The organism is Sodalis sp. RH22 (assembly GCF_047324165.1).
In the GTDB taxonomy this organism is placed as follows: Bacteria; Pseudomonadota; Gammaproteobacteria; order Enterobacterales; family Enterobacteriaceae; genus Acerihabitans.
The window spans coordinates 287691-345361 of record NZ_CP178731.1 but is presented as its reverse complement, the minus strand read 5'-3'; the positions used below and the strand labels follow the sequence as shown (position 1 = coordinate 345361).

At 52.7% G+C, this 57671-nt stretch carries 52 protein-coding genes and 2 pseudogenes; 20 read left to right on the top strand and 34 right to left on the bottom strand.

What is annotated here, in order from left to right:
- Positions 1 to 279 precede the first annotated feature (279 nt).
- The 3 genes from ACL2XN_RS01500 to ACL2XN_RS01490 are packed head-to-tail and all read left to right on the top strand — an operon-like array spanning position 280 to position 4141.
- Positions 280 to 768, top strand: coding sequence for a (2Fe-2S)-binding protein (locus ACL2XN_RS01500; protein ID WP_413728150.1), 489 nt, complete (start codon positions 280 to 282; stop codon positions 766 to 768).
- Positions 765 to 1757: an FAD binding domain-containing protein gene (locus ACL2XN_RS01495; protein ID WP_413723081.1), complete on the top strand. Its 993-nt coding sequence runs from the start codon at positions 765 to 767 to the stop codon at positions 1755 to 1757. Before ACL2XN_RS01500 ends, ACL2XN_RS01495 begins: the two co-directional genes overlap by 4 nt.
- Positions 1754 to 4141, top strand: a complete 2388-nt coding sequence (locus ACL2XN_RS01490) for a xanthine dehydrogenase family protein molybdopterin-binding subunit (protein ID WP_413729935.1) — start codon at positions 1754 to 1756, stop codon at positions 4139 to 4141. The genes ACL2XN_RS01495 and ACL2XN_RS01490 overlap by 4 nt, the downstream gene beginning before the upstream one ends.
- Positions 4142 to 4182: 41 nt before the next feature.
- Here the strand turns inward: ACL2XN_RS01490 and ACL2XN_RS01485 are convergent, their stop codons facing one another.
- On the bottom strand, positions 4183 to 5148 hold the full coding sequence (locus tag ACL2XN_RS01485) for an XdhC family protein (protein WP_413729933.1): 966 nt from the start codon (positions 5146 to 5148) through the stop codon (positions 4183 to 4185).
- A gap of 487 nt (positions 5149 to 5635) precedes the next feature.
- Positions 5636 to 6970 (bottom strand): NTP/NDP exchange transporter, encoded by a 1335-nt coding sequence (locus tag ACL2XN_RS01480; protein ID WP_413729932.1) that lies wholly within the window; start codon positions 6968 to 6970, stop codon positions 5636 to 5638.
- Between the two features lie 581 nt (positions 6971 to 7551).
- On the opposite strand from ACL2XN_RS01480, the gene ACL2XN_RS01475 reads away from it, so the two are divergent.
- Together ACL2XN_RS01475 and ACL2XN_RS01470 are read left to right on the top strand one after the other, a co-directional pair.
- Positions 7552 to 8382, top strand: coding sequence for an oxidoreductase (locus ACL2XN_RS01475; RefSeq protein WP_413729931.1), 831 nt, complete (start codon positions 7552 to 7554; stop codon positions 8380 to 8382).
- Between the two features lie 279 nt (positions 8383 to 8661).
- Positions 8662 to 9708 carry an NAD(P)-dependent alcohol dehydrogenase gene (locus tag ACL2XN_RS01470; protein ID WP_413729930.1) on the top strand — a complete coding sequence of 349 codons (1047 nt, stop codon included), beginning with the start codon at positions 8662 to 8664 and terminating at the stop codon, positions 9706 to 9708.
- Positions 9709 to 9891: 183 nt separating this feature from the next.
- On the opposite strand, the gene ACL2XN_RS01465 is transcribed toward ACL2XN_RS01470, so the two are convergent.
- The 8 genes from ACL2XN_RS01465 to ACL2XN_RS01430 all read right to left on the bottom strand — a co-directional run bounded on the left by ACL2XN_RS01465 (position 9892) and on the right by ACL2XN_RS01430 (position 18130).
- The gene (locus tag ACL2XN_RS01465) at positions 9892 to 10947 is read right to left on the bottom strand and encodes an NAD(P)-dependent alcohol dehydrogenase (protein ID WP_413729929.1); all 1056 of its coding nucleotides are present in this window, start codon (positions 10945 to 10947) and stop codon (positions 9892 to 9894) included.
- Positions 10948 to 11066: 119 nt separating this feature from the next.
- Positions 11067 to 11381, bottom strand: coding sequence for a hypothetical protein (locus ACL2XN_RS01460; RefSeq protein ID WP_413729928.1), 315 nt, complete (start codon positions 11379 to 11381; stop codon positions 11067 to 11069).
- Positions 11382 to 11449: 68 nt separating this feature from the next.
- Entirely contained in the window at positions 11450 to 12490 is a 1041-nt protein-coding gene (locus ACL2XN_RS01455) for an aliphatic amidase (RefSeq protein ID WP_413723089.1), read from the bottom strand.
- Between the two features lie 148 nt (positions 12491 to 12638).
- The gene (locus tag ACL2XN_RS01450) at positions 12639 to 13472 is read right to left on the bottom strand and encodes a hypothetical protein (RefSeq protein WP_413729927.1); all 834 of its coding nucleotides are present in this window, start codon (positions 13470 to 13472) and stop codon (positions 12639 to 12641) included.
- Positions 13469 to 14464: a CobW family GTP-binding protein gene (locus ACL2XN_RS01445; RefSeq protein ID WP_413729926.1), complete on the bottom strand. Its 996-nt coding sequence runs from the start codon at positions 14462 to 14464 to the stop codon at positions 13469 to 13471. The genes ACL2XN_RS01450 and ACL2XN_RS01445 overlap by 4 nt, the downstream gene beginning before the upstream one ends.
- Positions 14465 to 14539: 75 nt before the next feature.
- Complete coding sequence (locus ACL2XN_RS01440) at positions 14540 to 16195, bottom strand: tubulin-like doman-containing protein (RefSeq protein ID WP_413723092.1); 1656 nt, start codon at positions 16193 to 16195, stop codon at positions 14540 to 14542.
- 85 nt (positions 16196 to 16280) lie between these two features.
- On the bottom strand, positions 16281 to 16607 hold the full coding sequence (locus ACL2XN_RS01435; RefSeq protein ID WP_413723093.1) for a hypothetical protein: 327 nt from the start codon (positions 16605 to 16607) through the stop codon (positions 16281 to 16283).
- Between the two features lie 11 nt (positions 16608 to 16618).
- A complete protein-coding gene (locus tag ACL2XN_RS01430) occupies positions 16619 to 18130 on the bottom strand; it encodes a hypothetical protein (protein ID WP_413729925.1) in 1512 nt (503 codons plus the stop codon).
- A gap of 644 nt (positions 18131 to 18774) precedes the next feature.
- Here ACL2XN_RS01430 and ACL2XN_RS01425 point away from each other — a divergent pair.
- Both ACL2XN_RS01425 and ACL2XN_RS01420 read left to right on the top strand, forming a co-directional pair.
- Positions 18775 to 19926, top strand: a complete 1152-nt coding sequence (locus ACL2XN_RS01425; protein ID WP_413723095.1) for a transporter substrate-binding domain-containing protein — start codon at positions 18775 to 18777, stop codon at positions 19924 to 19926.
- The gene (locus ACL2XN_RS01420; protein WP_413723096.1) at positions 19913 to 20560 is read left to right on the top strand and encodes an ANTAR domain-containing response regulator; all 648 of its coding nucleotides are present in this window, start codon (positions 19913 to 19915) and stop codon (positions 20558 to 20560) included. Before ACL2XN_RS01425 ends, ACL2XN_RS01420 begins: the two co-directional genes overlap by 14 nt.
- Before the next feature lie 101 nt (positions 20561 to 20661).
- Here the strand turns inward: ACL2XN_RS01420 and ACL2XN_RS01415 are convergent, their stop codons facing one another.
- Together ACL2XN_RS01415 and ACL2XN_RS01410 are read right to left on the bottom strand one after the other, a co-directional pair.
- The gene (locus ACL2XN_RS01415; RefSeq protein ID WP_413723097.1) at positions 20662 to 21555 is read right to left on the bottom strand and encodes a LysR family transcriptional regulator; all 894 of its coding nucleotides are present in this window, start codon (positions 21553 to 21555) and stop codon (positions 20662 to 20664) included.
- 1 nt (position 21556) lies between these two features.
- Complete coding sequence (locus ACL2XN_RS01410; protein WP_413723098.1) at positions 21557 to 22471, bottom strand: LysR family transcriptional regulator; 915 nt, start codon at positions 22469 to 22471, stop codon at positions 21557 to 21559.
- A 339-nt stretch (positions 22472 to 22810) separates the two neighbouring features.
- Between ACL2XN_RS01410 and ACL2XN_RS01405 the strand changes: the two genes are divergently transcribed.
- Positions 22811 to 23305 carry a cupin domain-containing protein gene (locus ACL2XN_RS01405; protein WP_413729924.1) on the top strand — a complete coding sequence of 165 codons (495 nt, stop codon included), beginning with the start codon at positions 22811 to 22813 and terminating at the stop codon, positions 23303 to 23305.
- A 138-nt stretch (positions 23306 to 23443) separates the two neighbouring features.
- Positions 23444 to 24667 (top strand): aldo/keto reductase, encoded by a 1224-nt coding sequence (locus tag ACL2XN_RS01400; protein ID WP_413731037.1) that lies wholly within the window; start codon positions 23444 to 23446, stop codon positions 24665 to 24667.
- Positions 24668 to 24802: 135 nt separating this feature from the next.
- Here ACL2XN_RS01400 and ACL2XN_RS01395 read toward each other — a convergent pair whose 3' ends face one another.
- The 4 genes from ACL2XN_RS01395 to ACL2XN_RS01380 all read right to left on the bottom strand — a co-directional run bounded on the left by ACL2XN_RS01395 (position 24803) and on the right by ACL2XN_RS01380 (position 29054).
- Positions 24803 to 25813 carry a zinc-dependent alcohol dehydrogenase family protein gene (locus tag ACL2XN_RS01395; RefSeq protein WP_413729922.1) on the bottom strand — a complete coding sequence of 337 codons (1011 nt, stop codon included), beginning with the start codon at positions 25811 to 25813 and terminating at the stop codon, positions 24803 to 24805.
- A 180-nt stretch (positions 25814 to 25993) separates the two neighbouring features.
- Positions 25994 to 27049: an alpha/beta hydrolase gene (locus tag ACL2XN_RS01390; protein WP_413723101.1), complete on the bottom strand. Its 1056-nt coding sequence runs from the start codon at positions 27047 to 27049 to the stop codon at positions 25994 to 25996.
- 119 nt (positions 27050 to 27168) lie between these two features.
- Positions 27169 to 28206, bottom strand: coding sequence for an alpha/beta hydrolase (locus tag ACL2XN_RS01385; protein ID WP_413729921.1), 1038 nt, complete (start codon positions 28204 to 28206; stop codon positions 27169 to 27171).
- 74 nt (positions 28207 to 28280) lie between these two features.
- Entirely contained in the window at positions 28281 to 29054 is a 774-nt protein-coding gene (locus tag ACL2XN_RS01380; protein ID WP_413723102.1) for a carboxymuconolactone decarboxylase family protein, read from the bottom strand.
- 459 nt (positions 29055 to 29513) lie between these two features.
- On the opposite strand from ACL2XN_RS01380, the gene ACL2XN_RS01375 reads away from it, so the two are divergent.
- Positions 29514 to 30248 (top strand): SDR family oxidoreductase, encoded by a 735-nt coding sequence (locus ACL2XN_RS01375; RefSeq protein ID WP_413729920.1) that lies wholly within the window; start codon positions 29514 to 29516, stop codon positions 30246 to 30248.
- Positions 30249 to 30432: 184 nt separating this feature from the next.
- On the top strand, positions 30433 to 30879 hold the full coding sequence (locus ACL2XN_RS01370; protein ID WP_413723104.1) for a hypothetical protein: 447 nt from the start codon (positions 30433 to 30435) through the stop codon (positions 30877 to 30879).
- Between the two features lie 62 nt (positions 30880 to 30941).
- Here the strand turns inward: ACL2XN_RS01370 and ACL2XN_RS01365 are convergent.
- The 5 genes and pseudogenes from ACL2XN_RS01365 to ACL2XN_RS01345 form a co-directional block, all read right to left on the bottom strand.
- Positions 30942 to 31228, bottom strand: a pseudogene (locus ACL2XN_RS01365) (MFS transporter); the annotation flags it as partial.
- Positions 31229 to 31468: 240 nt separating this feature from the next.
- The gene (locus ACL2XN_RS01360) at positions 31469 to 31825 is read right to left on the bottom strand and encodes a DUF305 domain-containing protein (RefSeq protein WP_413723105.1); all 357 of its coding nucleotides are present in this window, start codon (positions 31823 to 31825) and stop codon (positions 31469 to 31471) included.
- Between the two features lie 108 nt (positions 31826 to 31933).
- Positions 31934 to 32359 carry a copper-binding protein gene (locus ACL2XN_RS01355; protein ID WP_413723106.1) on the bottom strand — a complete coding sequence of 142 codons (426 nt, stop codon included), beginning with the start codon at positions 32357 to 32359 and terminating at the stop codon, positions 31934 to 31936.
- A 607-nt stretch (positions 32360 to 32966) separates the two neighbouring features.
- Complete coding sequence (locus ACL2XN_RS01350) at positions 32967 to 34412, bottom strand: Cu(+)/Ag(+) sensor histidine kinase (RefSeq protein WP_413729919.1); 1446 nt, start codon at positions 34410 to 34412, stop codon at positions 32967 to 32969.
- A complete protein-coding gene (locus ACL2XN_RS01345; RefSeq protein ID WP_413723108.1) occupies positions 34402 to 35085 on the bottom strand; it encodes a copper/silver response regulator transcription factor in 684 nt (227 codons plus the stop codon). Before ACL2XN_RS01345 ends, ACL2XN_RS01350 begins: the two co-directional genes overlap by 11 nt.
- Before the next feature lie 510 nt (positions 35086 to 35595).
- On the opposite strand from ACL2XN_RS01345, the gene ACL2XN_RS01340 reads away from it, so the two are divergent.
- Positions 35596 to 36447, top strand: coding sequence for an aldo/keto reductase (locus tag ACL2XN_RS01340; protein ID WP_413723109.1), 852 nt, complete (start codon positions 35596 to 35598; stop codon positions 36445 to 36447).
- 399 nt (positions 36448 to 36846) lie between these two features.
- Here the strand turns inward: ACL2XN_RS01340 and ACL2XN_RS01335 are convergent, their stop codons facing one another.
- From ACL2XN_RS01335 to ACL2XN_RS01305, 7 genes are all read right to left on the bottom strand, one after another.
- Positions 36847 to 38082 carry an MFS transporter gene (locus ACL2XN_RS01335; protein ID WP_413729918.1) on the bottom strand — a complete coding sequence of 412 codons (1236 nt, stop codon included), beginning with the start codon at positions 38080 to 38082 and terminating at the stop codon, positions 36847 to 36849.
- 805 nt (positions 38083 to 38887) lie between these two features.
- Positions 38888 to 39322: a copper-binding protein gene (locus tag ACL2XN_RS01330; protein ID WP_413723111.1), complete on the bottom strand. Its 435-nt coding sequence runs from the start codon at positions 39320 to 39322 to the stop codon at positions 38888 to 38890.
- Between the two features lie 391 nt (positions 39323 to 39713).
- Positions 39714 to 40313 (bottom strand): NADPH-dependent F420 reductase, encoded by a 600-nt coding sequence (locus ACL2XN_RS01325; RefSeq protein ID WP_413728133.1) that lies wholly within the window; start codon positions 40311 to 40313, stop codon positions 39714 to 39716.
- Between the two features lie 71 nt (positions 40314 to 40384).
- Complete coding sequence (locus ACL2XN_RS01320) at positions 40385 to 40798, bottom strand: nuclear transport factor 2 family protein (protein WP_413728132.1); 414 nt, start codon at positions 40796 to 40798, stop codon at positions 40385 to 40387.
- Positions 40795 to 41436 carry an NADPH-dependent F420 reductase gene (locus ACL2XN_RS01315; protein WP_410014606.1) on the bottom strand — a complete coding sequence of 214 codons (642 nt, stop codon included), beginning with the start codon at positions 41434 to 41436 and terminating at the stop codon, positions 40795 to 40797. The genes ACL2XN_RS01320 and ACL2XN_RS01315 overlap by 4 nt, the downstream gene beginning before the upstream one ends.
- Before the next feature lie 72 nt (positions 41437 to 41508).
- Positions 41509 to 42447: an SDR family oxidoreductase gene (locus ACL2XN_RS01310; protein ID WP_413729917.1), complete on the bottom strand. Its 939-nt coding sequence runs from the start codon at positions 42445 to 42447 to the stop codon at positions 41509 to 41511.
- A gap of 48 nt (positions 42448 to 42495) precedes the next feature.
- Positions 42496 to 43131, bottom strand: a complete 636-nt coding sequence (locus ACL2XN_RS01305) for an NADPH-dependent F420 reductase (RefSeq protein WP_413729916.1) — start codon at positions 43129 to 43131, stop codon at positions 42496 to 42498.
- A gap of 182 nt (positions 43132 to 43313) precedes the next feature.
- Here ACL2XN_RS01305 and ACL2XN_RS01300 point away from each other — a divergent pair, with 182 nt between their 5' ends.
- Together ACL2XN_RS01300 and ACL2XN_RS01295 are read left to right on the top strand one after the other, a co-directional pair.
- On the top strand, positions 43314 to 43763 hold the full coding sequence (locus ACL2XN_RS01300) for a winged helix-turn-helix transcriptional regulator (protein WP_413729915.1): 450 nt from the start codon (positions 43314 to 43316) through the stop codon (positions 43761 to 43763).
- 162 nt (positions 43764 to 43925) lie between these two features.
- Complete coding sequence (locus ACL2XN_RS01295) at positions 43926 to 44285, top strand: hypothetical protein (protein ID WP_413729914.1); 360 nt, start codon at positions 43926 to 43928, stop codon at positions 44283 to 44285.
- Positions 44286 to 44288: 3 nt separating this feature from the next.
- Here the strand turns inward: ACL2XN_RS01295 and ACL2XN_RS01290 are convergent, their stop codons facing one another.
- Entirely contained in the window at positions 44289 to 45188 is a 900-nt protein-coding gene (locus ACL2XN_RS01290; protein WP_413723116.1) for a LysR family transcriptional regulator, read from the bottom strand.
- A gap of 137 nt (positions 45189 to 45325) precedes the next feature.
- Between ACL2XN_RS01290 and ACL2XN_RS01285 the strand changes: the two genes are divergently transcribed.
- From ACL2XN_RS01285 to ACL2XN_RS01275, 3 genes are all read left to right on the top strand, one after another.
- Positions 45326 to 45949: an NADPH-dependent F420 reductase gene (locus tag ACL2XN_RS01285; RefSeq protein ID WP_413729913.1), complete on the top strand. Its 624-nt coding sequence runs from the start codon at positions 45326 to 45328 to the stop codon at positions 45947 to 45949.
- A gap of 40 nt (positions 45950 to 45989) precedes the next feature.
- Complete coding sequence (locus ACL2XN_RS01280; RefSeq protein ID WP_410014599.1) at positions 45990 to 46568, top strand: ester cyclase; 579 nt, start codon at positions 45990 to 45992, stop codon at positions 46566 to 46568.
- Positions 46569 to 46807: 239 nt separating this feature from the next.
- Positions 46808 to 47524: a DUF554 domain-containing protein gene (locus ACL2XN_RS01275; protein WP_410014598.1), complete on the top strand. Its 717-nt coding sequence runs from the start codon at positions 46808 to 46810 to the stop codon at positions 47522 to 47524.
- Between the two features lie 90 nt (positions 47525 to 47614).
- Here the strand turns inward: ACL2XN_RS01275 and ACL2XN_RS01270 are convergent.
- The 3 genes and pseudogenes from ACL2XN_RS01270 to ACL2XN_RS01260 all read right to left on the bottom strand — a co-directional run.
- Positions 47615 to 47930 (bottom strand): annotated as a pseudogene (locus ACL2XN_RS01270) (IS66 family transposase); the annotation flags it as partial.
- A gap of 133 nt (positions 47931 to 48063) precedes the next feature.
- Entirely contained in the window at positions 48064 to 48927 is an 864-nt protein-coding gene (locus ACL2XN_RS01265; RefSeq protein WP_413729912.1) for a helix-turn-helix domain-containing protein, read from the bottom strand.
- A gap of 89 nt (positions 48928 to 49016) precedes the next feature.
- Positions 49017 to 50702 carry an NAD-dependent malic enzyme gene (locus tag ACL2XN_RS01260; RefSeq protein ID WP_413729911.1) on the bottom strand — a complete coding sequence of 562 codons (1686 nt, stop codon included), beginning with the start codon at positions 50700 to 50702 and terminating at the stop codon, positions 49017 to 49019.
- 382 nt (positions 50703 to 51084) lie between these two features.
- Here ACL2XN_RS01260 and ACL2XN_RS01255 point away from each other — a divergent pair, with 382 nt between their 5' ends.
- From ACL2XN_RS01255 to ACL2XN_RS01245, 3 genes are all read left to right on the top strand, one after another.
- Positions 51085 to 52428, top strand: a complete 1344-nt coding sequence (locus ACL2XN_RS01255; protein WP_410014595.1) for a 2-hydroxycarboxylate transporter family protein — start codon at positions 51085 to 51087, stop codon at positions 52426 to 52428.
- 205 nt (positions 52429 to 52633) lie between these two features.
- Positions 52634 to 53230, top strand: a complete 597-nt coding sequence (locus ACL2XN_RS01250; RefSeq protein ID WP_413729910.1) for a cytochrome b — start codon at positions 52634 to 52636, stop codon at positions 53228 to 53230.
- A complete protein-coding gene (locus tag ACL2XN_RS01245) occupies positions 53217 to 53789 on the top strand; it encodes a YceI family protein (protein ID WP_410016792.1) in 573 nt (190 codons plus the stop codon). The genes ACL2XN_RS01250 and ACL2XN_RS01245 overlap by 14 nt, the downstream gene beginning before the upstream one ends.
- A gap of 66 nt (positions 53790 to 53855) precedes the next feature.
- Here the strand turns inward: ACL2XN_RS01245 and ACL2XN_RS01240 are convergent, their stop codons facing one another.
- Together ACL2XN_RS01240 and ACL2XN_RS01235 are read right to left on the bottom strand one after the other, a co-directional pair.
- Positions 53856 to 56039 carry a TonB-dependent siderophore receptor gene (locus tag ACL2XN_RS01240; protein ID WP_410014593.1) on the bottom strand — a complete coding sequence of 728 codons (2184 nt, stop codon included), beginning with the start codon at positions 56037 to 56039 and terminating at the stop codon, positions 53856 to 53858.
- 347 nt (positions 56040 to 56386) lie between these two features.
- Positions 56387 to 57466: a YncE family protein gene (locus ACL2XN_RS01235; RefSeq protein ID WP_413728126.1), complete on the bottom strand. Its 1080-nt coding sequence runs from the start codon at positions 57464 to 57466 to the stop codon at positions 56387 to 56389.
- Positions 57467 to 57671 lie beyond the last annotated feature (205 nt).

The window sequence follows — 57671 nt, the reverse complement described above, 5'->3', positions numbered from 1 at the left end:
GATGCGCGATTAGAAATCTGCACCGGTGGCTGAGATATAGCAGTTAATCGTTATTATAATAAATACTGATTACGACTCTCTATTCAGATTGGTATTTTTAGACTCAAAATTGGGTTATGTCCATGCCAAGAGTAAACGATCCGATATTTATCATTTAATGCTTACATAGCTAAATCTTATAGTAACACCTTGTCAAAGGGATATTTGCATTCGCCATTATAACGAGAGCGCAACCTTGTTGCATTCAAGATGAATCCTACTTATTACTGGAATACAAATATGGCTGAAAACATACCGTTAAACATCATTGTCAATGGTGAGCCTCATGAGCTTTCTGTTGATCCCCGGGTTACCCTTCTGGACGTGCTGCGCGAGCACCTGGCGCTGACAGGCACTAAAAAAGGCTGTGACCAAGGCCAATGTGGTGCCTGTACCGTACATATTGATGGAAAACGCGTGCTGAGTTGCCTGACCCTGGCGGCGCAAGCAGACGAAAAACAGATAACAACCATCGAGGGATTGGTCAAACGCGATGGTACTTTACATCCTGTACAGGCGTGTTTTTTGCAACATGACGCTTTTCAGTGCGGTTATTGCACACCGGGACAAATTATGTCGGCGGTGGCGTGCATCAGGGAGGGACATGCCGGATCCGAACAAGAGATCCGCGAATACATGAGTGGCAATATCTGCCGCTGCGGCGCCTATCCGCATATCGTCGATGCCATCAAACAGGCGGCCCTTGCGCTGAATAAGGAGTCGGCATGAATGAATTCTCTTACCATCGGGCACAAACTTTAGATGATGCATTGTCGCAGGTCACCCCTGAAGGCGGGCGTATTCTGGCCGGCGGCACAACCCAACTGGATTTGATGAAGTGTAATGTTGAAAAACCGCAGCGGCTTATCGATATCACCCGCCTGCCCGGTTTGAGCGACATTTTTTTCTCGGCGCAGTCCATCCGGTTCGGGGCGCTGGTACGGATGAGTGAATTGGCAGCTCATCCGGATTGCCGCAATCTCGCTCCGGTTGTTTACGGCAGTCTTTGGCAGGCCGCCTCTCCCCAGATCAGAAATATGGCGACTATTGGCGGCAACCTGCGCCAGCGTACCCGCTGCGTTTATTTTCGCGATCCGGAAACATTTTCCGCGTGCAATAAGCGTCACCCCGGATCCGGGTGCGCCGCTCTTAAGGGCATTAACCGTAATCACGCGATACTTGGCGCAAGCGCCAGCTGTGTCGCGGTGTATCCGGGAGATTTGGCGGTCGCGCTCACGGCCTTCGACGCCAGAGTGATATTACGCAATACCGCCCAGCGTGAACGCAGTGTCCCTATTGGACAATTTTATCAATTACCTGGAACCACGCCTGACAAGGAACACGACATTGCGCCAGATGAGATCATTATCGCTGTCGAAATACCACGTGTTCCCGCGTTGGAACACTCCTATTATTTGAAAGTGCGCGATCGCGCGTCCTATGAGTTCGCCGCGGCCAGCGCGGCGGTGGGTATCGAACTGGATGGTCGAATGATCCGTGATGTGCATATTGCGCTCGGCGGCGTGGCCACCAAACCCTGGCGTGCAGTCCAGGTTGAAAACGCCTTGCGCGGCAAGACATTCAGTGAAGAAAACATCAGTGAAGCGGCACAGTTGGTCATCGCGGATGCCCGGCCATTGGAGCACAATCATTTTAAAATGGTGCTCGCGCCGAAGGTTATTACCCGCGCATTGCTCACCGCAGGAGGATTATCATGAAGCAAGAAACCGATAAGGTACGCCGCGGCTTGCTTAAAGCGACAGCCATTGCTTCCGTCGTCAATGGAAGCGGTATTGGTTTTGGTTCGGCGCAGGCGGCGCAACAAACCGGGACCGCCACGCCGCCCGAAACCGGGAAATATGAGGCCCTGGGGGCCGCCCGCCCGAGGGGCGACGGCGCGGTGAAAGTCAGTGGAGCAGCCACCTATGCTGTTGAACACCAGGTAGCCAATGTACTTTATGGCGTCGTCATTCAATCCACCATTTCCAGCGGCCGAATTATCGGTATGCAGACGGACGCCGCCCTGGGTGCGCAAGGGGTCGTCGCCGTTTACACCCATTTAAATACGTTGAAGATACACAGACCCACGCCGATATCCCAGGGGGGAGCGGCGCAATCAACCTATACTCCGCTTCAGGATGACCGGATTATCCACAACGGGCAAAATATCGGTATTGTGATTGCCGAGACTTTTGAGCAAGCCACCTATGCGGCCTCGCTGGTCAAAGTTGAGTATCAGGAGACGCAGGCCCTGATCGCGGCGACCGATCCCAACGCCAAGCCTAAAAACATGGATGCGCTTAGCATCAATATCGGCAATGCACAGCAGGCTATGGCCAGCGCCGACGTTAGAATAAGCGGCCATTACATCACGCCACGCGAATACAATATGCCGATGGAACCCCATGCCTGTATCGCCCAATGGCAAGATAACAAGCTGACGGTATGGGAGCCAAGCCAGTGGGTGGCGGGCGCCCAGGTGGAGATCGCCGAATGGATGGGCATCGACAGGAGCGATGTCCACATTATTTCTCCTTATGTCGGCGGGGGATTTGGCTCCAAACCGGTGCCCTACAGTCATGTTGCGCTGGCCTGTGCCGCGGCACGGGAGTTAAAACGTCCGGTGAAAGTGTCGTTAACCCGGCCGCAGACGTTCACCGGTTTTGGCGGACGAGCGGCGACCTCACAACATTTAGAGATGGGCGCGACGCGTGACGGCAAGATAACGGCCATTATTCACGACAGTTTTAGTGAAACATCCTTAGACGACGTTTACGCTGAGAACTGCAATCGTGTGACGGCGCGGCTGTATGGCATTCCCAATGTGCAGTCCCGCCATCGTGTCGTGCCTATCAATACCGTGACTCCGGGCTGGATGCGCGCGCCGGGAGAAAACCCCAGCGCCTTCGGTTTGGAAGTGGCGATGGATGAAATGGCTTATGCGCTTAATATCGATCCGCTTGAACTCAGGTTGCGTAATTGGGCTGATCATGACTATCAGCTCAACAAACCCTGGAGCCTGCGCCGGTTGCGCGAAGCTTACCTTGAAGGCGCGAAAGCCTTTGGCTGGGATAAGCGCAGCATGGCGCCGCGGTCAATGCGCGAAGGTCGTGAGCTCATCGGCTGGGGTATGGCCTCGGGAACCTATCCGGTAAACCTTCAGCCCGCTGAAGCAAAACTCATTTTGCAACCCGACGGCAAGTTTATTTTGCAGAGCGCCGGGGCGGATATAGGAACCGGGACCTATACCATACTGGCGCAAACGGCCGCGGAAGTACTGCAAATCCCCTCAGAAAAGATAACCGTGCAGCTTGGCGATACCTTTTTGCCCAGGGCTGGTGTTGCCGGTGGCTCCCAGCTCGCTGGCAATCTGGCGGCCGCAGTGAATAAAACCTCTTCTTTGATGAGGGAGCGTTTGTTGACCTTGGCTGTCGAGACGCCGGATTCGCCGCTGCATGGGGTTGACCGCGGGCGTTTAGTGCTGGCTAATGGCGAAATCCGTATGGCGCTGCGCCCCAGTAAGACCATCACCCTATCACGATTGCTTCAGGTGGCGAATATGGACCGTCTGGAGGTGACAGGCGGCACATTTTCGCAGGATGCATCGTCTGAGGAGCGGGATAAAATTGTGGGAGCACTGAATACCATGACCCGGCCGCAGGATGTTTCCGCCCACAGCTGGAGCGCTCAATTCGTCGAAGTCAGGGTTGATCAGGATTTTGGCACCGTACGCGTCAAACGCATGGTAGGCGCCTTTGATAGTGGCCGTATTTTTAATCCCACGCTCGCACGGAGCCAATGGATTGGCGGTATGATTATGGGGCTGGGCCAATCATTGCTCGAGGAAGGCATTATCGACCCTAATAACGGTCGGGTGATCAATAATAATTTGGCTGACTATCTGGTGCCGGTCAATGCCGACGTTCCTGAGATTGTCACCATTGATGTGGGCCAGCCTGACTACAAGGCGACAACCATGGGCGGTAAAGCCGTGGGAGAATTGGGTATTGTCGGGGTTGCCGCGGCGATAAGCAATGCGGTGTTTCACGCGACCGGCAAGCGTATCAGGGAACTGCCTATCACCATGGATAAATTGATTTAATAAGGAAGGGGCTTATCACCAATAAGCCCCTATAATCCTTGCTACGGGATATGATTTTTTTCTTTAACAATATGGCACATAACCGACAAGGCAATTTCCGCCGGGGTTTTACTGCCAATATTGATGCCGATAGGTGCATGCACCCGTTCCAGTTGCTGAGAGGTTAACCCCCCTATTTCAGCCAGCCGGCGTAACCGGGTATTGCTATTACGCTCCGACCCCATCACACCCAGATAAAACGCCGGGGTATTGACCGCTTCCATTAAGGTCAAATCATCAATACGCGGATCATGCGTCAATGCCACTATTGCAGTATTGGCATGGCAACCATTGAGCTCCAGGTACTTGGCGGGAAATACATTTTTCAGGATGGCCTGGCGGTGAATGCGATGTCTGAAGTTATCAAGGATATCGTCCCGAGTCTCACATATGATGGTTTCGAAACCCAGCCCAACGGCAAATTCCATGCAACAAATGGCCACTTCTGACAAGCCGGCGATGATGACGCGCGGCGCTGCCGCAATAGTCAGAACGATTTTTTCATCATGACGTTCTACCACCGTACTGCTACGCCATTCCGCTTTTTCAAGAGATTCGCAACTAAACGGCGGCGCAACGACTTTTCGCAAAGAAAATCGCCCGAGGAGCGCCTGGTGCAATTCCACAAGACGGTTTGTATAGTGCGATGCCACGGGTAAATACTCAATAAGAATATCAAGCACACCGCCGCAGGGCAATGTGCGATCAGGGGGCAACCCGCCCTCGCCATAACGGACAACCTGGCTTGCATGCCGGAACTCACCTTCCTGTATCCTGCGGATAAAATCTTCTTCGATACACCCTCCTGACAATGAACCGCAGAATTGACCTGCCATATTGATAGACATCATGGTGCCGGGTGGGCGGGGGGAAGAGCCAAACGTGTTCAATACGGTGCAAAGCCACACCGGTTGTGTTTTAATCCAATTAATTGCGTGTTCAATGACCATGATATCGAGATTTTGCATTCTTAGAGTCCCTGAAAATTTAGGTATTAAATTTTCGCGCAAGCTCAGTTAAAATATAGAAAAGCATGAACTTAGCTTCAACAAACGAAATATCAATTTGCCGTATCGCGAAACCCTTAAAGAATCCAAACACCCTATTCTTTTAGAAACATTGATTGCTAATAGAGTGACACCGCAGTAAATATAACTTTCTTTAATAAAATCAGCGAAGAACAAGAATACTTTAGTATAGCTAATAAAATAAAATTGACTATACCGATATATTGATAAGGCCTGTGAGTTTTTTTCATTAATTCAACTGGCTATTTTAGTAAAATTACATGAAATAAATATTCATCTATTATTTTTCATCGGCCATTCGGTATCTATTTCAGTGAGCATCTGAATGCCCTAGGGATATTATTGCGAATCAATCTGAAACAATTTAGCATATGACTTTTCCGCCAAATATCGGGCGATCACAGCCGTATGGCGCGAAAGCTTCATCTCAATCAGTCTCTCTGTTAACAGTTCTGGATAGCGTTAGCTGGCTGCGGGTCCCAAGCCAGACACTTAAGCCGAGCCAAAGCGCGGAAAGCGGCACGGCGACGATGGAAATACCCGTCATGCTCAACCCCAGCCCCACCAGTCCGGCATAGGTCCAGCCGGCGATCTGATCGCCGACGCGGTACACCACGGTATCGATGAAATTTTTTGCTTTATAGCGATCCTCGCGTGCCACCGAGGTGAACAGGACCTCGCGCGTGGGCCTTGCCAGGCTGAAATTCGTCACCCGGCGCATCACCTGTACCACGACGAATAAACCGATCGCCGGATAGGCGGCAATGCCGGCAAATCCCACCAGGCTAAACAGCGGCAGCGCGCACAGAGTAACCACCACACCCAGCCAGCCGATAAGACGTCCGGTCAGGAAAAGCTGTAAAACCAGGGTGATGGCATTCACCCAGAAATCTATACGGGCAAAAAATACCGTCCTGGCCGCGCTGTCCACAAAATTACCCTCGGCAATACTGGCCTGCTGAAAATACAAAAAGGTGGAGGTGACGCTATAAAACAACATGAAAAACGCAATGCCCAATAAATAGGGGGAGCGAAAGGTATGCGTCATGCCGGCGAACAGTCCCCCGCCCAGGGCCTTATTGGATTCGTCCCCCCGCAGAGGGCGTTGGAAGACATCGCTGACCCTGGACAGCCGGCGCGAAGCAAACACGGCCATCTCAAGCAGGATCATGGCAATGATAAGCAAACCGTTCTGCCCCACCATTTCAACAAAACCCGCCGTCAGGCTCGACCCCACCAAACCGCCGAGCGTCGCCCCGGCGGCCAGGAAACCAAACAGCCGCTTGCCTTGTTCACGGTCGAACACATCGACGATAAACGACCAGAATACCGACACCACAAACAGATTAAAGACGGAAACCCAAATAAAGAACGCCCTGCCGACCCACACCGATTGGCCGGGTGTGGCCACCGTCATCAGCAGCATGAAGATAAGCAGGTTGACGATAAAAAAACGATAGGTTACTGCAATAAAACGCTCGCGCGGCCATCGCCGCACCGCGGCGGCAAACAGGGGATTCACCGCCAGCATCGCCAGCAGCGTGCCGGTAAAAAGCCAGGGCAAATTGCGCACGCCGCCCGCCACGCCCAACTCATCCCGAATCGGCCGCAACACATAATAAGCCAGGAAAAGGGCAAACACATACAGCCAGGACCATGCCAGCGCCGGGATCTCTTCAGGTTGGATATTAACGATCCGTCGTAACGAACCGGTGAGTGTGGTGATAACTCTTTTTTTGCCATTGATCAATTTTGTGGGCATGGCATGACTATTCCGTCGTTTTCGGGTCTATTGAGCGTTAATGGGCCGTATCCAGAGTTTCCAGAACCAACGCAGCGATTATTCCAACATTAAACTTAACAGGCGCACACTGTATAAAACAGTCCGCAAATCCGCATAGACTTATGAAAATGGTGCATTAATGGTAATTTGCTCCTCCTCGGCGATGTCGCCTTTTCCACGCTATATCACCTATGACTGTTCCTAATGAATATGAAGGGATGGCCCTGGCTCTCGGAAAGTAAAGTAATCCCAGCACGAAGACTCATGAATATCACTCATAACGGCAAGTAAAACATAAGAGTAATTTTTCATCACTATTTCTTCTATAGTCCCTTATATAAGCAATTGATTATTCTTTTGCGGAAATGAATGGATTTTGATCAGGTTCGTGTGAGTAAAAATGACATTCCCCCTTTCAGTACTGATGAGGAATATTTATCAGCTATCACTCAAGAATCTGCTTATCGGATGCTTCATCATTGTTAAAAACTGTAGCTTATGCGAAAGAAAACGCTTTCTTCGTCCCAAACGATAACACATTTATCTGAGGTACTTTCTCTATGTCTACATGGTTAATTACCGGTTGTTCTACCGGACTTGGTCGCCATCTTGCGCAGGCGGTTCTGGCGCGCGGATGGAACGCGGTGGTTACCGCGCGGGATCCGGCAAAGGTTCAGGATATCGTAACATCCTATCCCGACACCGCGCTGGCCGTCGCGCTGGATGTGACCGACAATACTCTGATTGCCGAGGTGGTGCGCCAGGCTGAAGCTCGCTTCGGCGGGGTGGACGTGCTGGTGAACAACGCCGGCCACGGCTACCGCGCTGCGGTGGAGGAAGGCGACGAGGCAGATGTCGACGAACTGTTCGCCACCAATTTTTTTGGCCCAATAAAGATGATCAAGGCGATACTGCCCGGCATGCGGTCCCGGCGCAGCGGCGCCATCGTCAACGTTTCATCCATCGCCGGTCGCGGCGCCGAGCCAGGGTCCGGATATTACGCGGCGACCAAATTCGCACTAGAGGGTATGTCGGACGCGCTGCGAAAAGAGATCAGTCCGCTTGGTATCAAGGTGCTGGTGGTGGAACCCGGTGCGTTTCGTACCGATTTTGCCGGCCGTTCATTGCAGCAATCAAAGACTGTTATCGCTGATTACGCCAATACCGCCGGACTGCGCCGGAAAGAAAAGGATAATAGCCATGGTAAGCAGCCCGGCGATTGCGCGCGCGGTGCCCAGGTAATCATTAAAGCCGTCGAGGCGGCTGACGCGCCCTTCAGGCTGCTATTGGGCAGCGATGCCGTTAAGTATGTCCGCTCCCAATTGGAAACCCAGCTAACAGAAGTGAATGCCTGGGAAAAAATCAGTGTCACCACCGATTTCCCCAGTTGAGATCTCCGCCGCCGCGGCTTACTTATTTCCCCAGTCAGGGCGGCGATAATGGCATTGTTAATATTCTGGCAGTGGCTTGCGGGTATCAACCAAGAGGATAAGGCAAGAATCATCCATGAATACGCCTATTGTTTAGCCGCCAAAGTATTACTCTTTTTACAGCACAACGCGATATATTCACAATGCCGGATACGACTGCTTTAATAAATAGCAGACAATTCAGGACCTTCAAGAGTTCTGTTCCTGAATTATCATTATCCAGAACAAGGGAGTCAACAGATGAAAACCACCGGCTATGCCGCCTTCAGTACTACTACCCCATTGGCGCCGTTTGTATTCGAACGGCGCGCGCTGCGCCCTAACGATGTCGCCATGGAGATACTCTTTTGTGGAGTCTGCCATTCGGATCTCCATACGGCGCATAACGACTGGGGCTGGACAACCTACCCTATTGTCCCCGGTCATGAAATTGTCGGCCGCGTCACCGACGTCGGCCCCGACGTCACCCGCTATAAGGTGGGTGATGCGGTGGCCGTAGGCTGCATGGTGGACAGTTGTATGGAATGTGACCAGTGCCATAACGGAGAGGAGCAGCTGTGCCGGGAAGGCAATACCGGCACCTACTGTGGTCTGGACCGCATTACCCATGAACCGACACAAGGCGGTTACTCCAAGCATTTAGTGGTGCGCGAAGAGTTTGTGCTGCGCGTGCCGGACGGGCTGGATCTTTCACGGACCGCACCGCTACTGTGCGCCGGCATCACCACCTATTCACCGCTGCGCACCTGGAACGTCGGTCCGGGCAGCCGGGTCGGCGTGATTGGCCTTGGCGGGTTGGGCCATATGGCGGTCAAGCTGGCGGTTGGCCTGGGCGCGGACGTGACTGTCCTGAGCCGCACCGCCAACAAGGAAGCCGATGCCCTTGCCCTGGGCGCCGACTGCCTGCTGATTTCCACGGATGAGGAGGCCATGGCGAAAGCCGCCTCCGGGTTCGATTTGATTATCGACACCGTGCCGGTCAAGCACGATCTCAATCCTTATATGCCGCTGCTGGATATCGACGGCACATTAGTACTGGTGGGCCAGGTCGGTCCCCTTGCCGAACCGAGCACCGTGCCTCTGATCCTGGGCCGTCGCCGGATCGCCGGCTCGCCCATCGGGGGCATTCGAGAAACCCAGGAAATGCTCGACTTCTGCGCAAAGAAAAACATCCTGCCCGACTGCGAGATGATCCGTATGGATCAGATAAACGAGGCTTTTACGCGGATGGAACAGGCGGACGTACACTATCGTTTTGTGATAGACATGGCCTCTCTATCGGCTTGATACTGTATGGATATTAGTTAATTAGCTACTTTTATCATTACAATACAAGTTGAGTCATGGTGATTTTTTGTGCAAAACACGAGATAATTAGGAGTTAGAATTTTAGCAGTCGATAAATACTAATCATCAGTTGAAAAAATTATTTGAAAAAGGCGACGTACTGTCGCCTTTTCATCTTTTTAATCATGCAGTTAAAGAAGAAATATCTATAACAAAGCGATATTTCACATCACTTTTCAGCATGCGTTTCCAGGCATCATTGATATCCTGGATATTAATCATTTCAACATCAGCAGTGATGCCGTGCTCACCACAAAAATCCAGCATTTCCTGGGTTTCTGTAATGCCGCCAATCACCGAACCGGCGACTGATTTACGTCCCAGGACCAGCGGTGCGGAGTTCAGCACCGGGTCCAGTTCGCCCAAATAGCCCACCAGCACCAAAGTACCGTTAAGGGCGAGCGTCGTGACATAAGGCTTAAGGTCGTGAACATAAGGCACCGTATCGACGATAAGGTCAAATTCTCCTTTTACTGCCGCCATTTGGTCGTCATCGGTGGAGATCACTATGTGATCGGCACCAAGCCGGCGCGCATCCTGCTCTTTACCGGGAGAACGGCTAAAGAGTGTGACCTCGGCGCCTAACGCTTTGGCGAATTTCAGCCCCATATGGCCCAAGCCGCCAAGGCCGACCACCGCCACTTTGGTCCCTTTGCCTACTTTCCAGTGGCGCAATGGCGACCAGGTAGTGATACCGGCGCACAATAGCGGCGCCGCGCCCTTCAGATCCAGGCCATCCGGCACTTTGACCACGAACTTATCCGATACCACGATGGTTTCGGAGTAGCCGCCATAGGTCGGCATTTTATCGTGACGATCGATATCGTTGTAGGTCAGCGTATTGCCTTCTTCGCAATACTGCTCAAGCCCCTGCTTACAAGGATCGCAGTGCTGGCAGGAATCCACCATGCAACCGACGCCAACATGATCACCGGCTTTAAAACGCGTAACTTCCGCCCCCACCCGGGTGACGCGGCCAATGATTTCATGCCCGGGCACCATTGGGAAGGTCGCATTGCCCCAATCATTGTAAGCATTATGAATATCTGAATGGCACACGCCACTGTACAAAATTTCAATCACCACATCGTTAGCCCGGGGATCGCGGCGCACAAAATTGTGCGGCACCAAATCTTCTTTCACGGCCAGTGCGGCGTAACCACGTACATTCATCGTCATACTTTTCTCCGGAATCGCCTGTTTTGCGTTACGAATTATAGAGATTAGGCTCTAAAAGCGAATTAATGAGATATTAAATAATTAACCTTTATAAGGTTATCAAGGATTACAATTGACGATTAGAGGTGAATTTCAGATTGCACCAATGAATCGTATTCACCAATAACCCTGTACAGATGGCGCCACCACGCATTAACACCGCCTGAGGCGACAATAGGGTCCCTCAGTCCCGGACCCATCACCTTTTCGGGCGCATTCAACAACCGGGCGCGATGCCGTGATACAGGGCGGCCAAGCTTGTGCAGGAACACACCGTCCGGCCAACGCGACCGCTCTTCCAAAGCCTGGCGGGCGTCAGCGTATGATATCTGCGTATGAAAATTGCAGCTTGAAATAAGAATATTGCGGTGTAATAAAGTGAGATTAAAACGCATAAACAACCCGCTTAAGGTTCCTTAAGCGGGTTGCGGGTTGATCTTTAACGGGATAGAGCAATGGCGGCTCAGCTTTCGCTGCCGACGGCATCATGCGGCAAATCGCCATAAGGACATTGCGCCACGCCGATGGTGCCGCGGGTGATGCGCTCCACGTTTTCCTGCGCTTTTTTCGCATCCAGCACCCAGGTCCGGTAGAAATCAAACGGACATTCGGCAATGCCCTTTTCACCATCGCCCGAATGATAGACGCCGGTATAGCCTCGATGGAGCAATTTAAAAAGATGGTTCTGTGACTGATCGTATTTACGCGCATCGCGAATTTCAGGTATCGACAACTGGGCATACTGAATACCCATCTCCTCTTCCCCGCATTCACCCAGCGTATGGCCGTCAAACCCGATAATGGCGGAATGGCCGAAATAGGTATAAACGCCATCAAAGCCGGTGCAGTTCGCCACCGCGACATAGCAGTTATTGGCCCAGGCCATGGCTTTGGAAATAAGCACCTGCTGGTCTTTCGCCGGATACATATACCCCTGGCACCTGACAATCAACTCGGCGCCCTTCATGGCGCAATCGCGCCATATTTCCGGGTAATTACCATCATCACAGATGATAAGACTAATATTGATCCCTTTCGGTCCCGCGACCACATGAGTGGTATCGCCAGGATACCACCCCTCCACCGGGACCCACGGCAGGATTTTGCGATATTTTTGAATAATATCGCCTTGATTGTCAATCAGGATAAGGGTGTTATACGGGACTTTGGCCGGATGTTCCTCATGCCGTTCGCCGGTAATGGAAAACACGCCCCACACATTAGCTTCACGGCATGCAGCCGAAAAAACCGCCGTTTCATCACCAGGAATGGTCGACGCTGTGGTCATCATTTCGTCCGGATCGTACATAATGCCCATGGTGCTATACTCAGGGAAAATAATTAAGTCCATCCCCGGCAGGCCTGATTTAACACCTTTAACCACTTCCGCTATTTTTCGCGCATTCTCCATAACTTCCTGCCGGGTATGCAAACGCGGGATTTTATAGTTTACAACCGCGACCCCGACACTGGTCGGGCTACTGGAAATATCACCATGACGCATATTAACTCCTTACATGTTTTTAAGAAAAAGGGTATCGGCACATCATTGCGATGTGAAATTTAACAATTACAAGAATAACCCCAGGCCTGCTTTATAAGGGTGCGTGACGCATAACACACTTATCGCCATTTACTCCACTGGCAATAATCTAGGCCAGCGTATCCATGGATTTTTTATGGCTATATTTTTTATTACGGAAATAATGAAAGGCTAAAAGTAGCAGCATTAAAATGACAAACCCTGCCCCGACCATAGTGAAGACAAGCTCGTTAAAAGCAATTTCAGGATTAAACTCGACTGTAATGTTATAAACAGCCACGAAAAAAGACATAAATACAATCAGGTAGCCCAGGCTGTTGCGCCAGACGTTTTTTGTCTGTCTTGACTCCGTCTGCTGGCTTAGCCGGTTAACAATCCTGCCATCCATGGTATCGGTTATCATCATGCCGGCGGTAAATACGCATCCCATGATGGCCGCATACATCGCCTGCCAATTTTGATTGCTATTGCTGGCAACATAACCCCACGCCGCCGCCTGCGTCGCCGTATCGAACACCGCGGCGAATATGACCCCGACCAGAATAATAGACAACGGATTGGACTGTTTTAATAATCGGGTCGGGAACAATTTCATTTTCCAACCTACCGGGCGGTAGTTGGCGCTGTTCATTAGTGTCCACAGATTTGTCACCCCAATGGCCAAGAGCATTAACGTCGGCAGCCAATCAAGGGAAAACCGCACCGGGGGGGGCAAGGTAAGGGTTTGCGTAAAATAGCTTACGAATATGGCAATGCCTGTCACCAGGCCGCCGTGGCCAATGGCAAACAATGTCCCCACCCACTTGGCATGGCCATGCTTATGCCTGATAGCATGCCAGGTCAGGCCGTCGATACAGGCGATATGATCGGGATCGAGGCCATGCCTCAATCCTAGGGCAAACATGATCAGTAAACTTGATAGCTGTAGGTTTAATTCAGTCATAATATAGTCACTCCGTTCCGGGGGGTAAAAACGCAATGGGAAAATTCAGCTTTCAGCATCTCGGGATCAAGATCTTTACCAATTACCACCAACTCGCTTTCATGTACGGCATCCCCCATCCATTCATCGAGATGATTTAGCGTGGTGAGCATGCGCACGCTCTGAAATACCACCGGTTCCGTAAAACCCTTGGCATTTAGCAGACCTTTCGTCCGAATCATTTTATCGCCATCCACAGCGAGCAGTGCGGTCATCCATGCCATGAAACGGTTAATATCCAGCGGCGAGCGTTCCCGCAGCACCAGGGTAGAAATGGATGGGTCATGCTCATGGGTATGATCGGTTAATAAATCAGGCTCAATTTTCAATTTTTCCGTCAAACTAAAGCCATGGGTATTCATGAGTTCGGTGATATCCACGCGGCCATATTCACTGACGTGGATATGCGCAATGGGATTGAGAGATTGTATCCGTTGTTTGACCTGATGGAGCCTTTCGGGCGTAACCAGATCGGCTTTGTTCAGGATGATAATATCGGCAAAAGCAATTTGCTCTTTTGCCTCCAGGCTACCTGCAAGATTTTTATCAATATTAACCGCATCCACCACCGAGATAAACGCGTCCAACTGGGCGCGGCGGCTTATCTCATCGGAAACAAAAAAAGTGGACGCCACCGGCGCCGGGTCGGCAAGGCCGGTTGTTTCAATAAATATATATTCAATATCATCCGAGCGCTGCATCAGCTGATCAATCGTTTCTATAAGATCACCGCGCACCGTGCAGCATAAACAGCCGTTATTAAATTCAATCAGCTGCTCATCGCTGTGTGTGACTAACAGTTTTGCGTCAATGCTCATTTCACCGAATTCATTGACAATAACCGCGATTTTGGCGCCTTCATTTTGCAAAAGCATATGATTTAATAAAGTCGTTTTTCCGGAACCTAAATAGCCGGTAATCACTGTGATGGCGATATGCCGTTTGTTAATCATAATAGCCCCTGTAGCAGTTGACCTTTATGTCAGCTACCCTAAAGATGAAATAATCGAGCCTGGGAGGGTGGGTGATTACTGCGGTGTGGCAACCACCGTTTCCGTCATTTTTCGAATCGCCTCCTCGCGAATCACTTTACGGTTGGCCGGCGGCAATACATCACCGCGCAGTTGATCGTAAGGCACCACCACCCAGCAGGCGCATCCCCAGATACATTCACCGGCCATGCCTTTAAAACGAATGGCGGGTTCGGAAATCATCGGTCCGAGATCGATAAGCCAGGCATGTTCAGCCAGCTTCGCTTTCCAGTTGAGCGCATCGTAATTCTTCTGGCTATTCCAGAACGCGGCCAAATCGGTTTTTGCCACCCCGGGTAAAATCACGTTGCAGTAAGACGTCAGGGCATCAAAAAATTCGTAATGATAGACTTGCAGCGACGAGCCGGTTTCCATCAGATAGCTGCCGGTAATGGCTTCCTTAACATTGTGCGTCAGTTTTTCCAGGTTCATTTCGCGAGAGCAATGGATATGCAGTTCGGCAAAATCGGTTTCGAAACTGTCGGTCAAACCGTCGAAAGTCGCAATAAACTTAGTCCACTGCGCCAGGGTTTCATCCCAGACATCGCCGCTTTGTCCTGGGAGCACCTGTACCCCGGGATGGGTCAGCTTGGCAACGTTGAACAGCGTCCAGTTGCGGGATTTGGAACTGATGGTTTCGTGCGGTGCGCCGGTGAAGCCGGTCGGACGTAAAGAACGAAATAATACCCGGCTCTTGTCAAGCACGGCGAACCGCATAAAAGAATCGGCGACGAAGCGATTAGTCACCAGTTGTTTAAATTCATGGCGTACTTTTTGATTGCCGGTATCGGTATAGGATGACAGCCGTTGCCAGCTTTGCTCTGGATTTACGACAAAGAACCCGCCGGTAAAGGGGCTACGGTACAGATCGCCCCAAACTGTGGTCACGCCAGCATTTTTATCGTCATCAAGCATGCAATCGAGCTCATTAAGCGTGGTGTAAAGCCCTGGACTTTCTTTGTAGATATCCGGATCGCCGCTATGGGGCAACTGGCCGACGCCTATCACAGGCATGCGGCGCCCCAGTTTTACCGTCGCCAGGTGGCGCGCCAAATCCATCACGATCCCGCTGCCGGTTCCCCCCGCCAGGCTGAAGGACACCGTAATCATAGAGGGTAAGGTTGCCTCTTCAATATGGCTGACGAATTGCTCCAACGCGTTATGCATCGGGCGGTTGCCGTCATAATAGGCATTGGCGTATAAACCCTTGGCAATGGAGCGTGGGAAATGCTCTCCCGCCTTGGGGAATTTAGTATCATGGGGCACATAGGACTCGTAATTGGGATTCCAATAATAACGGGGATATTCCAGTTTCAGATATTCACGCGTGCGGTTCATCCCTGAAAAGTAGCTGTCCGTATCCTTCATATCCAGAACAATAGCCTGGAATTTGAAACGCGAAGCGGGAATGCCGCGCTCCTCAAGACGTTTTACCAAGGCGCCGGCATAATCCTTGGCGATTTGCATATCCTGATCGCCGATATCAACCACCATGGCGGCAAAGCGGGCACGCGGATCCTCCAATAAGTCCTCGACTTCGCCGGTGCGCAGCAAAGCTTCCACATACGCAATGCCGGTCCTGCCAATACCGATGGCATGCAAGCAGTGCGGAGCCTGGACACCGGTAGCGCTGTTATATAAAGAAGCTGTCATTTTATATTCTCCTGGAGTACATGATTAACATTGCGCATATTCGGTTGAATATGCGGTACAAAGCCACAACTTAATCACACTGAATTCAACAGCGAACACTGAAAGTTTCGATTTTATCCAAAAATCCGAGATCTCTTAAGATATGCGCAACGGAGGTTGCCCGCTCATTGGCGACATATAAGATATAGTCTTCGACAAATAATCCCGGGTCGGAGGATATTATGCCTTCCTCTATTAACCTGACGCCTTTTTCCAGGTTTTCCCTGTGCAATTGTGTTCGCCAAATAGGTGATGAGATGGTAATAGCCTCATTATCGACTTTCTCAATATGCAGAAATTTATCGCCTACTACAGTGGGGACCTGGTAGCCGTCACCGTATTTTATGATCACATCGTTCCAGTTAAGCGGCATGGTGGACTCCTTTATATTTCTCCCCGAATAGCCGGGTATGGCAGATTTATCCATCGTTTGCCGGTTATGATATTGCGGCCGGCCACGCCTGTCTGCGCGTCGGAAGGCTCGCAAAGCAGCAAACCCTGTTCGAGTAATAAGGCATGGGATAGCCTTTTTTCATTTTGGCTACTTGCGTCATAACGCGCTTTCGCCTGCGCGAACAGCCGCAGATCGCTTTTCGCCAGGGACGGCAGGATAAAACGCATCTCTTGAGCGGAGCCGGCGGCGTAATGATTCACCATGATGTTCTGCCCGAAAGACTGGTGGATCGCGCAGGTCAGTTGTTCGGCCGTTTTTTTACTCAAACGCGCGCAAACCACTTCGACAAAAGCCGGCTCATAGCCGTCGGAAATGCCTAGCTGGTTTTTCAACGCGGCAAATGCCGATGGCTCTTTTACCGCCATCATGACCAACACGTGCAGCCAGCGATTGCCCCACGGGGTACGCGCGGCTGAATGTTGCGTCAATGGCGCCGCCAGCCAGTTAAGCTGGCGTAGTATTTCCCACAACCCTGCTCCGGCGCGATCCTGCAGCAATGAAGATAACGCCTGATACAACTTCCCTTGTTCTGATGGGGTCGGCTCCAGGTCCGGCACCATCAGGAAACCTGCGGTAAAGGGATTTTTGAACAAATCACCGCACGATGGCGTAATACGCTGATTCAATTGATCATTACACAGACATTCCAATTCATTTAACGTGGTATAGACATTCGCCGGCGCGATAGTGTCATTCGCCGCCGAAGCCGGTGCCAGACCTATGCCAGTAACCAGGATCCGGCGACCGAACCGCACGGTGGATAAATGCCGGCTGAGATCCATCGCAATAGCGCTTCCGACCGCATCAGCCAGGGAAAACACAATGCAGACCACGGATTCGGTTTCTGTTTGGCCGACGCTTTGGGCGAATCTTTTCAGGGCATGCCAGGCGGGCCGTTCACCGTGATAATAGGCCAGGCTATACATGGCCTTGACATAGGCCCGGCTGAGGCTATCCCGGTCCGGCGCGTTCCGCTCCGATTCCGTTAGCCAGGGAGCAAAGGTATCCGGATTAGGTATCAAGGGATATTCCAGTTGGAGGTGCGCGGCGTGCTGGCTGAAAAAATCGCCAAGCGCATCGGGTTTACCTTGCTCGATTGCCAATGATTCATAAAAGTATTTATTACCGTCCAGGGCCGCGGGCAATACTGGGAGACCAGCGTCGGCCTCTCCGGCCATATCCACCGAAAGGATGCTCAGCCGTGACCGTTCATGATCCAGCAGAGTGTCCGGCATTTGGCTGACAAATTGACGCAAGAAAGCATTGGCCGCCATGCCGATACATACCAGATGAACATTGTAAGGCACCGCCTCGTCATCGCTGATACGGTGTATACCTCGGGTTAAGGCGTCAAGTTTGCGCTGGCGCAGTTTGGCATCGGTACTGCCGATGGCCGGAACCGGCCTGCCGCGTAGTAAATCTATCCCAATCGCTGATGGCATACATCCTACCTCGTCTGTGTTTAACATTTCAGCCCGGCGATACATTGGCCCGTCTTCGCGAACCAGAGAGTCAACATTCTGGCTGGCGGCAAGCCGGCGGGCTTTATAGCTCATCAAGGCAAAAAAAAAGAGCCCCAAAAATGCGTGGTTGAACGCATTTTTAGAGGCTCTCTTGCCTGGAGTGATATCGGCCATCTGGGCGATAACATGGTTAAACCTTAAACATCAGGGTGCCTAAAGTCAACACCCCGGCAACATGAGATTATTTTTTTTAACCTATTGATATTAGGCATATCGAATTTATCTTTTTACAAATTTTCCTTAGGATTAAGATGGTTACATAAATCATTCCCTTGAAGATGTTTTTCTTATACATCAGCGCATTTATTGAAAGATTTTAATATCGCTATACATATTAGTACATGGTTAATATGCTGGATAGAAAACATCTTATGACACATCCGACTAAGTAAATCGTTACCAGCGACGTAATTCAATTATCACATCGTATAAGTAAATATGATTTTCAATCCGGTTGCTTTATTTTTATTCTGCTTTTAACTACTGGATATCGCGGATGACATATAATCCAAATATCATATTCAACAAAAATCCTGGCGAAAACTGGAAAAGGAAATTAACCAATGATATTAAACAAGCATAGTGATGCCGTCAGGGTTGGCGTCTTATTCTCCTCGACGGGATTCACCTCAAAAATCGAAAGATCGCAAATGGAGGGAACATTTTTTGCCATTGAAGAAATCAACAATAATGGAGGAATCAATGGCAGGGAAATTATTCCTATTTACTACGATCCCGCCAGTTCGCCTTACCGTTTCGCTGTTTATGCGGAAAAACTGATAAAAGAAGATCTGGTCAACGTGGTTTTCGGCTGTTATATGTCCAGCACGCGAAAAGCCGTGATGCCTATTATAGAAAAATGGCAAAAATTACTCTTTTACCCAACACCTTATGAAGGTTTTGAATTTTCAAACAATATCATCTACACCGGTGCGTCACCCAATCAAAATAGCTTTTTTTTGGCTGATTATATGGCAAGCAATTATGGTACCCGTGTTTATATGGTTGGCAGTAATTATATTTACCCTTATGAGTCAAATCGCATCATGAGCGATTTCATGACCAACTTTCCGGGAGGGGCGGTGGTGAGCGAGCGTTATGTGGATCTGAATGCCGGCCGGGAAGATTTTCACTCTATTGTACAGGACATTAAATTAACCCACCCCGATTTTATATTTTCCACAGTGGTTGGTAGAAGTACCCAGGAATTTTATTTAGCCTGCCATGATGCAGGACTTCATCCAGATAAAATTCCAATAGCCAGCCTGACCACCAGCGAAGCGGAAATTTCAGAAATGCGCACGGGGGTGTCAGCAGGACATATCACTTCAGCGCCCTATTTTCAATCAATTGATTCTAAACGCAATAAAGACGTTCTCAGCCGATTTAAATCTAGCCCGTTTTATACCGTTGAGCCGAATATGTGTTGGGAGGCCGCCTATTTTCAGGTGCATCTTTTCGCTAATGCAATGGCAAAATCCGATACCGATGACATAAGCCAGCTGTTTCCGTATCTGCTGAACAGCGAATATGACGCCCCGCAAGGAAGGGTGAAAATCAATCCGCACAATAATCACACATTATTGTATCCTAAAATTGGCAAAGTGAATAAACAGGGGCAATTTTCCATTATCAAAGAAGTCACTCAAGGGGTGGACGCAGATCCCTACTTTGTTAACTATTCTCCGCCTGGGGTTGATAATGATAACGCATAAAATTTTCAACCGGGCAAAAAACAAAAGCGCCAGCCTGCGTTTTTTCAGACGTATCAGGAGCTGTAAAGTCGTTATATTTCATCCTGATGATGATGACCTCAAAATTCTCACGCAGCAACTGCACCGTATTGGCTGCCAAAGCCTGACTATATGGCCGCCAGTAAAAGAGGTGCCCGACGATATCGACGCGATATTCTGGGCCGTGCGCATGGAATACCTCGCTGATGAATACCTGATGCAGCATACGGATATCCCGGTCATTGCCATTATCAATTATGAAAATCCCACCGTTATCGACGCCGCGCTGCATGTAGGGGCTAAGACATTGATGAGCAGTCCCATCCGTCCAATCGGGGTACTTTCCAGCCTGGTGATGGCATTTAAAAATCATTACGACTGGAAGGACTTAAACCGTCGCATGGAAAAACTTTCCACCAAATTACGTATTGCCGATGTCATCAGTCAGGCAAAGGTGATTATTTCCACCATCCGGGGCGTTGATGAACTTGAAGCCTACGCGATCATTCGCGAGATGGCCATGAATGAAAGAATGTCGATCGAAGACATGTCGAAATCCTTGATTCGGGCCAATGAATTACTCCAGCTAAATAAAAAAAAGCATGACTTAAAATGAACACAATCCCCGAGTGATAAAGTGAACGCGGGCCAGTAGATTCCCGTTAATGCGCCAGCCCGGTGCTTTCCCAGTATTCAATATCGGCATCACAAGCGTCATCACTCCGGGTAGCGCAGCGCATCGACGATGACGGATAAGGCAGGAGAAAATTGCCGCCGGTTCGGATAGTAGAGATGATAGCCGGGATAGGGATCGCACCAATCATTAAGCATACGAATCAACCTTCCCTCGGCGATGTGCTCAAGCACCATGTCTTCGGGGACAAAGGCCAGGCCGTGTCCAGCCAGTGCCGCCCTGACGATGGACGAACTGTTGTTAAATACCCATTGTCCCGACACACGGAGCTTGACCTGCTGTCCATCCTTATCAAAATCCCACGGCAATAAGCCGCCATGGGTTGGAAGCCGAAGATTGATGCAATTGTGCTGAGCCAAATCATTTGGCGTCCCGGGCAGAGGCCGCTTTGCCAAATAGGCAGGTGAGCCGACGACAGCGATGCGCATATCGGGACCGATACGCACGGCGATCATGTCCTTAGCCACCTGATTGCCCAGGCGAACACCGGCGTCGTAGCGCTGGGACACGATGTCCGCCATGGTGTAATCAATAGTGATCTCGACATTGATATCGGGATATTCGCCGAGGACTTTGGATAGTTTGGGCCACAGCACACTGTTTGCAGCGTGCTCAGCCGATGTAATACGAACCGTTCCTGCGGGCTTGTCACGCAGCGCATCCACGACGCCCAGTTCAGCATCGATCTCCTCAAGACGAGTCGAAACGTTAAGGAATAGCCGTTCCCCGGCTTCGGTAGTGGAAATATTCCGGGTGGTGCGGGTCAGCAATTGGACGCCCACCTGAGCTTCGAGTCCACTGATGGCATGGCTTAATGCGGAAGGGGTTACGCCAAGCAAGGCAGCCGCCCGGGTAAAGCTTCCTTCGCGCACGACGTTGATAAAGGCGAGGACCTGGCTGAAGTTTTTGCGGGCCATTCTAGGACACCTCCGCCAGATCGGACGGATAGCGTAGCGCTTCAATCAGCACGGCCATGGCTCGCGAAGAAGATTGACGGCGTATCGGATAACAGAGGTGATACCCCGGAAATATTGGGCTCCACTCTTTCAAAACCTGTATTAGCTCGCCACGGTTAATATAGGGCTGCGCCATTTCCTCCGGCACATATCCCAGACCGAAACCTGCCAGCGCGGCATGCAGAATCTGCCTGGTGCTATTAAAAACCAGTTGACCGTCGACCCGCACATTCAATTGCTGCGGGCCCTTTTTGAACTCCCAGGCGTAGATTTCGCCGTGGCTCATCAGATATAAATTGATACACTCATGCTCCGTGAGATCGTGCGGCGTTCCGGGAGCAGGACGCCTTGCCAGGTAGTCTGGCGAAGCAACAATCGCCACACGCATGTCCGGTGCGATCCTTATAGCCGTCATATCACGAGCCACTTCACTGCCCAGGCGTATCCCCATGTCATATCGTTCAGCGACAATATCGGTAAAACGGGACTCCACAATGAGTTCGACCTTGATATCGGGATACTTGGGCAGCAGTTTGACCAGCCTGGGCCACAATACGGTTTCGGCCGCATTTTCAGTAGCTGAAATACGAATGGTGCCTGCGGGCTTGTCGCGCAATTCGCCGACGGCTGTCATTTCCTCCTCGATTTCCTCGAACCGGGGCGCAATGCGATCTATCAAGCGTTGACCGACCTCTGTCGGCGATACGCTGCGGGTGGTTCGGGTCAGCAGACGGACCCCCATTCTTTCTTCAAGGGAACGCATGGTGTGGCTCAGTGCCGACTGGGACATTCCGAGTTGCGCGGCAGCGCGCGTAAAACTTTTTTCGCGTGCCACCGCAATGAAGACCAACAGATCACTGTAGTTATCTCTCGGCATTGCCATTGTCCCTATAGATATTATTCATGAAAATGACTCACAAGTGTTTCCCAACTTTACCATCTAGTCGCCGCCAGATCCATTATCTATAGTAAGGCTCATAGTAAGAATGCGTCACAACAGCGTCGCACAGGTCCCTCGCCTCTTCATTGCCGCGCCTCGAATGTGCGGTTGATATGGGGTTTCGAGATGGAGGCGGATCAGCAAAGACGCACTATGGAAAGTATGACGGAATGGCTGAAAGCAGTAGTGATAAACGACTGACCAAAAGCTCGCTTGAGCCTATCGAACCGCTCAAGGAAGAATCCATTCAATTAAGCAGGACGATAAGGACCGCCGATGAAGTCACTTGCATTGAATACCGCCGTTTTGCTGCTTCTTGCTGCGAATGTATCAGCCCGGCAGATTCCAGAGGTGATGGTCACCCGTGCCGGCTCGCAGGCGTCCAGCGCAGGTCCCGAGAAGAATTTTACGGGGCCGGTTCGTGTGGATTCCCGTTTTCAGGCGATCTCGCTGGGCAGGGCCGGCGGCGGTATAGTCACGTTCGAGCCTGGTGCTCGCACCGCCTGGCATACCCATCCACTGGGGCAAATCTTGATCGTCACAGCCGGCGTGGGCTGGGTTCAGCAATGGGGAAAATCACCGCAAGAAATCCGACCGGGTGATATCGTCCAGATCCCACCAGGTGCCAAACACTGGCATGGCGCCGCCGCCACCACCGGTATGACCCACATGGCCATCGCCGAAGCGCTTGACGGAAAATCGGTCGATTGGCTGGAAAAGGTATCGAACGACCAGTATCAAACCGCGACGTCGCACGCAGCGACGAAGTAGCGACACCGCCTTGTCAAGGATTTAGCTTTTTGGCATCGCGCGGTGGCGAACCGGGAACGACGGACGGTAACACTGTTGAAAGTCAAATCCGACGCGCTGGCAACGCTGCCTAAGTTAGACAAATCAAAGGAACTGCCCATGTCTGGTATTGATTTACAACGCGAGCCAAGTGGCCGCGAAACAATAAACCTGCAGCGCCGTTATTTGCTGGCTTCAGCCGCAATCCTGGGCATTGCGCCATGGGTGCTCTCTGCCTGTATGACGTCCGCAGCTTTCGCGGCCGATATCCAGACCTCTTCCATCGCCGGTTCACTGCCGGCCAGCCAGCGGCGCAAACTGGGCACCCTTGAAGTCTCCTCCATTGGCCTGGGCTGCCAGTGGGTACCGGGTACGACCAGGGATTCGGTATCCGACTTCTATCATAGCCCCCTCGACCGGAAAGCGGCGATAACACTCATCAGGACGGCAGTCGAGCGTGGAATTACGCTTATCGACACCGCTGAAGCCTACGGTCCCTTCATCTCCGAAGAAATTGTCGGCGAGGCACTGCAGGGCATACGCGGAAAAGTGGTCATTGAGACCAAATACGGCTGGAATTTCGATCAAAAGACAGGCAAGCCGCTCGGCGGCCTCAACAGCCGGCCGGAACACATCAAGCTCGTGGTCGAAGGCATGCTGCGGCGTCTGCGCACCGATCGCATCGACCTGCTCTACCAACACCGCGTCGACCCGGCCGTGCCGATCGAAGACGTGGCCGGGGCGCTCAAGGATCTGATCGCAGAGGGCAAAGTGCTGCACTACGGCCTTTCCGAACCCGGCATCCAGACCATCCGCCGTGCGCATGCGGTGCATCCGCTGACGGCTATCCAGAACGAGTACTCAATGCTTTGGCGTGGACCGCAGGCGGCGGTCCTGCCGGTCTGCGAGGAGCTGGGCATTGGTTTTGTCTGCTGGAGCCCGCTTGGCATGGGCTTTCTGACCGGCAAGATCACCGCCGATACGCGCTTCGTTGCCGACGGTCCGCGGGAGTTTCGCGCTACAGTGCCCCGCTTCGCCCCCGATGCCCTGCGCGCCAACATGGCGCTGGTGGACGTGGTCAGGACCTGGGCCGAACGTAAGAACGCGACGCCGGCCCAACTGGCGCTGGCGTGGCTGCTGGCGCAAAAACCCTGGATTGTGCCGATCCCCGGCACCACGAAAATTGCCCATATGGAAGAAAACCTTGGCGCCACCGCGATAAGGTTCACTCCCAATGAACTGCGCGAACTCAACGCGGCCGTGGCGTCAGTCAAGATCCAAGGCGATCGGCTTTCAAAAGGCGTGCTCGCGTTGTCAGACGTTGAAGCGCCGCCGAAAGACTAGCGAAACCCCATGCTTTGGCCCGTGGCGGAGTAAGCCTACTGCTAGAGGGCAGCGCTTTATCTTACGGCTTTACCGCTATCGACCAGGCCGGCTTGCGCGGCGTTATGTTTCACCACGGTTGGCGGTCCGATTCATTCAGCAACGGACGACCACCTTGCCAAAATGCGAACCGCTGTCGAGGTGGGCATAAGCTGCCCTGGCATCGTTAAACTCAAAAATGCGGTCAATCACTGGTTTGATATTGGACATCGCCATTATTGCACAAACATCTTCCAGCGTTTCACGACTGCCCACTGAAAACGGCCTGAAGGTTGCCAGGCTGCCAAATAACGCTAAAAAATCGATGCCTGCTCCCTGGGCGCTTAAAAAGCCAATGGATGCGATTTCGCCGCCAGGAGCAATCGCGCGCAGCGACTCGGCGATAGTTCCCGGTCCACCGACTTCCACAATACGATCAACGCCCTTGCCCTGCGTCAATTCACGCACCCGCTCGCCCCAATGGGGTTCTTCCTGGTAATTGATAACCTCGCTGGCGCCAAACTGGCGTAATCGTTCCGCCTTGGCGGCACTTGAGGTTGTTGCAATGACCGACGCGCCAAGAACCCGGGCAAATTGCAAAGCGAAGATAGAGACGCCGCCGGTTCCTTGGATAAGTACGGTGTGTCCAGCGCGTATTTGCGCGGTGCCGCTCAATGCGTTCCATGCCGTAACCGCTGCGCAAGGCAGGGTCGCCGCCTCCTCAAAGGAAAGATTGTCGGGCATATGAACGACAGCTTCCTGGCTAACCACTTTGAATTCGCAAAGCCAGCCATCGTTCTCACTGCCATAACCGCGCTGATTCGAATACATCGGCATACGCCCGCCAAACCAGCGGGCATGGAATAGACCCACCACCCGATCGCCTATTTTAAAATCGTGCACATCCGGCCCGACGTCGACAACCTCCCCCGCGCCATCGCTGGTCGGCACCAAGCCCTTACGATGACTAAGGGGATAGCGATTGCCCAGCATGGCAATATCGCGATAATTCAGTGAAACGGCCCGAACCCGGATTAATACTTCGCCTCGTTGCGGTCGCGGCGTCTCTTCTTCACACTGTTGAAGATCATCTAAGCTTCTAAAATCAAGCAACCGGTAAGCTTTCATAATATTAGTCCTCTATAATTTTATAAGCTGCCGCCAGCCAATCTCTGCCACGAATAGGGAAACCGTAGTGTTTTTCCCCAAGAATAATGGCAAGACGGCAATACCCGCACGGCGCAGCTTGCTGATGGTTGTGAACGGCGATAAGTAGCCGATCCACCCGAAACCATCTACGTCCCTGAATTACAGCGTTCTTCCATAGAAGGCGGTCAGCTTGCCGATGGCGGCGTTCACATACTTGGGAACCCAGTAGGTTTCGATATGCGTGGCGCCATCAATAATAAACAATTCCTTGTCCTTGGTGCCGGTGGCCTTGGGGAACGCATCTTTGGTCATGTACAGGCTGTCGGCCTTGCTGCCCGCGATCATCAGCAACGGCTGTTGGATAAGATCAATATGGTCGGTGGCGTCGAAGCGCATCAGGTCCAGCAGGCTGCTGGTGGTGTACTTGAAGGTTGAGCCGGGGTGCGCATACGTCTTCCAGTAGTACTCGTAGCCCTGGCGATACAGTTCAAACGGCAATTTGGCAATCTGCGCATCGGTGAGATTGGCATCACCCGAATAGAGTACTTTACCGCCGGCCGCTTCCTGGGCGCGGGCGGCGGAAGCCTGCTGCAGGCGCTGCTGGATAGTGTCCATTTGCGAATCGTTGTAGCCATTGCGGCGAACCCGTCCCGAATTGAACATGCTCACCGTCGCCAGCGACTTGAATCGCTTGTCGGTTTGCGCCGCGGCCAGCGAGTATCCCCCGCCGCCGCAGATGCCGAGCAGACCCAGGCGTTTCCCATCGACGCCGGCATATTGAGTGATGTAGTCCGCCATACCGTGGATATCCTCAATGCGGTACATCGGTTTGTCCACGCTGCGCGGTTCGCCACCGCTGGCTCCCTGATACGCCGCATCGGCGGTGATGGTAATGTAGCCATGCTCAGCCAGTCGCTGCGCATACAGACCGGCCACCTGCTCTTTCACCCCGCCGTTCGGATGCGCTACCACCACCGTCGGATAGGACTTCTTCGGATCATAGTTGGCAGGGGTATAGACGTTGGCGGCAATATCCAGGCCATTGAGCTTATAGGTGACCGGATGGATATTGACCTTACCGGGCTCATTTTGGGTAATGGCGCCATCGTAGACCAGGGTAAACGGGTTATTCCGATAGTCCGCCGCCCCGGCATTGCCTGCCGAGAGGCTGACCATGGCGGCCAAGAGCATGGCCTTGATCATTTTGTTTTTCATATTAATACTCCTAAAGGTGAAAACGTCGCGCGCCGGCAAGATGTTCCGCCATCATCGCGACCACCGGTCTTTGCCTGCGCGGCGCCCGGGCTACTCGCCGCGGTTGACCTGTTGTTTTGTCAGTCCAGTTTTTTCTCGGTAAGGAACGTCGACACGAGATCCGCAATCTGGACATTATTTAAGTCTGCAAACGGAAAATGGGTGTTGCCTTTAATACCGATCTCGGGCAGATGTACGACCGTGACATCACCGCCGTGCTTGTTAACGACATCACGCCACTTGCGCGCCATTTCAAGACGCGCGCGCCAGCTATCCTGGGCCGGCATGTCAGTCGGTTTGTCAGGGATATTGTCGCCGTAATAAATGACTATGGGGATGCGCGTCAGCGCCATGAATCTGTCCAGGGGAACAGTCTCGCCCCGCACAATATCAAAGGAACTGGTGATCGGCGCCGGTACCTCGCCATCAGGAAAGATAAAGCTGCTGCCCGGCTCAAATGCCACGATAGCTTTGACATTCTTGTTCTTGATGGCCGTCAGCCAGCCCGGCCCGCCGCCTTGCGAATGAGTGAACAGGATACCTGGGCCTATCTTGTCAAAGAGCGCGGAAGCACCGTCGGAGACGACATTCATGTCAAACGGTCCGGTATTGGGGGTCATCGACCGGAAGAACTGATCGAGCGTCCCGGCGCTGCGGTCAAATTGCACGCCTTTGAAATACTCAGGCCAGACTCCCACGCGAAATTGGTTGAACCACTTTTGTTCGTCCGGCGTAGGCTTGACCAGGGTTTCGACCATACTGCGGCCGGCATTTCCCCGACGAGGCTGGTCAATCAGATACGTGGAGAAACCGCGTCGTAGAAAAATGTTTTGAAAACCCTCGCGGCCATCCGCCGTGGTTTCCCAGGTTTTGGAGAATTGACCGGCGCCATGCCACATGACGATGGGATACTTCCGGGGATGGACTGGGATCTGATAGAAGGCGTAGAGATGGTCGCCGTGATAGGTTTGCCCTGCTGGCTCCATGGGCTTTTTGGGGTCAAATGTGCCCGGCGCGGTGTTCACATTCCCGCCGACGGTAAAACTTCCCTGCGCTTGAATGACCAGCGGCTTTTGCGAGTTTGTGTCAGCGGCGGCCGCATTAAAACCAGCGGCCATAGAAGCTACCACCCACGTAATAGCCCAGAGTCGTTTCCAGCGTCTTACTATCATATTATTATTTCCTCTTCACGTTACTTATCAGGTTGCGCATATACGGCTTTGATAATGGGTAAGGACGACATTGCACGTGGCCACCCTGCATAAAATGCGAGTTGAGTGGCAACCTCCGCCGCCTGGGTCTTCGTCAATCCACTTTCACGGGCCTTGTTCAGGTGGAAGGAAAGCTGCTCGAGCTGCCCTCGGGCGATAAGTGCAGCGACCGTAACCAAACTGCGATCACGGGCTGCCAGATCGGGTTGGCGCCATAAGTCCGCAAACAGAACATCGTCGGTATAACGCGCCAATTCGGGCGCAACCGGTGCGATATTTTCCTTTACAAGCGCCGCCCGCTCAGCCTCGGCGGCCTTATCGACCGGCAACAGTGCCGACGACTCGGGACGTGATGTGTCGGGTGTGATCCCACGTTGTTTGAAAACGCTCTTCGCGACGCCTACAGCCGACATGGCATTCGGCCACCCCGTGTAGAAAGCAAGATGAGTGATCAGCCCGATGATTTCACTGGGCTTAACGCCATTATCCAGCGCCAGATTGATGTGCGAGGTCATCTGCGCCGCTTGCCCATTGGCGAGCAATGCGGACAAGGTCACCAGGCTGCGGTCGCGTGGAATGAGCTCGGTGCGCTTCCACAAATCGCCAAACAGCACGTTCTGGGTATAGGCAAAGAGCTGTGGCGCGGTTTCTCTGGCCTCGCGCGCAGCTGGGGTATCGGGTACAACATCCTGGGCGGTTGCCTGCGCCGGCAGGCTAACCAAGAGAATGGGAATCAGCGTGCTGAGAAGTTTCATGACAGTAACTTCCTCTTCAATCCGAGTGGTTTTCTACCCGGATACTACGGGCAAACTCTCTTTTGATTAAGAGCACTATTACGCATGTCTTGTTGAATGAGATTCATTAATGAGTATTGCTATAGGTTGCTAAATATTGCTATAGCGTATAAATCCGCGCCTGATGGTCGTTTGATTTCGCCATTGATGAAATGGATTCAAAAGTCTTTGCTGATTTTGCCATCTAGTCACCTACCCGGGTAAAAGCTAAATTTCAGGAGTAGTAAATCTTTATCGCCAATGGCATAGACGACGCCACTTCGGTTGTGGCTGGTACATAATCCTCCTTGTGATGCCGTGTGATGCTGCTGCCGACAATGACTGATAATGAGGGCAAGATTTCAGTCGCTCGCTATCCCGCCGCTCTACAGGCCCGCGTCGGGTGTTAATTTTGTGAGAAATAACGTTGGAGATGAACATATGCAAATGCAGAATCTGAAAGGTAAAGTCGCGGTCATTACCGGCGCCTCAAGTGGCATCGGCGAAGCCACGGCACGTCTGCTGGTCGCTGAGGGCGTCCATATCGTATTGGCGGCGCGGCGGCGCGATCGAATCGAAGCACTGGTTGAAGAGCTTGGCAACAAGGCGACCGCTATAGTGACCGACGTTACTGACAATAGCCAGGTCGAATGGCTGTTTGCACAGGTAAAAGAGACTTTCGGCGGGCTCGACCTGCTGCTGAACAATGCCGGCCTTGGTATCCATGCCCCCTTTGCCGAGAGTGCGCCGGAACAATGGCGCGGCATGATCGATACCAATCTGATTGGGCTGCTTAATTGCACCCATGCCGCCATTCCGCTGCTGCAGGGTCGCCCTGGCGCGATGATCGCCTCGATATCCAGCACTGGCGGCCGCTATGGCGTAGAAGGCTGGTCGGTCTACTGCGCGACCAAGTACGCCGTGGTCGGCTTCCACGAAACGCTGCGTAAGGAACTGGGCGCGGTAGGTATTCGCGTTTCTGTTATTGAACCCGGCGCGGTCTGGACGGAATTTGGCCACAACCTGCCTGAGCAGGCGCTACGCGAGCGGCGCGCAGCTTTGGATGCCCTGCACGCCGAAAATGTCGCCCAGGCGGTTGTTTATGCCTTTGCTCAACCGCCCCGCGTACTGGTGCAGGAAATCCTTGTTCGGCCTGTAAAGCAGGTTGCGCCCTAATCAAGCAATTCGCTTCGGCAAATGATCCTTATCCCTGCTATCGGCACCTCATGGAGATTCGTTACGCCGCGACCGCTTAGCACAGCACTACAGCAATGTGCCCTCAGCCGGATAGGCTGTATTAATGCGATCTTCCCACGGTATCGCGCTGACTCGCTTGTTACATATATAGCCAGAGAATGAGATGAACGTAAAAGCAAAAGTAACGACAGTGGCGTGGATGGCCACCTCTATCGTCATGACAGCTGGATGGCCGGTCGGTAACGCGGCCGAACGCCAATCCACATCCGTAACCGCCAGCACTGAAGTATGGAAAGTGGCAAACATACGCACCGCCTACGCGGACGGCACCTATACCGCTACGGGGCAATACGGGAATGCGCCCTCGTTTATCACGGTTACCGTTACCCTGCATGCTGGTCTCATTACATCCGCAAACATCAAAACCCATGCTACCAATCCCATTTCACTGGATTATCAGCGGCGGTTCGCCGACGCGGTCCCTGCGGTCGTGGTCGGCAAGCCTATTGAGCAGGTCAAAGTGGACCGTCTTGCCGGCTCAAGCGGCACGCCGGAGGGCTTTAATGCCGCTCTGGAACAAATCAAGAAACAGGCAGCCAAATCAGGTTGACCCGGCTGATACAACCCGCGGTTGTATACCGGTACAAGCCAGGTTTACAGGACCTCATTTATTTGCGCCAGCCCTTTCACCTTTGCGCCGGCAGCGCGGTCGGTATAGATAAAACCGACGACAGAAACAAGTCGTGGCACACGCCGTGCAGCAGGACGCCGAGATACAGCAGGAACCGCCCTTTCTCACTGACGCCCAGGGCGAAAAAAGCGTAGCGAACGAACCTGTCCAGCATGCCGATCAGCAGCATGTACTTAACGCCCAGGCGGCGGAACAGTAAAAGGATGCACAGCATAAAAAAGATTTCAGCCGTTTGGCCGAAAACCATGGCGGTGCTGACATCGCTAAGCCAACATCGCACGGAACGCGAGATACCATGGGCCCGGCTGCGAGCCCTTTTGATATACCCACCCGTAAACCTCAGCGCCAGTCACCGGACGCCCAAGCCCCGTCCTGGACGGCAGACCTGGTATTTATAGCGGGGCAGCCCGTAAGCCTGCATTTCATCTCCTGATGTATACCGGGAGTGGAACTCAGCTTTATCGTCTGCTAACAACTCTATTAATTAACTTGTTATTATTTATTGTTATTATTTATTATTATTTTTCACCCAGGTTTGCATCTGATCGATTTCCGGCTGCTGAGCGTTGATGATATCTTGCGCTAATTTCCTCATTTCAGGATCTTTACCATATTTGAGTTCAGTTTTAGCCATTTCAATGGCGCCTTGATGATGCGCGGTCATACCTTTTGCAAAGGCTACATCCGGGTTGGACGACATCATTCCCGCCATCATGTTGTCATGCATACTTTGCATTCCAGACATGTACTCTTGTGCTGCTGGCGACATTGAGGACTGATTATCCATGTTCATACCTTGGCCGGCGGCGAACACTGCCACTGGAGACATCAACGCTACCACCACAACTAATAATTTCTTGTTCATTTAGTTACCTCATTATGTTAGGTATTATTAACATTATAAATATTAACGATATTTATTTTTTTGAAAGACCACAATGGCATACGAACAATTGTGGTCCTATAATGAAACTCAATTCATTTTCTTCAAATGTTCATCAGCCATTTGCTGATGGACTTCTGAAAATCCATTTTTACCGTTCTCGTGTATGACAGCTGCTTTTTCATGCTCATTCATATCCTTGAAGGGCTGGGCCGTCACCGGTTTTTTCACTTCCTGGTTATTACCCATCATTTTTTTGTGCTGCTCAGCCATATACTGATGGGCTTGGGATTGTCCATTTTTCGTGGATTCATGAATATTAGCTGCTTCCTCATGTTGGTCCTGCTGCAGCTTGCCAGCAGCAATCTTATTTTGTTCTGGGGATTTTTTCACCATCAATTGATGGGCCTGCGCGCTACTGTTATTAACAGACTCATGCACATTGCCATCACTCGCAGCATAAGCACTCGTAGCAAAAACTAAGGCCATTGCGGTAGTCAAAATAATTTTTTTCATCTTAAATTCTCCAATTATGGATACTTCAGCGTTCAGATGGGTAGAGACCTAGTATCCGAAGTTTTATTTCCAGAAGCTGACTCATTTGTTAAAAAAATTGTTATAGCTCAATAATCAGGGCTAAGGATAAATTATTCAGCACGCTGTGCCGCCAAAAGAATTAACCATCAACTCATATATTATCTCAGGATGCTTGCAAGTTAAGACTAATTATATAACGCGAATTCTGTTTAACACGTGACTGCATGATGACATTTTTGTCATTCTTGATAGTTAAAACATATATACAATTCAATATGTTATAATTATAGTGTTACAGACTTATCCTTAATCCGCCAAAAACAAACGAGGGTGCGCTGAGTTACTGCGTTGCGCATGGAATTTACAGCATTTTATCTTGCTCAAGGGAGCCGATGACTCCGGCGCATCGCCGGAGTCAGTCACTCGGTGTTGAATGATTAATTAACCGGTAACTTTAATAAAACGCATTCATTCCCTTCACCAACGACACACCTAAACTAAATCACAATAGATCAGAGTAAAGAAAATAATCAATATGGACACAAGTTTATTATTTCGAGTGTCATTAAAGATTTGCTGAATATGGCTATTTTGGCAAGCTTATTATAAACTTTGTTGATATAACATCGGAGGTAACGGATATCTTACCTTGATGTGCGCCAATAATAGATTTCACAATGGCTAAACCGATACCACTACCATCGCTGCTTCTTTGTCTCGAAGGATCGACACGGTAAAAACGGTCGAAAAGCCGCGGCAGATGCTCGGCGGGTATGGGGGTACCTGGGTTTTCAACAACTAGCTGTACATCATCGATAGTATCCGTCACGCTCACTGTGACTGAATGGCCTGGGGACGTATAACGTACGGCATTTGACAGCAGGTTACTGATAACGCGGCGTAGCATCAGAGGGTCGCCTTTTACCAATAATGGACTGCCAATGAAGTGCAAGCTTACCCCGCGTTCTTCAGCTAACGCTTCAAAAAAATCGAATACTTTGATAATTTCTTTTTTGAGATCAATAGAAACACATTCAGGGATAAGTAAGTTATTATCGGCCTGAGCAAGGAATAACATGTCATTCACCATATTTGCCATTCGAGAAAATTCTTCCAGATTTGAATAAAGAATATCCTGATACTCCTTTGATGAACGAGTTTGGCTAAGTGTAATCTCCGTTTGCGTCACCAAGTTAGTAATCGGGGTCCGTATCTCATGGGCAATATCCGCGGAAAAATTTGACTGGCGAGTGAAAACATCTTCAATTCTGCCAATCATGTGATTAAATGACACAATGAGTTGTTCTAGTTCAATGGGTACTTTCGTTGACAATAATCTCACATGCAAATTTTCTGAAGTGATGCTTTTTATCTTTCTGCTTACACGTCTAAGCGGCGCATGCCCTTGATAAACAGCAAATAATACAACCAGTACAATAATCATACTGAACAAGAGCGCGGTGATTATCAGTTTATATTTCAGCTCTTGGATGTAGTGCAAATGGAAGTCGATGGAAAGTGCAATAAGAAGTGTATATCTTGTCGTTTTACCGTTAACGAAGGTACTGACAGGTAGTGCCACAACGCGATAACTGGCCGCTTCCATTTTGCTGTTATTGATAACGGCTTCCCCTGTGGTTTCATCTTGCCACATGATAATATTATTGGCATTAATTTTATCGAAAGCAGGAAGTAATGCTCTTATCTTGGTAAAATCAGGGCCGTCCGTGGATTGATAAATAACCTGATTTTTATCATTTGCGAGATTGACGAAGATATTTTTATGATTAACAATTGCGTTAATGATTTTATCTAAGCGTATGTTTTCAGATTCTTCTTTCTCGCTGAGTATATTAGCCAAGGTCGCGCTGATTTGTTTTAAATCGGCTATATCCTGCTCGCCAAAATGCCTTTCGACAGAATTGATCATAATCCAGGTGAAGACGAAAAAAGCGGCAATGGTTGTCAAGCTGATAAAGAAGGTTAACCGGAAGGCCAGAGAGAAAGGGCGTTGCATCGGCTTAATCAGCATCCGGCACCTCTAGTACATAACCTACGCCGCGTACTGTCTGGATAAGTTTTGGCGTAAAATCATTATCTATTTTCGCCCGCAGGCGTTTAACAGCAACATCAATTGCGTTTGTATCGCTATCAAAGTTCATATCCCAAACCTGGGAAGCAATCAAGGAACGAGGCAATACTTCCCCAGTATGACGGATAAAAAACTCTAAAAGTGTAAACTCTTTACTGGTCAGTATAATTTTCACACCGCCCCGGGTTACCCGCCGTGTGACCAAATCCAACGTCAAATCCGCAACGCGAAACTGGCTTTCAGCAATAACGGTGGTACCCCGTCGCAACAAAGTGCGTACCCGCGCCAAGAGTTCAGCAAACGCAAAGGGTTTAATCAAATAATCGTCGGCCCCCAATTCAAGTCCTTTTACCCGATGCTCCACTGTGCCCAATGCGGTCAAAAGTAAAATCGGCATGCCCTTTTCCGCTGAACGCAGCATTTTGACAATATCCCATCCATTAACATCAGGCAGCATGATATCAAGGATCACTAAATCATACTCCGCTGTCATTGCAAGGTGATAGCCTGTCATACCGTTATCCGCTAAATCAACAATAAAACCAGCCTCTGTTAATCCCTTGCAGAGATATTCTCCTGTCTTCACCTCATCTTCAACAACCAATAATTTCACGCATCCTCCGACACAACGACGTTGTTACATCATTCTAGTGAGCCGATAGCCGATATCAATAGACGATCACTAAAATGACAGCATTGTCATCGTTTTGTCATGCGTTAATCAGATTAGGCCATTTTATGTCTGTCCATAATAATCTTTAAGGGTCCAGTCCATTCGGGCGGCGAAGCCGTGTTGATCTGCCTCGCGTCCGTGCCAGGCCGGGCATTAATGACATAGTGCATATTACGCGGTTAAACGCTGTTTACTTTAACATGCACTTCTCCTTGATTGGCGAACATTCATTCAAATTCCAATCGCTGGCCGATTAAAGCTCTGCCCCTGGCCCCCCAGAAGGTACGCCGCGAGAAATGGTTATTATCACTGCTATTTATTAATCCAGCTAATAAAGCCATGCGGATTACAACCACTAATCTCATAACGACATCTACGCTATCCTTATAAAATAGATAGACGAAGATTTTCACATTTTCACAGATTCATATTTTCACAGAGGATAACGCTATGCAAACTCTAACATTGAATAACGGAATTGAGATGCCCTTGATTGGGTTTGGTGTTTTCCAGATGACTGACGCAGCGGAGTGCGAGCGTGCTGTCATTTCCGCCATTGAAACCGGTTATCGTCTAATCGATACAGCAGCCTCTTATCAGAATGAAACCCAGGTCGGTAACGCATTAAAACAAAGTGGCATTGCGCGCAACGAGCTATTTATCACCACCAAACTTTGGTTGCAGGACACCAGTTATGACGGCGCCAAGGCGCAGTTTGAGCGTTCACTTAATCGACTCCAGCTTGATTATGTCGATTTATATTTAATCCATCAGCCCTATGGTGATGTCCACGGTGCATGGCGGGCGATGGAAGAACTGAATCAGACTGGAAAAATTCGCGCCATAGGCGTAAGCAACTTTCATCCCGATCGCCTGGCGGACTTAATGGCATTCAATAAAATCCCCCCGGCAGTCAATCAGGTCGAGGTCAATCCGTTCAATCAGCAACTTCAGGCGGTCCCCTGGATGAAAAGTCGTGGCATCCAGCCAGAAGCCTGGGCGCCATTTGCGGAAGGACGCAACGGACTTTTTCAAAATCCAGTATTAACGAAAATAGGGGCGAAATACGGTAAAAGTGTCGGACAGGTGATATTGCAATGGCTTTATCAGCGCGGCATTGTTTCTCTGGCAAAAACAGTTAGAAAAGAACGTATGGCAGAAAATATTAATGTACTTGATTTCGAACTGAACACCGATGAAATGACTCATGTCGCAGCAATGGACACCGCGACCAGCGCTTTCTTTTCGCATCGTGACCCGGCAATGGTGGAATGGCTGGCTACGCGCAAGCTGGATGTCTAAGCCGAACTCAGAACAGAAATTTTCCGACTTAAATCTGCTAAGAGTGCATGCTTATTAGCGGGGCGCCCCGGCCAAATACGTATCCAACGCGGAACAAGGTGTGAAACAAAGGGCATCCTGCCTGGTTGATGTGCGCCGTCATCTCCTGCACGACATGGCACAAAACGGGCAATGAGCAGGCATGTCACTAATCCGACCGCGCCCGCCAAGGCAAACACGATATGCCAGCTGAAAAGCTGGCCAATCCATAAGCCCAGCGGAACCCCCACCCGTATGGCCACAGCCAGGCCCGGCATCATCCGGCTTAATGCGCTGCCGCGCCACTAAAGAGCTATTGCCTTCTGATATGACGCCGCTGCGGCCGTCATGCCAGGCCTTCGTGGCAGCCTTCGTCAGCGATCAACCGTCTTGTCGGCGTCGTCGCTGCGGATGCAGAAGTATCAGGAACAGCATCAGGGCGATCGCGACCAGGAGAGCAAGCCCGGCGAACGCAATACGATAGCCAAGGAGGCTAATCGACACGCCGAGCAGCACGGCGCCGAGTCCGTAGCCGATGTCGGCGGTGGCAAAAAATGTCGCGCTGGCAACCCCGCGGCGGTCCTCGGGTGCAATGGCATATGTGATGGACTGCAGGAGCGGCAGTGCCACCCCGTAGCCGAGGCCGAACAGCGCGGCCGAGGTCAAGAAGACGGTGAGACCGTCTGCCCAGCCGAGGACGAGAAGTCCGGCAAGCATCGCGGCGACGCCGGGAACGAACACGATTGTCGCGCCGAAGCGGTCGGTTATCCGTCCGACGCCAAGGCGTACGACGAGAAGGGCGAGGGCGAAGACGGTGAAATAAAGGCCGATCTGCGTGACGCCCTGGTGGATGCCATAGGCGGCGACGTAGGCCATGATCGCCCCGTAGGGCATGACGACGAACAGGAGGACCGCACACACGCGCAGCACGCTCTTCTCGAGCAAACGCTCCCAGCCCCGCGGCGACACTACGGGATTAGGGACCGACGTCGGGAGGGAAACCTTGGGTTGGCGGCACCGGCGTCGATCCCCGACCCATAGGCCGGTGATGATGGCGACCAGGCCGGAGGCGACGCTGGCGATAAACAGCCAGTTGGCGCCCCACTGCTGGTGGATCATCAGTCCAAGATTTGGGCCGGCGGCCATGCCGATGGTATTGGCAAGCGCATAGTAGCCGATGCCCTCGCTGCGGCGAGAGGCTGGAACGAGGTCGGCGGCGACCGTCGCGGCTCCGGTTGAGGAGGCGCTGAACCCGACCCCCTGGACCAGGCGCAGGCTGATGATCACCGGGAGTATGCCGGCGACGGTGAACAATGGGGAGATGACGGCCATGATCGCCACGCCCAGCAGGTAGACGGGTCGTCGACCCCAGCTGTCGGCAAGGCTGCCCCACATAAGCCGGGGCAGGAGCGATCCGACGGTATATCCGGCGACGATGACGCCGCCCGCCGCGGTGGTGCCGGCGCCGATGTCCTGCACGAACAGGGGCAGCGTCGGGGTGAGCATGAACGTCATCATATACATGAACACCGCGCTGACCAGCAGCAGGACAAACCGGGACGTCCATAGCGGGTCCAGCGCGGCGGCGCGGTGCCCCTGGCCTGTCATGCTTGCCATGCAGGACCCGTCTTCCCCCCGGCGACGGAGGCCTTACTCCCACACAATGGAGCGCCCCCCCATCCCATGCCCGCCATTTTCAATAGCGTTGGACGGCCAGACTCGGCGGGCAGAGACCCCCGGTTGGCTTCGTTACATTGAATACACACAATAAGTTTCCATCAATTCGGGGGTCGTAAAAACGCGCCTCATGTGCCCCTCAGCTTTAAAAAAGCCGGCGGCCTGGCGTAAGAGACGAAGCTTTGAATGCAATGCTGCGCAAGTAGCACGACAGCGCTGGACGCGGTGGCTCCGTCACTGAAAAGCCTACAAGCACTTGGCCCCCTCGTTAAGGCCATAATCCCGCATGCCCTATTGAACTGAATTCATGAATATACAACGGATAGCGTTTCCCGCGTGGCAGATCCCGCAACGTGCCAGCGCGTGGCATAACACGGCGACTCAGCGAAAATGAAAGAGAGCTTAATGGCGATGGCCCGCTAGTCAGCGTGAACGCCAGCAGCTTAGTCTGCTGCGTGACGGGGATCGGTGGTTGAGGGATGACTATCGAACCTGGCAATTTTTAATGACCCGGGCGCGCGCCGGCTTACTTTGCATGCAAGCGCACTCTTTCTTTATGCTAACAGCATCACTCCCCCACCCCTAGCTGCGCCAAGAAAAAAAAAGTGAGAGATCACTCATGGGGTAACACGTTTTTTAAAAACCCTCTTCAGCAGGGGACCATGTTAAAAGAGCCTCTGAATCAGAGGCTCTTGCCATCATGAAAAAACATTTAAATGAGGGTGCTCAGATTTGCAGTTTGCGATCAGTTGGTTTTATCCTGGCCGCGATGCTGCTCGGCCTGCTGCTCATGAATAATCGATGATTGACCATTATTGGATTTTTCATGAGCGACGGCGGCCTTTTCATGCTCGCTCATGTCAGTAAAGGTTTTTGACGTGGCAGTGTCACCCGGCGCCTTGTTTTTTATCTGCTTTTTGTGCATTTCCGCCATACTCTGATGGGCAGGGGAATTACTATTTTTTAGATTTTCATGTGACAACGCGGCTTTACCATGTTCATCCATATCCATCGTTTTCGGATCAGTTCCCTGGATTGCGGCATCCTGCTTTGATGACATCATCTGATGTGCCGGTGCCTGGGCATTATTTATCTGGTCATGCACATCCACGGTTTCAGCTGCCCATGCAGAAGAAGCGAAGATCATGGCAACAGCGAGGGTAATAAGATTTTTTTTCATAGTTCATACTCTCCAGTAACAAACAGTAGATGGTTAGCGTTTCATGATCGGAATCCGGGATGTCTACCCGCAGTTTATTTATGACTCGCAACCCCAGTTTTTATTTCAGTCCAGGTCTTAAGCGAAACGTCTCATTCCACTGTTATCCTGATTTACGATTGAGTATAAAGATCTGGTTCTGTTTAACGCGTGACGGGATGATGACAATTTTGTCACCCGGCATCAGCGTTAATCTGCTGTTTATCCAGCACCGGGAAAGAGAGGCTTCACTTTCCGTCATCGCAATATCTGGCTAGAAAAAGCATATTGCTGCTCATTCCGGATAGTCGTTTAAGCGCTTCAAGATTAGCGAAAAGTGGCAGGATCGCATCGACATGTGCTTCCCGTTTCATCAGTCGAACTTGACCAGGTCCTTTAAGATCAGTTGACCCCAGCCTTTTTCCCGCGCCTGCACCAGCAGGCCACCTTTCGCCAGGGCGCCAAGTGAGATCGGAGCAAAACCGAGCTTCTCCGCCAGTGCCGCTATCTCTGCTGCTGCGCTGTCGTCGTCGCTCGCGAGGAACACGGCCCTCTTGCCACCATGGACGGCCGGATCCTGCCCAAGAACGGAAGCGCCCAGATGGTTGAAACCCTTGACGACTTTTCCACCCATGAAAGCCTGCGCGACGACCGCGGCCGAAGCCTGTCCTTTCAGTTCCTCGGCGAGCACGCCGTAGGCGTTGGTCACATCGACGATGGTCTTTCCCTGCCAGGTCGACAATGTTTTCGCGACATCCGGGTGCGATTCGTAACGGACGGCCAAAAAGATGATGTCTGCCTTGATGGCTTGCGCCAGTGTGGTGGGAATGACCGTGGGTCCGATTGCGGCAGCATCGGCAGCAAAACGTTCCGGATCGCGCGTGGTAGCAACCAATACGTCGATGCCGCTGCGGGCGAAGGCTTTGGCCAGCGCCTGGCCAAGTTTGCCGAAGCCGATAATTGCATACGTCATCAGTGCTCCTTGTTTGTTAGATCTAAGCCAGGCCGCCGTCGACGGCGACCGCGCTGGCCGTTATGCCCGGGTCAGCCAAGGTTTGCAGCCGCCATCCCGGCCGCCCGTGCCAGTGCCAGCGTGTCGATATACTCCCGGATGTGCGTCACCTTGCCATCTTGCACCGTCATGGCGAAGACAAAATGGTCCACGAACGCCTTGTTCGTGGCCTTTATTTTTCCCGTGCTCAAACCCACGATCAGGACGCGGTCGGCCTGCGCGATAAATTCGAGGGGCGCAGAAATGGACGTTTCCACCCTGTCAGCGGCCTTGTGAAAAAAATCAGCCAACCCCGTATGCCCGCAGTACGTGCCGGCCAGCGGCCACTCGCCCGGAATGACCCACTCGACATCGTCGTCCGTCAACGCCAGCACACCTTGCAGATCGCCGCGGCCCAGTGCTGCAAAGAGTGCCTTCACGATCTGCACGTTCCCTTGCGTGCTCATCGCGCCAATCCGATATCGACGTGCATGGCAATATCGAACGTGCCGGCGCCGTTTTTTGCCAGGCCGATCATCAAGAGGCCAAGCGATTCGAGCGTCTGGGCCATATGCAGGGCACCAATGTCCAAAGGCCGCAGGCCGAGACTCCCGAGGAAAGTCGCAACGCGGGCCTTGGCTTGCCCATCGTCGCCTGCGATGAACGCGTCGAGCCGACCACCTTTGGCAAGCACAGGGCCGAAGAGAGTGTTGAACGCTTTCACGACATGCGCACCGGCGGGGAGGCCTTTGGCCGTCTCCTGCGCGCCGGAACTGCCGTTGGGGGACACGAGGCCCGAGAGGTCGGGTGCGATAGGGTTGGTGATGTCGATGATCACCTTGCCGCCCAGCGCCGCCCCGAAATCGGCCACCACCGACGCAGCACTGCCGTATGGCACGGCGAGGATGACGATGTCGCCCTTGGGTGCGGCGCCGTACGTCCCGGTGGTCGCGCCAGCGCCAAGCTTGTCGGCAAACGCCTGCGCCTTGGACGGGTCGCGGCCGATCACCTCGACGGTGTGCCCAGCCTTGATGGTACGGCCCGCGATTGCCGTGGCCATGCCGCCGGCGCCGATGATGCTGATAGTGCTGATGGGAGTGCTCATATTGTTTCCTCGTCAGTTAACAGGTTGCTCGTCATGTATTACCGGGACATCGCCCCGGTAATACAGCGCGCGTCAGGCGGTCGGGAAATAGTGGCCGTTATCCATATCGGCGAACAGGTCGGGCTGAGTGGGTTCCCAGCCCAGGGCCTGCCGGGTGATAAGGCTTGATGCCGGGAGATCGAGCGTGACCAGATTTGCCAGGAAGCCAAAGTAGCCCGGCAACATCAGCACGTCCGCGGGAATGCTCACGGCCGGCACGTTCAGGCGGCTGCCAATGGCCTCGGCGATGGCGCGGAACGGGATGCCCTCACTCTCGACCCCATGCCAATATTTGCCCGCCTCACCCTTCTCCAGCGCCAGGCGGAACAAGATGGCGAGGTCACGGGCGTGTACGGCCGGCCACAGGTTCGCGCCTTCTCCCGGATAACCGATGACGCCCTTCTCCTTCGCCAGCCCGATCAACAATGGCAGGAAGGCGACGTCGGTCGTGCTGTGCGCGATGGTCGGGATCCGCACGATCGACGACCGCACGCCCCGCTCGGCGAGGCCGATGACGGCGAGATCGACGACGTTACGCACCCGCAGGGTCCCCTTGTACGCATCGCCGCCGGGAAGTGACGGGTCCTCCTCGGTGGCTGGCCGGCCCAGTTTTTCCCATCCGGGCGCGCCGATGCTCCCCGACACGACCAGCGGCTTGCCGCTTCCCGCCAGCGCCTCCCCGTACGCGAGCATGATCTGGCGTTCCGCGGCGGCCACGGCGTCGATCCCGCCGGAGGGAAGCAGGTCTTGCCTGTGGGCGACGTGAATGACGCCGTCGGCGTCCGCCGCCGCCGCCTTGAGTCCCTCGAGGTCGGAAATATCTCCGCGCCGCACCTTGGCGCCAAGTGCGGCCACCGCCTCTGCGGCTTTATCCGAGCGGGCCAGGCCGGTAACGTCGTGTCCGGCCGCGATCAGTTCAGGGATGATGTACGAACCGATATGGCCGGTTCCTCCAGTAACTAAAACGTGCATGGTGCTGTTCCTTGTCAGTGAGATGAAAAAATAGCGCTACGGGTGAGCTCAGCCGGGAAGGCTGACCCCGATTGAAAAGTGGGTGTGCTTGATGGCGTGGGCGAGCAGGCCCAGCGACAGCAGGCAGACGTGTTCCAGCGTCCGCGCCATGGGCAGCAGTCCGATATCCATCGGGCGCAGCCCGAGGCTTTCAATGAATACCGCGACATGCCCCTTCGCCCGCGCGTCGTCGCCCGCGATGAAGACGTCTAGCGAGCGCCCCTGGAAGGAGCCGGCAGCCAGGACCTGGGAAAACAGGGTGTTGAATGCCTTGACGACAACGGCGTCCGAAGGCGCGGCCTTCATGATCTCCCGCGCGCCGAAGCTGTCGCCAGGTGTCACAAAACTCGTGAGGTCGGCGGCGACGGGGTTGGTGATGTCGACCAGGAGCTTGCCTGCCAGCTTGTCACCGTATTGCTTCACGACGTCCAGAACGGCGGAGTACGGAACCGCCAGGATGACGATATCCCCGGCCGGGGCGGCGCCGAACGTGCCTATGATCGCGCCGGCGCCAATCTGCCCGGCCAGCGCCCGCGCCTTGGCGGCGTCGCGGCTCATCACCTCGACGGTGTGTCCGGCCTTGGCGGCCAGGCCGCCGATCGCTGCGGCCATGCCGCCTGAGCCGATGATGCTGATAGTGCTCATGTGCAGTTTCCTTAGTGATAGGAGGCTAATCATTCATGGCTTGCCGGCGGCGATCCGGTGACCGCGCTCAACATACAAACCATGCTAGCCACATCACTTGCAATAAGCAAGCATTGTTACTTGTAAAAAGAAAGTAATCATAGCATTTGCTTGCTATATGCAAGCAATGTTAATATTTCGCCATGAAAACGACAGATAAAGAAATCAGGTCCCACTGCGCGGTGAACTACGGCGTGGAGATCTTCGGCGACCGGTGGTCGCTCTTGATCATTCGCGACATCGTTTTTGCCGGTAAGAAGACCTACGGCGAGTTCCTGAAATCGGAAGAGGGGATCGCGACCAATGTCCTTGCTTCCCGCCTTGCCTTTCTTGAGGCGCAAGGCATTCTCTCGCGGGCGCCCAGCCCCGATGACGGGCGCAAGGACTTCTATACGCTGACCGAGAAAGGCCTGGACCTCATTCCCATCATGCTGAGCATTGTCCTGTGGAGCGCGCAGCACGATGCGAAGTCATACGTGCGGGGACAAAAGGAGTTCATTGCGAGAATCAGTCAGCATCCCGTGCAAGTAAGCGAAGAGGTGAAGGCACAGGTTCGCAATGGCGGATGCATATTCCCCGATGGCAACGGGTGAGCAGGACGGCAAGCATGCCTGTTAACTCCCGCAAACGCTGTGCGCACGCGAGCAGCGTTTTATTCTGGGCCTGCCCGAGATGCTGGACAACGGCCATGACTTCCCCGCCCCGCCAGCCAGGTTAAACGATAGGGAATACCCTAACTCACGCGGAAAATACCCATGAGAGCGGAATCTGGTCGATGCCGGGGAACCGGTGTCAGGCTGGGCTGGGGTTTGAACGAACTGGCTAAGATGAGCTACTGCCATATTGCAGCCAAGATTCGTCATCCTTTCGAAACCCTGTTTGCCGCGACTTATGAAACGATTGATATATCAACGCTGCGCGGCAGGGAAGTCTATTTCCTTGACAGGATTGCCTCTGATCAACTGGTCAGGGTCGTGCCCACGATCGATAGGCCTAAGCCTCTCTATGCTATGGCCAATGGCAAAGCCATTCTATCCCATTCTCCCGCCCTGGAGTTGGCGCTGAGCGCGGTGCAAACAGAGTGCCAGTCGATCCTGGGAATCAGGAATAGATAAGGCTTACCGATGCGGGAATTCGCCCCAGACTTCCACCAGATAATCAATGAAAACCCGCATTTTTGCCGGTAGGAACCGGCGGCTGACATAAACCACATACAGATTGAATTCCCCAAAACTCCATTCAGTCAGGATCCGCTGTAACTTCCCGCTGGCGATATCCTCACTTACGATAAAATCCGGCTGCGCCATAATGCCCCCGTCGGCCAACGCCAGGTGACGCAGCAGATCGCCATTGGTGGCATGCACCGTAGGCTGGATACGTACCTGGATTGCTGTTCCCGCCGCATCATAAAACTCCCAGTTATCACTTGAGCTGAGATAAGAATAGCCCAGCGTATCGTGGCCGGCGAGATCGGCGGGAGTCATGGGTACGCCGCGCTCGGCCAGGTAACCTGGCGCGGCGCAAACGATCATATTGATGCGCGCTATCTTGCGGGCAATCAAATTGGGGCTCGGGGCTCGGGTAATGCGGATGGCGAGATCAAACCCTTCATGTACTAAATCAACCACCCGATCAGAGAGATCGATATCAAACTGCAAGTCCGGATGCCGCCGATGAAACTCAGGCAATACCGGCGCTAATTGATGGATACCGAACGACAGCGGCGCACTGATGCGAAACGATCCGGACAGCCGCAGCGCGTATTGCCCCACCACAGCCTCGGTTTCGGCGATACTGGCAAGTATCTGTTGGGCACGCTCATAGAGCGCCTCGCCTGGTTCGGTTAGCGATAGCCGCCGCGTGGTGCGCTGCAGCAAGAGCGCGCCGAGATGATTCTCCAATGCCGCAATCTGGCGTGACACCGCCGCTCCCGATGTCGCCAGTTTATCCGCCGCCCTGGAAAAACCGCCTTCCTCTACCACTGTGGCAAAGACCTGCATAGCTTTGACGATATCCACTTCATTTCTCTTATTATTACGTTTTACGTAATAGTCATATTCTCATAGCGCCATTTTTCCCACCATTAAAAACGCTTATTGTATCAATTCGCTTGTTCAGTCATCGCCATCACCCCCTATACCAAAAGGAAATTGCTATGAAAATAACCGTTATCGGCGCAGGCAATATGGCCGCAGGTTTCGTCAAACAACTGACCAAAGCCGGACATCTGGTGTACATCGTCGGGCGCGACGCCGGCAAGTCCAAAGCGCTGGCTAAGCAATTCGGAGCCAAAACCACGGAACCCGCCAAGGCCGCCGGGGCGGACGTGATTATTCTCGCCACCGCCTACGGTGACGCGGTGAACGCGCTGCGCGCCCTTGGCAATCTGGACGGCAAGGTGATTATTGATATCACCAACCCGTTGAGCGCCGATTATATGTCGCTCACCCTTGGACACGTCACGTCCGCGGCCGAGGAAATCGCCAACGCCTTCCCCGGCGTCCGTCTGGTGAAAGCCTTCAACACGATATTTGCCCAGGTACTGGCCGCCGGTCCCGAGTTGGCGGGCAGCACGGTGCCGGTGTTTATCGCCGCTGACGATGCATCGGCAAAAGAAACGGTATCCACGGTGGTTCACTCGCTGGGCTTTAGCGCGATTGATGCCGGCGGATTAAAAAATGCCCGTTATCTTGAGCCGCTGGGCGGGTTGAATATCTACTTTGGCTATGGCGCCGGACTTGGCACCACCATTGCGCCGACCTGGCTTATCAACAAATAACCGGCGTCCAGACACGCTATCTAATAAGGAGAGTATTATCATGCAATTATCATCTCATGTCGTGACTGCCGCACTGGCGCTTGGGCTGGCCGTTTCCTCCGCATTTGCCGCTGATAAAGCCAAAAGCGCGAATGACGCCATACCACCCTTGATGCAGGAACTGTCGAAATATCAGAGCGCTGAAAAAAACGTTAATAACAATCTTAAAACGTTTGATACTCTCGATTTCGACGTATATACCCATCAGAAATGGGATCGCCTGCATGAAAGCCATGCCCAGGATATCCTGGTGCATTATCCTGACGGCCATACGACCAAAGGATTGGCGGCCCATATTGTTGAATTAAAGCAAACATTCGTGTTTGCGCCGGATACGCATATCAATGTGCATCCGGTGCGCTTTGGTTCGGGCGAATGGACCGGGGTCATCGGCATGATGGAGGGAACCTTCACCAAACCGATGCCTTTGGGAAACGGCAAAATGGCGGCACCCACAGGCAAGCCATTTAAGCTGACGATGGCCACCCTTGGCCATTGGACTAAAAGCGGCGTGATGGATGAAGAGTATTTGTTCTGGGACAACGCCTCGTTTATGCAGCAAATTGGATTGGCACATTAATATTATCCTAGGCGCTGGGAATTGCCCCCCGGCGCAGATAAAATTGGCGATTCACGCGGCCAGTTCTTCTTCCTGGCGATTTTTCCAGCTTTTTATGTGCGTGACTTCAGCTGTATGTACACCGCTGACGCTCAGCCAGTGCACGATGGGAAGGGGTAGTCTGGTTTACCTTAATTCCTATGCCTGAAAACGACGAAAAACAAGATAACAAATCTATATAGGATAATCATGAGGATATCATGTTAGGACCATGGCTTAATAGTGCGGCAATTATCTCTGGGGGACTGCTAGGCATTTCATTCGCCAAACATGTACCAGAGCGGCTACGTGAAGGATTACCCGCAACTTTTGCGCTGGCATCGATATCGATCGGTATTGTGATGGTGATAAAAGTACAGAATATGCCGGCGGTAATTTTCGCATTGATCCTTGGAACCACATTAGGTGAATTGTTTTCCCTGGAGCATGGCGTTAAATGGGGGGCAGGAAAGCTTCAATACTGGCTATCCCGAGTCATCAAAACCCGTAGCACTATGCCAGCAAAAGAATTCGCCCAAAGTTTTACCGCTATGATTGTCCTGTTTTGTGCCAGTGGACTAGGCATAGTCGGCGCATTGACCGAAGGATTCGAAGGTAATTATCAGCTGCTGCTGGTTAAATCGATTATGGACTTTTTTACCGCGATGATCTTTTCGATGTCACTTGGGATTACCTTAGTGATGGTGGCCATACCCCAGCTGTTAATCCAGAGCGCTTTATTTGGACTAGCGGTGTGGATTATGCCATATATGGATAAGGCGGCTTTCGCCGATTTCTCGGCCTGCGGTGGTATAATTATGATTGCCGTGGGACTTCGCATCGCACAGATTAAAATTTTTTCCGTGGTGAATTTTTTACCAGCGCTATTGTTTGTTGTGCCACTTTCTTTTGTATGGAGGGCACTGATGACAGCTTGAAAAAAAATTCTCTGTCGTGCCATTTTTTTTGCCACTATAAAAAATTGCCGCGGCATCATAGTAGGCGACCGTCTAGCGCCGTATTGCCCCTTACTCAGCAGGGATGTCGAGGTGCCACGGCAGGAGATCTTTGATCTTGTTGATGGGATGTTCCGCGATAACTGCCAGCACATGACGCAGATACGCTTCCGGTTCCACCCCGTTTAGCTTGCAACGCTCGTTCACCGCCGCGGTCCGAACCGAAGAACAGGCAATTTTTGCGGCCCGGGCTCACTACCCGCAGCGCGTTTGCGGCGATATTGTTATCGATCTCCGCCCAGCCATCGCCGGCGTAGTAGCACAACACCTGCCAGTGATTCATCAGATAGTTGGACGCCTTCGCCGTATCGGCCTGGCGCGACAGCGTGGTAAAGGCCCTATCAGTAACGATCGGGATCGTGCTTCGCACCCCTGCCTTCGTTACCCGGCCGGACGCCCCCGGATACAAATATCACCCGCACAACGCATTGGGATACTGCCAGGCAAGGACAACGATGTCTTCAGCGGTATACCGGTATCAGGTATTGGCAATTCGATTGATGCAGCGTTGCTATCTCCTCTTTGCCTTGCGGATAAAAGCACTCTATATCCGGCCCCTGACGGCGCGTTAATTTCAGCTTTGGCAAATAAGTGTCATACAGCATCAAAATAAAATTCTGCAGGCCGCCCGTATCTCCGTTATAGGTAAATAGCGCGTATTCACCGCCCGCCAGTATTACCGGTTGACCTGTGGGGGCATACTTTGGCTGAAGCGCAGTGGTGTAACGGAATATGACTTCCTGTCCCATTTCAGGGCTTTTATTCGGCAGTACATGATTTAGACCAAACAAGACGGACGGTAAGATCCGCGCTTGCTCCAAATAGTGAAACCAAAAATCCGTATGCAAATCGGCGCGAAAAAAAGTGCTATCCCGCCCAAGCGACCCGGTATAGCTGCTGGTGACGCCGTATAACTGCACATCCTGTAAGGTGACATAGGTGAGCGGCGGCATAGTCGCGGCGCCTGGTCGTATCGGAGGACAAATGCCAAACGACGGCCACTCCGTCGTATCGCGGTAAAAGGCGGGCGTTTGGCCAAACTGTTTTTTAAACGCCCGGGTGAAGCTCTGCCGGGAGTCAAAATGATATCTGATGGCAATATCAATAATGGGTAAATCGGTGACGCATAACGCCACCGCTGCCCGGGACAATCTGCGCGCCCGGGTATATGAACCCAGCGTCGTACCGGTTATTCTGGAAAACATACGTTGTAAATGCCATTTTGAATAACCTGATTTACTCGCAATCCGATCCATTATTAATGGCTGATCCAAGTTATTTTCCAACCAGCCCAGCAGGGCAAAAATGATGTGGGAGGGATCCATCGGCATTCCTCATAACACTCATGGGCATAAAAAAACACAAACCGTGTGTCGGACCGATAGCCCCAACCCCCAGGTGGCGCATAAACGATTTAAAAAGATGAGTGTTTATAATGGCTATAACCACCCTGCCAATAATTCTGCTCCAATGACCGGGCAAGGTCCTTTTCCGACATGACCGACGCCACGCCTTCTTCCTGGGCGGTTTTGGCCACCTTAACGGCGATCGCGCGCGATATTTGCTGAATATCATTCACCGGCGGCAGTAGCGGCCCCGCGCCGGTCATCGCCAAAGGCGAAGTGGCCGCCAATGCCTGGCTGGCCGCCATCAGCATGCCATCGGTGACGCGGCTGGCGCCCGATGCAAGAATGCCCAGCCCCAGGCCAGGGAAAATATACGCATTATTGCATTGGGGAATATCATAGCGTCGATCCTGGTAAATCACCGGCGCAAACGGGCTGCCCGTCGCCATCATTGCCGCGCCTTCGGTCCAGGCGAGCACGTCCTGCGGCCGGGCCTCCGCGCGCGATGTCGGATTGGACAGCGGCATAATAATCGGCCGCGGGCAGTGGCGCAGCATTTCGTGCACGACTTCCTCAGTAAACAGCCCTGTCTGGCCGGAGACGCCGATAAGCACGCTCGGCTTGGCGTGACGCACCACGTCCAGCAGCGAGACGCTGGGTGTAGTCAGGCCCCAGCCGGCGAGCGAGGTGCGGGCGGTCACCAGCCGGCGCTGGAAATCAAGCAGGTTGGGCATATCGTCGGTCAACAGACCAAATCTATCGACCATAAAGACCTGGGCACGGGCTTCTTTTTCTCCGGCCCCTTCCGCCATCATTTGCGCGATGATATTTTCAGCAATGCCGCAGCCGGCGGAACCCGCCCCGAGGAATACGACCCGGTGATCGCGTAACCGGCCGCCCGCGGCATGGCTGGCGGCGATCAGGGTTCCCAGCGTTACCGCGGCGGTACCCTGGATATCATCGTTAAAACAGCACAGCGTATGGCGATAACGTTCAAGCAGGGGCATGGCGTTCTTTTGGGCGAAATCCTCGAACTGCAACAAGACGCGGGGCCAGCGGGTATTGACCGCCACGATAAAGGCGTCGATGAAGGCCATATATTCGTCATCGTTTATGCGCGGGTGCCGCCAGCCCATATACAGCGGGTCGTCCAGGCACTGCATATTGTTGGTTCCGACGTCCAGCATGATCGGTAACGTTTGTGCCGGATTAATGCCGCCGCAGGCGGTATATAAAGAGAGCTTGCCGATAGGAATGCCCATGCCGCCAATGCCCTGATCGCCCAACCCGAGAATGCGCTCCCCGTCGGTAACCACAATGATTCTGATATCATGTTTAGAGAAATTCTGCAGCATGTCGTCAATACGATCCCGGTCCGGATAGGCAATAAACAACCCTCTGGCGCGGCGATAGATCGCCGAAAATCGCTCGCAGGCCTCGCCAACCGTTGGGGTGTAAATAATCGGCAGCATTTCGTCAAGATGATAACGCAACAAATTATAAAACAATGTCTCGTTGGTATCCTGGATATTACGCAAATAGATATGTTTCGAAATATCCCGTTTAAATTGGCAGTATTGAGAATAAGCGCGCTCCGTTTGCTCGCCGATGGTTTCGACCTGATTCGGTAACAGTCCGCAGAGATTGAGGGCGCGACGCTCTTGTTCGGTGAAAGCCGATCCCTTATTCAGCAAGGGATTATCCAGCAGCAATGACCCGGTATAATGTGTGTACAACGTTTTGCACGATGCCATTTCACAACCCTCGCAGATAACATCAATAAATACGCTTGTATTTATATTTTTCCACTCACAGCCGGCGAGCAGCTTGGCATAAAGCAGTTGTCCGCACCCGGCTAAAAAACCCATCAGTGGTGACTGTTATAGCATGTCAGGTTGCAACTCTCAGTTAAATTTAATTATTAATATGCATTTTTAACTATTTAAAGTTTTTTAATTAAACAAAGATTAATTAAATTACCAAAAAGATTGTGTGATGAGTAGCGCACACAAATTATACGTCTGAGTATAAAATAAAACATCATAATTTTATAATATGTATTTAACGTCAGCTATTTAATCAATAAAACCCATTAACCTCTTATCAGCGCACCGCCAAAACAGCAAGGTGATTATAATGGAAAAAATCGACAAACCGATTGAGAATTATGAAAAAACAGCAACGTCGCCCTCATCGACATTCTTCAGGCAATGCAACGGCGCTGATATCAGTTCGGTGCCGTTGATTCTTTTCATTACCATCGCCAGCATCGTGTTTATTTCCGCCTATTCCAGCTACCTGCCTAAAAATATGATTGGTGGTTTGGCCGTCATTATGACCCTGGGATTTTTGCTGTCGCATATTGGCCGACGGATTCCCGTGCTGCGCGATATTGGCGGCCCAGCCATTCTTTGTCTAATGGTACCGTCGGTAATGGTTTTTTTTGGCGTTTTTAAAATTAATACCCTGGAGACGGTACACCTGTTAATGAAGGAGGCCAACCTGCTGTATTTTGTTATCGCCAGCCTGGTGGTCGGCAGTATCCTCGGCATGAACCGTATTGTCCTGGTGCAAGGCATGATCCGTATGTTTATACCCTTGCTGGCGGGAACCGCAACGGCGGCGATAAGCGGATTGGTGGTGGGTAAATTATTCGGGTATAGCGTTTACCATACTTTTTTCTTTATTATCGTCCCCATCCTGGGCGGCGGGATCGGCGAAGGTATTTTACCCCTTTCCCTGGCTTATTCCGCCATCCTGGGCGCCTCGCCGGATGTTTACGTGGCGCAGTTGGCTCCCGCCGCCGTCGTGGGCAATATTTTCGCTATCGTCTGCGCCGGCGTGCTGGCCCGTTTGGGCACCCGCCGCACTCACTGGAGTGGCGATGGCACATTAATCAGGTCGGCGGCGGAAAATGCCTTGTTTGCCCGAAAAGAAGAAGAACGTCCGGTGGATTTCGCGCTGATGGGCGGCGGTTTATTGATGATTTGCACCTTTTTCATCGTTGGGGGTTTAGTCGAAAAATGGGTTCATATTCCCGGACCGGTATTGATGATTCTGATTGCCGTACTGTGTAAATACGCGCGGGTGATCCCGGCAAAGATGGAGGAAGGAGCCCATAGTTTTTATAAATTTGTATCCACCACACTGGTATGGCCGCTTATGATTGGACTGGGCATGCTGTATGTCCCGCTGGAAAGCGTCGTCGCGGTGTTCTCCCTCGGCTATGTGATCGTCTGTGCCTCGGTGGTCATTTCCATGGGCGTCGTGAGTTTTCTGATTGCGCCTTATCTCAATATGTACCCGATCGAGGCCGCCATCGTCACATGCTGCCACAGCGGACTGGGCGGGACCGGCGACGTTGCCATTCTATCAGCGTCGAACCGCATGTCATTGATGCCGTTCGCCCAGATATCCACCCGGATCGGCGGAGCATCGACGGTCATCGGCGCCACATTACTCCTTGGATGGCTGATCTAGCATCCGCTACCGGGCCTATGCCAACGCCGTTCTCCGCGGGCTTAAAAATAACCTTGCCCACGTCTGATGCCAACATTTCCAAGGCAGGACTCGTTGTTTCTATTTACAAAACTTTAACGTATTTGACACGACTTAAATTGCTTTTTTATTTCAATCTGTTTTATTTGTTGACCAAGGGTAACGCAACCCACGAGGACGATGCCTTATGCGCTGGCGCAACTCAGTCGACAGTTTCGGCCATATCAGCATTGCTATCCACTGGCTGGTGGCGTTGGCCGTTTACGGTATGTTTGCGCTAGGCCTGTGGATGGTGACGCTTGGCTATTATGCGACCTGGTATCATCGCGCGCCCGAACTGCACAAAAGCATCGGCTGTCTCCTGTTCGCCATGATGATCTTACGCCTGATCTGGCGTTTTATTTCCCCGCCGCCCAAACCCCTCAGCCATTACTCGCCGCTGACCCGCGCCGGCGCGGTGCTGGCGCATTGGACTTTATATATCCTGCTCTTCGCCCTGCTTACCAGCGGGTATTTGATTTCCACCGCGGACGGGCAGCCGATAAATGTATTCGGCTGGTTTTCCGTTCCGGCCACCCTTAGCGGCCTGGCGGGGCAAGCCGATTTAGCGGGCGACATCCATTTGTACCTGGCGTGGTGCGTGGTGATCCTGTCGGTATTGCACGGCCTGGCCGCGTTAAAACATCATTTTATCGATGGCGACATCACGCTTAAGCGGATGCTTGGGTATCACCTTCATCAACCTGCGCAATATAAGGAAAAACACCATGCTGAAAAAGACTAGCCTGGGCCTGGCGACGGTCGCGTTATTTTTCGCCTCGGGCATAGCCGTTGCGGCGGAGTATAAAATTGATAAACAGGGCCAGCATGCTTTTATTCAATTCAAGATCAAACATCTTGGCTACAGCTGGCTCTACGGCGGTTTTAGGGATTTTGACGGCGGCTTCACATTCGACGCTGATAATCCCGCCGCCAGCAAGGTGAACGTGGTGATTAACACCGCAAGCGTCGATACCAATCATGCGGAACGCGATAAACATCTCAGGAGCGCGGAGTTCCTCAACGTAGCACAACATCCCCAGGCCACCTTCGCCTCCACGCAGGTGAAAAAAGACGGCGATGAATGGGATATCACCGGCAACCTGACGTTAAACGGCGTGACCAAACCCATTACCCTGGAAGCCAAATTGGTCGGCCAGGGCAACGATCCCTGGGGCGGCTATCGCGCGGGTTTCGAAGCTGAAGGAACCCTGGCGCTAAAAGATTTTAATATCACCACGGATCTGGGTCCGGCCTCGCAGCAGGTGGACGTGCTTATTTCAGTTGAAGGGATCAGGCAGTGACCTGCCGGCCATCCCCGTTTTTTCACCGCCGCCAGGGTTCTCTGCTTTCCGGCGGCGCAATATCCGTCAGAACGACGTGGTTAAGCCGGCATAATAGGCTCGTCCTGGTTCGTTATATGTTAATGCGCCTTCGTTTTCACGATAAATGCGTTTATCCAGCAGATTGCTGATACCGACATTGACCCGGACATTTTTTGTCACATCGTAATTCAGGCCGACGCCCAGCACGGAATAAGCACCCAGTTCTTTGCTGGACAGCGAGCCGACTTCGTTGCGTATGTCCGCGTATTCACGCGGTTTCTGCCGGCCGTACATGGTCCAGGCCGCATTGGCGGACAATTTATCGTTAACCTGCCAGTCCAGCAGGGTATTGATGGTGTATTTGGGAATCACCGATAGCGGATTGCCGGTTTCCTTATTCTCGGAGGTGATCATATAAGTGGCATTGGTACGCCAGTTCAGCGTATCGGGCAGCACCGGTATCGCCAGATTAGCCTCCAGCCCTTCCACCAGCGCCTTGCCGCCATTTTCCCAGCGCAGGATATTGCCGCCGTCCGACGCGGTGCCGATAACATCGGTGCCGGCCACGATTTTATTACGGTAATCGTTACGGAAATAAGTGATGCCGGCGTCATAGCCGTTGGCAGTAAATTCCAGGCCGATCTCTTTGTTGATACTGATTTCCGGGTTTAAGTCATCGTTGCCGAGCAGGTAGCAGGCGCCGGTGGCGACCCCCGCCGGGCAGCCGTTGCCATTGGTGCGCAATAAATACCCTTCGCTTGATTGATACAGATTAGGCGCCTTAAACACCCGGGCGATGCCCGCCTTGAGCTTGAAAAAATCGCCGAGCTCCTGGGACATATTCAGGCTGGGGCTCCAATTGGCGCCGAACTTGCTGTGATAATCGAAACGCAGTCCGGGGATAAGGTCGGTGCCTGGCAGGGCTTCGATATTATCTTCAAAATAGAGCGCGCTTAATTCCGCGCTATTTTTACTGCTGCGCAGCGCGGGATTGCCCGATACACCGCCGATGTTCGCATTGGTCTGGCTGGTGGCATGCATCGATGCCGGGTCGTTCAGCTCTTCGCGGTTCCATTCGGCGCCAAGGGTAGCGGTTTGATCCACCAATAACTTCAGCGGGATATTCAGCTCCGTATTGGCTTTGTAGTTCTCCAGCCGGCTGGTGGAGAAGGTGTCGCTATTGATCATGCCTTCTACGCGTCCCGTCGACCCCTCCATCAGGCGCGTATTATTGGTTTTTTCATAATAGAAGCCGGTGCGGGACTGGCCCCAGTCCCAGACGCCGTTATGGGTCACGCCATAATTCTGGCGGTACATGCGGTTGGTTTCCTCGCCATACAGCGTCGGCACCAGGCTGCTGACGTTACCATTGCTGTACTGGGTATCGCCGGTGTAGATATTGCCCTGGCGGCTGTAGCCGTATTCGAAGTCCATGCTTTGCCGGGGATCGATTTTCCATGATAGCAGCGTGTTGATGTCCTTGTTGCGCACCCCTTCGCGGCCGGCGGCATAGGAGCCATTTTGCTGGGTATTGATATCGGGGCTGTCGGCGTCGGTTTTATTGATATTGCCGTACAATCGCATGGTCAGCACATCGTCGATCAGCGGACCGCTCAGGCTGAAATTGGCCCGTTTGGTGGCGCCTTCCTTATCATCCTCCGGCTGGTTGGTATACAGGGATAACGACCCGTGCCAATCGTTGGTCGGCCGCTTGGTGATAATATTCACCACGCCGCCCGCAGCGCCGGAACCGTAGCGCGCGGCCGCAGGCCCTCTCAACACTTCGATCCGCTCGACCATCTCCACCGGCACCCAGTTAGTATCGCCGCGGGTATCGCGCTCCCCGCGCCAGCTGTAGCGCACCGCATTACGCGACGTGACCGGTTTGCCGTCTATCAGGATCAGCGTATTTTCCGGCCCCATGCCGCGGATATCGATTTGGCGGTTGTTGCCGCGGCTGCCCGAGGCGCTGTTGCCGGTCAAGTTGACGCCGGGCATTTTGCGGATGATATCCGACAGGTCATTTACCGGCGGTTCTTTTTTAATGTCGTCCGCGGTAATAATGGATACGCCGGGCTGCTGTTTCAGCTCCTCTTCGGCCGTGGCCTTGACGACCATCACGTCCTCGCTGTCGGTTTCCCCCGTCGTTTCGGCGCCGGCGCCGCTGCTGAAAATGGCGGTGAATAAAATGGCGAGCGGTCCCATAGTGAAATTTTTAGTTACACACATTTATTATGATCCTATTGCAATTTATATTTTCCCAAGAGAATACGAATAGTAATAAGAATCGTTATCATTGTATATGAATGCGGGAATTCTTCACATTTTCTCCTTAATGTGAAGAACGGTGGTTTTCTGAGCATACCAGTGCGTGAGCCAGGCGCGCTTTCTGCGACGTCTTGAATGGGGAATGCAAAGCCGGTTGTTGGAGAATATCAGCAGTAATCGGGTAAGCGCCCAGAGCCTGCCACCGCCGTTGGGCAACCCGCTTGCGCCGTGCCCCCGGCACGTCCAGTTCCGGGGCGGGCGGCATATCGGAAAGGGTCAGGCAGGACGCCGTCGCGCCCTGCCGGGTATTACTGCAGCGCGATACGCATCACGTCATCCGGGCTGGTGGCTTCCTGCTGGCGGCTGGAGGCCTGCTTTACGCTGACATACAGCGTTTGGCCGTCGGGCGACAGGGCCAGGCTATTCGGGTGCACCGGGGTAGCGATGGTGCGCAGCACGTTATAGGTCTTGGCGTCGATCACGCTCACCTGCCCCGCCTGGCGGTGGGTCACATAGACTTCGTTGCGCGTCGGGTTAAACAGCACCGCCAGCGATGCCGGCACGCCGATTTTCGCCAGGATATTACCGTTGCGGGTATCCGCCACCAGCACCTGCGGCTGTTTGGAATCGGTGATAAACGCGCGGTGCGTCGCCGGGTCCAGGCTGAGGTTGAGGAAAAAGTGTTCCGTCGCGGTTTCATCGAGCTTTTTGCGCAGCACCACGTTGTTGGTGACGGTGTCGATGGACAGCAGTTCGTTGTCGGCATTGGTCACGTACAGGCGTTTTGCCGCCGCGTCCAGCGCCAGCCCGGTGCCCATTTTGCCGATATCGTCCAGGGTGGCGCGCAGGGTCAGGGTAGCACCGTCCACCACCCATATCACGCTGGACTCACCCAGTCCGGCGATATAAAGGGTATTGGTCTCCTGGTCCACCACCAGCTCACGCGGCGCCAGCGGTTTGACGGTGTCAGAACGCTGGCGCCCATCCAGCACCAGCCGGCCTGTTACCGCGCCGGTTTTGGCGTCGATGGCGGTGACGGCGCCGTCGACGGTGTTGCCGAAGTATAGGGTATCGGTCTTGGTATTGATGGCGGCGCCGAAGGGTTTGATATCGTTGTGGATAATCTGGGTGATATCAAGCGTGGCGGGGTCGAGGCGATATACCACCCCGCCTTTGTCCAGCTTGCGGCTTTGCGAGGTGGCCAGGTAAAGCGCGTCGCCTTGCGTGCTGTACGCCATCTCGTAAGCGCCTTTGCCGACGGGTTTGCGCAGCGGCTCCTGTGCCGCCCAGGCCTCCTGGGCCAGGGTAAACAACAGCGCGCCAGCCAGCAGCAGCGCATACGCCGCGCGTGGCCCCGGCCGTCCGCCGGTGGTCGTTATCACGTCCATACTATCTCCATTTCAATGAATTGAGGTTGCCGCCGGGCCAGCGCCAGGCAGCTAAAAGGGGTTTCACATTGCATCAATAAGCAGCAAGAGCCGGGACGTCATGGCGTCCCGATCTTTATATGAGAATAATAATCATTATTTTTTGAAAAGCACAATGATTTTACCAACCCAATCAGGTGTTTCGTAACGCATTCCTGACACCGCA

Excerpts from the sequence above, each read along its gene's own strand:
- ACL2XN_RS01315 (WP_410014606.1), bottom strand. The coding sequence starts at position 41,436 with ATGAGCACTCCCATCAGCACTATCAGCATCATCGGCGCCGGCGGCATG.
- ACL2XN_RS01425 (WP_413723095.1), top strand. The coding sequence starts at position 18,775 with ATGATATTAAACAAGCATAGTGATGCCGTCAGGGTTGGCGTCTTATTC.
- ACL2XN_RS01265 (WP_413729912.1), bottom strand. The coding sequence starts at position 48,927 with ATGGATCCCTCCCACATCATTTTTGCCCTGCTGGGCTGGTTGGAAAAT.
- ACL2XN_RS01415 (WP_413723097.1), bottom strand. The coding sequence starts at position 21,555 with ATGGCCCGCAAAAACTTCAGCCAGGTCCTCGCCTTTATCAACGTCGTG.
- ACL2XN_RS01460 (WP_413729928.1), bottom strand. The coding sequence starts at position 11,381 with ATGCGTTTTAATCTCACTTTATTACACCGCAATATTCTTATTTCAAGC.
- ACL2XN_RS01390 (WP_413723101.1), bottom strand. The coding sequence starts at position 27,049 with ATGAAAAACAAAATGATCAAGGCCATGCTCTTGGCCGCCATGGTCAGC.
- ACL2XN_RS01450 (WP_413729927.1), bottom strand. The coding sequence starts at position 13,472 with ATGACTGAATTAAACCTACAGCTATCAAGTTTACTGATCATGTTTGCC.
- ACL2XN_RS01370 (WP_413723104.1), top strand. The coding sequence starts at position 30,433 with ATGAACGTAAAAGCAAAAGTAACGACAGTGGCGTGGATGGCCACCTCT.
- ACL2XN_RS01470 (WP_413729930.1), top strand. The coding sequence starts at position 8,662 with ATGAAAACCACCGGCTATGCCGCCTTCAGTACTACTACCCCATTGGCG.
- ACL2XN_RS01330 (WP_413723111.1), bottom strand. The coding sequence starts at position 39,322 with ATGAAAAAAAATCTTATTACCCTCGCTGTTGCCATGATCTTCGCTTCT.
- ACL2XN_RS01490 (WP_413729935.1), top strand. The coding sequence starts at position 1,754 with ATGAAGCAAGAAACCGATAAGGTACGCCGCGGCTTGCTTAAAGCGACA.
- ACL2XN_RS01235 (WP_413728126.1), bottom strand. The coding sequence starts at position 57,466 with ATGGACGTGATAACGACCACCGGCGGACGGCCGGGGCCACGCGCGGCG.
- ACL2XN_RS01260 (WP_413729911.1), bottom strand. The coding sequence starts at position 50,702 with ATGGCATCGTGCAAAACGTTGTACACACATTATACCGGGTCATTGCTG.
- ACL2XN_RS01295 (WP_413729914.1), top strand. The coding sequence starts at position 43,926 with ATGAGAGCGGAATCTGGTCGATGCCGGGGAACCGGTGTCAGGCTGGGC.
- ACL2XN_RS01375 (WP_413729920.1), top strand. The coding sequence starts at position 29,514 with ATGCAAATGCAGAATCTGAAAGGTAAAGTCGCGGTCATTACCGGCGCC.
- ACL2XN_RS01400 (WP_413731037.1), top strand. The coding sequence starts at position 23,444 with ATGTCTGGTATTGATTTACAACGCGAGCCAAGTGGCCGCGAAACAATA.
- ACL2XN_RS01445 (WP_413729926.1), bottom strand. The coding sequence starts at position 14,464 with ATGATTAACAAACGGCATATCGCCATCACAGTGATTACCGGCTATTTA.
- ACL2XN_RS01480 (WP_413729932.1), bottom strand. The coding sequence starts at position 6,970 with ATGCCCACAAAATTGATCAATGGCAAAAAAAGAGTTATCACCACACTC.
- ACL2XN_RS01285 (WP_413729913.1), top strand. The coding sequence starts at position 45,326 with ATGAAAATAACCGTTATCGGCGCAGGCAATATGGCCGCAGGTTTCGTC.
- ACL2XN_RS01485 (WP_413729933.1), bottom strand. The coding sequence starts at position 5,148 with ATGCAAAATCTCGATATCATGGTCATTGAACACGCAATTAATTGGATT.
- ACL2XN_RS01355 (WP_413723106.1), bottom strand. The coding sequence starts at position 32,359 with ATGAAAAAAATTATTTTGACTACCGCAATGGCCTTAGTTTTTGCTACG.
- ACL2XN_RS01335 (WP_413729918.1), bottom strand. The coding sequence starts at position 38,082 with ATGGCAAGCATGACAGGCCAGGGGCACCGCGCCGCCGCGCTGGACCCG.
- ACL2XN_RS01325 (WP_413728133.1), bottom strand. The coding sequence starts at position 40,313 with ATGACGTATGCAATTATCGGCTTCGGCAAACTTGGCCAGGCGCTGGCC.
- ACL2XN_RS01300 (WP_413729915.1), top strand. The coding sequence starts at position 43,314 with ATGAAAACGACAGATAAAGAAATCAGGTCCCACTGCGCGGTGAACTAC.
- ACL2XN_RS01320 (WP_413728132.1), bottom strand. The coding sequence starts at position 40,798 with ATGAGCACGCAAGGGAACGTGCAGATCGTGAAGGCACTCTTTGCAGCA.
- ACL2XN_RS01430 (WP_413729925.1), bottom strand. The coding sequence starts at position 18,130 with ATGCCATCAGCGATTGGGATAGATTTACTACGCGGCAGGCCGGTTCCG.
- ACL2XN_RS01310 (WP_413729917.1), bottom strand. The coding sequence starts at position 42,447 with ATGCACGTTTTAGTTACTGGAGGAACCGGCCATATCGGTTCGTACATC.
- ACL2XN_RS01440 (WP_413723092.1), bottom strand. The coding sequence starts at position 16,195 with ATGACAGCTTCTTTATATAACAGCGCTACCGGTGTCCAGGCTCCGCAC.
- ACL2XN_RS01455 (WP_413723089.1), bottom strand. The coding sequence starts at position 12,490 with ATGCGTCATGGTGATATTTCCAGTAGCCCGACCAGTGTCGGGGTCGCG.
- ACL2XN_RS01360 (WP_413723105.1), bottom strand. The coding sequence starts at position 31,825 with ATGAACAAGAAATTATTAGTTGTGGTGGTAGCGTTGATGTCTCCAGTG.
- ACL2XN_RS01465 (WP_413729929.1), bottom strand. The coding sequence starts at position 10,947 with ATGACGATGAATGTACGTGGTTACGCCGCACTGGCCGTGAAAGAAGAT.
- ACL2XN_RS01475 (WP_413729931.1), top strand. The coding sequence starts at position 7,552 with ATGTCTACATGGTTAATTACCGGTTGTTCTACCGGACTTGGTCGCCAT.
- ACL2XN_RS01435 (WP_413723093.1), bottom strand. The coding sequence starts at position 16,607 with ATGCCGCTTAACTGGAACGATGTGATCATAAAATACGGTGACGGCTAC.
- ACL2XN_RS01420 (WP_413723096.1), top strand. The coding sequence starts at position 19,913 with ATGATAACGCATAAAATTTTCAACCGGGCAAAAAACAAAAGCGCCAGC.
- ACL2XN_RS01305 (WP_413729916.1), bottom strand. The coding sequence starts at position 43,131 with ATGAGCACTATCAGCATCATCGGCTCAGGCGGCATGGCCGCAGCGATC.
- ACL2XN_RS01250 (WP_413729910.1), top strand. The coding sequence starts at position 52,634 with ATGCGCTGGCGCAACTCAGTCGACAGTTTCGGCCATATCAGCATTGCT.
- ACL2XN_RS01500 (WP_413728150.1), top strand. The coding sequence starts at position 280 with ATGGCTGAAAACATACCGTTAAACATCATTGTCAATGGTGAGCCTCAT.
- ACL2XN_RS01395 (WP_413729922.1), bottom strand. The coding sequence starts at position 25,813 with ATGAAAGCTTACCGGTTGCTTGATTTTAGAAGCTTAGATGATCTTCAA.
- ACL2XN_RS01275 (WP_410014598.1), top strand. The coding sequence starts at position 46,808 with ATGTTAGGACCATGGCTTAATAGTGCGGCAATTATCTCTGGGGGACTG.
- ACL2XN_RS01350 (WP_413729919.1), bottom strand. The coding sequence starts at position 34,412 with ATGCTGATTAAGCCGATGCAACGCCCTTTCTCTCTGGCCTTCCGGTTA.
- ACL2XN_RS01385 (WP_413729921.1), bottom strand. The coding sequence starts at position 28,206 with ATGGCCGCTGGTTTTAATGCGGCCGCCGCTGACACAAACTCGCAAAAG.
- ACL2XN_RS01240 (WP_410014593.1), bottom strand. The coding sequence starts at position 56,039 with ATGTGTGTAACTAAAAATTTCACTATGGGACCGCTCGCCATTTTATTC.
- ACL2XN_RS01255 (WP_410014595.1), top strand. The coding sequence starts at position 51,085 with ATGGAAAAAATCGACAAACCGATTGAGAATTATGAAAAAACAGCAACG.
- ACL2XN_RS01405 (WP_413729924.1), top strand. The coding sequence starts at position 22,811 with ATGAAGTCACTTGCATTGAATACCGCCGTTTTGCTGCTTCTTGCTGCG.
- ACL2XN_RS01495 (WP_413723081.1), top strand. The coding sequence starts at position 765 with ATGAATGAATTCTCTTACCATCGGGCACAAACTTTAGATGATGCATTG.
- ACL2XN_RS01410 (WP_413723098.1), bottom strand. The coding sequence starts at position 22,471 with ATGCCGAGAGATAACTACAGTGATCTGTTGGTCTTCATTGCGGTGGCA.
- ACL2XN_RS01380 (WP_413723102.1), bottom strand. The coding sequence starts at position 29,054 with ATGAAACTTCTCAGCACGCTGATTCCCATTCTCTTGGTTAGCCTGCCG.
- ACL2XN_RS01280 (WP_410014599.1), top strand. The coding sequence starts at position 45,990 with ATGCAATTATCATCTCATGTCGTGACTGCCGCACTGGCGCTTGGGCTG.
- ACL2XN_RS01340 (WP_413723109.1), top strand. The coding sequence starts at position 35,596 with ATGCAAACTCTAACATTGAATAACGGAATTGAGATGCCCTTGATTGGG.